The organism is Mycobacterium bourgelatii, from assembly GCF_010723575.1.
Taxonomy (GTDB): domain Bacteria; phylum Actinomycetota; class Actinomycetes; order Mycobacteriales; family Mycobacteriaceae; genus Mycobacterium; species Mycobacterium bourgelatii.
Genome location: NZ_BLKZ01000001.1, coordinates 1093081 through 1148260, shown reverse-complemented (window position 1 = coordinate 1148260; position 55180 = coordinate 1093081). Strand labels below are relative to the sequence as shown.

The following is a 55180-nucleotide window of genomic DNA, read 5'->3' as shown; positions in this document are numbered from 1 at the left end:
GTCGCCTCGAACTCGATCGGGTTCGTTGCGCCCATCCCCGAAAAGACCACCTCGGCGATTTCCGACGCCGTGCACCTGGCCGAGACCTGGCTCGACGGGGCCACCGCGATACCGGCCGGCACCACGCGGGCGGTGGGCTGGACCCCTTCCGACTGGGTCGACAACACCCTGCAGGTCTGGAAGAGGCTCTGCGATCCGATGGCCCAGCAGATTTCGTCGGTATGGGTGGCATCACTACCCGAAGAAGCCAAGGACATGGCCGGCCCCCTGCTGACGATGATGTCGCAAATGGGCGGCATCGCGTTCGGTTCGCAGTTGGGCCAGGCCCTGGCGCGGCTGTCCCGCGAGGTGCTGACCTCGACTGATATCGGCCTGCCGCTGGGGCCCAAAGGGGTGGCCGCGATACTGCCCGAAGCCGTCGAGTCGTTCGCCAAAGGGCTCGAACAGCCGCGCAGCGAAATCCTGACGTTCCTGGCTGCGCGCGAGGCTGCGCATCATCGGCTGTTCAGTCACGTGCCGTGGCTGGCCAGCCAATTGTTGGGCGCCGTCGAGGCCTACGCGATGGGCATGAAGATCGACATGAGCGGCATCGAGGAGCTGGCCCGCGACTTCAACCCGGCGACGCTGGCCGACCCCACCGCCATGGAGCAGTTGTTGAGCCAGGGTGTGTTCGAACCCAAGGCGACGCCGGCGCAGACGCAGGCCCTGGAGCGTCTCGAGACGCTGCTTGCGCTGATCGAGGGTTGGGTGCAGACGGTCGTGACCGAGGCGCTCGGCGACCGCATCCCCGGCACGGCCGCGTTGACCGAGACGCTTCGTCGCCGACGGGCCAGCGGCGGTCCCGCCGAACAGACCTTCGCCACCCTGGTCGGCCTCGAGTTGCGGCCGCGCAAGCTCCGCGAGGCCGGCGTGTTGTGGGAGCGGCTGACCCTGGCTGCCGGGATGGACGCCCGCGACGGTGTCTGGCAACACCCCGACCTGCTGCCCGGCGCCGACGATCTGGACGACCCAGCGGGCTTCATCGACCGGGTCATCGGTGGCGACACCAGCGGCATCGACGACGTGATCGCGCAGCTGGAGCAGGAAGTCGAGGAGGACGGTGACCGTCCGGACGACCCCGGTTCCTCGGACAACTAACGCTGCTGACGCAGCTAGGCCGCACACACCGACGGGCGACGGCTCCGCGGCTTCAGGCACCGAGTAGTTGCCGCCCGATCTGCGTCCAGTAGCGAAGTCCGTCCGGGCTGAGGAGGATCCAGTCATGGAATCCGCCGGTCGCCATCACGAAGCTGATCGGCGCTGACTCAATTGCGGCTTTTTGCGAAAGGACAACCGCTTCGGCCGAAGCCATATCGAGCGAACCTGCGTAGATATGGGTTGGCGGGAGTCCGTCGAGTGACCCGTACAGCGGACTCACCAAAGGATCGGTCAACGCAAGACCGCCTGCCCACTGCTGAGCAAATTGGTAAAGCATGTTCCCGCGTGGCGGGAGAAGCGGATCGTTGATGAACTGCATATTGGGATTGCTTCCAGTTATAGATAACAGCGGGGACACCAAAACCATCGACGCCGGTACGGGTTGGTTGTTAGCCACCAGGTATTGGACGGCGGCCAGGCCTATGTTGGCCCCCGACGAGTCACCGAGCACGCTGACGCGGGAGGCACCGTGTGTAGCGATTTGCGAAGAGATGAAGTCGGCCACCTTGGGTACCACCGTGGCGGCCGTACCACCTTGTTGAATCAGCGGATAGATGGGCACCGAAATCGTCGCACCCGTCTGGTAGGCCGTCACCGAGTACCAAACCCAGTGGAAAAGCAAAGGCGGCCAGATGAATGCGCCGCCGTGCAGGGCGACGACATAGTTGCCGGTGGGATTCGCAGGGATGATCTCCACCACGGGCATACCGTCGTAGGTGGTGTATTGAACCGTTTGCCCCAACAGCGAAGTCAAGAGCAATGGCGGGGTGTCGCTGAAGAGCGGTGATAGCAGGCCACTGACGAATAGATTTTGGACCGGAGAGCCCAGCACCCCCATCTGGTCATAAATTCCGGAAAAAGTCAGAAAATCTCTCAATGGCCGTAACAAAAAGTCGATTTCGAGTCGAGTTAGTAGCGACTGTTGACCGGTGAACAGCGGAATTTCCGAGGGTGGGGATGGCATGGCTGGCGACCCGAAAATATTTGTGAGAATCATGTCCCCCAGCGCCGTCAGATTGGCAGCTTCCGCGCTGGCGAACGATTCCGCACTTGACATCAATGCCTGAATGCACTGTTCATGAAACGTCGCCGCCCGCGCGCTAAGCGCCTGAAACCCCTGACCGTGGGCCGAGAACAGCGCCGCGATCGCCGCCGAGACCTCATCCTCGGCCGCCGCAAGAACCGCCGTAGTTTGGGAAGCCGCTGCCGCGCCAGCAGCGTCGATATCCGAGCCGATGGTTGCCAACTCCGCCGCCGCGGCCACCATCGCCTCCGGTACTGCGATTACAAACGACATGTCGTGCACCTCCGACGAGCCCTGCTTGTCACTCGGCTGGCGGTCATCGATCCGCCAGGTACAGGCAACGTAAGGCGGGTGCGTTCGGTCGAATTGAGTGGTCGAGTACTGAATTATCCGTAGCCGGTACTGAATTCCTGGCCTTGTGGATAACCGAGCAGTCCGCACGCCCGGCGCGTGGCACAGTCACACGTCATGCCGCAGGACCCGTCTTACACACTCGATCCGGCTATGCCGATCTTGTTGCGACCCGACGGCGCCGTGCAGGTTGGCTGGGACCCTCGGCGTGCGGTTCTGGTCCGTCCACCAAGTGGCCTGTCCCCGGCCAAGTTGGCCACGTTGCTGCAGTCCATGCGATTGCCGATCCCGATCGACGAACTGCAGCGTCAGGCGGCCGGCCGCGGTCTGGGGGACGCCGACGGGCTGGCGGAGCTGGTCGCCCAGCTGGTGAGCGCGGGTATCGTTACCCCGGGTAACCGGCCCGCCCGCGGGCGGACGGCGTCAATTCGCGTACACGGGCGCGGGCCGCTGTCGGACCTGCTCGTCGAATCGCTGCGCTGCTCGGGCGCTCGAATCGGGCACAGCAGCCAATCGCACGCGGCCGTCACACCAGCCGGGGTGGACCTGGTGGTCCTGTCCGACTACCTAGTGGCGGACCCGCGCATGGTGCGCGAGTTGCACAACGCAGGCATCGCGCACCTTCCCGTGCGGGTGCGGGACGGCACCGGGTTAGTGGGGCCGCTGGTCATCCCCGGTGCAACAAGCTGCTTGGCGTGCGCTGACCTGCATCGCGCCGACCGGGACGCCGCCTGGCCCGCCATCGCGGCGCAGCTACGTGACACCGTCGGCGTCGCCGACCGCGCCACGCTGCTCGCCACCGCCGCACTGGCACTCAGTCAGATAAACCTGGTGATCGCCGCCGTCCGCGGGCAGGCGGCGACCCCCGATCCGCCGTCGGCGCTCAACGCCACCTTGGAGTTCGACCTCAACGCCGGCTCGATCGTGGCGCGCCACTGGACCCGGCATCCGCTGTGTTCGTGCTGACCCGCGTTAGCCCGGCCGACCCCGATTCGGGACATGTCAAAGGAAGAGTTGCAGGTTCGCCACGCAGGCGGGTTAGCCGTCATGGATGATGGTCCTGTGTCAGAGATCAAACGCGGACGCGCCGCGCGTAACGCCAAGCTCGCAAGTCTGCCGGTAGGGATGGCCGGCCGGGCGGCACTCGGGTTCGGTAAACGCCTCACGGGCAAGTCAAAAGACGAGGTCAACGCCGAACTGATGGAGAAGGCCGCCCACCAGTTGTTCACCGTTTTGGGTGAGCTCAAGGGCGGAGCCATGAAGGTGGGCCAGGCCCTGTCGGTGATGGAAGCGGCCATTCCCGAGCAGTTCGGCCAGCCCTACCGCGAAGCGTTGACCAAGCTCCAGAAAGACGCCCCACCCTTGCCCGCGGCCAAGGTGCACCGGGTGCTGGACGCACAGCTGGGCACCAAGTGGCGCCAGCGATTCAGTGAATTCGACGACAAGCCGGTGGCCTCCGCCAGCATTGGTCAGGTGCACAAGGCGGTCTGGTCCGATGGCCGCGAAGTGGCCGTCAAGATCCAGTACCCCGGCGCCGACGAGGCGCTGCGCGCCGACCTGAAGACCATGCAGCGGTTGGTCAGTGTGTTCAAGCAGCTCGCACCGGGCGCCGATATTCAGGGCATTGTGGACGAACTGATCGAGCGCACGGAGATGGAGCTCGACTATCGGTTGGAGGCCGACAACCAGCGCGCCTTTGCCAAGGCATACCAGGATCACCCGCGTTTCCTGATACCGCACGTCGTGGCGAGCGCACCCAAGGTGGTGATCCAGGAATGGATCGACGGCATTCCGATGTCGCACATCATCCGGGACGGAACTCCCGAGCAGCGTGACCGCGTCGGAACCCTGCTGCTGGAGCTGGTGTTCGACGCACCGGGCCGATTGGGACTGCTGCACGGCGACGCCCACCCCGGGAACTTCATGTTGCTGCCCGACGGCAAGCTGGGCGTGATCGACTTCGGTGCGGTGGCGCCGCTGCCCGGCGGCTATCCCCCCGAACTCGGCATGACCATCCGGTTGGCTCGGGATAAGAACTATGACCTGCTGTTGCCGACGATGGAGAAGATCGGGTTCATTCAACGCGGTCAGCAGGTGTCGGTACGCGACATCGACGAGATGTTGCGCCAGTACGTCGAACCCGTCGAGGTGGATGTCTTCCACTACAACCGCAAGTGGCTGCAGCGGATGACGGCGACCCAGTTCCAGTTCGACCGGTCGGTCTCCCAGATCAAGACCGCGCGGCAGATGGACTTGCCGCCCAAGCTGGCCATTCCGATGCGCGTCATCGCCTCGGTCTCCGCGATCCTGTGCCAGCTGGATGCGCATGTGCCGATCAAGGCGTTGATGGAGGAGCTTATCCCCGGTTTCACGGAGCCGACCAGCGCGATCGTCTGATCGCGCTGGCCGGCACCGCTAGGTTCACCCGATCTATGCGGCCTTACGGGGTCGCCCGCGAGGACGCTTGCGGCTGATCACCGAGCCGCGCTCGAAGATCTCGCCGCCCCACACACCCCACGGCTCGGCCCGCTCCAGGGCCGCAGCCAGGCACTGACGGCGAACTGGGCAGCTCACGCAGAGCGACTTGGCCCGTTCCAGGTCAGCCGGGGTGTCGGCAAACCACAGATCGGGGTCACCGACATGACACGGCAGGTCCAGCTTGGGGACCGACTGCGTCTGTCTAGGGACCGTCGTGGCCGACATGTCCTGTTCACCTCTTCCTAAATCTGGTGGCTGTCCAATTCGGTGATCCGGACCAGATTTGGGAGGAGCACGGCTCAGGTCCCAAAAAATTGGCCACGGATCCTGGTGACTTCCGGTCCGTGGCCATTTGGCGAAACTGGGCTTACAAAGTTAAGTCGGGCCCCTGTTCACGGACGCGTCAGTCGCGGCGGCACGGTGCTTGGCGCTGGCCAACCGAGCCGCCGGCGCGGCGGCATGGGCGGCCTTGGCGGTCGTCGCACCTACCCAGCGAGAGGGCGCACCGGCCGCGCCTACACCGAAGATGTCGCTGTTGATCACCGTGGCCGCCTCCTCTCGTTTGTCTGATGCCAGCCTTCAGCTACGCGCTAGCAGAGTGTGCTTTCGAGGGTAAACGGTCGCGGGTGTTCACCACAACCGATTTTCTGACCTGCGCAAATGCGCCTCAGCGGGATTGCCGCACGAGGTCGAGCACGTCGGTGCCATACTGCTCGAGCTTGCGCGCGCCGATGCCGGGGATCGCGATCAGGGCCGCCTCGTCGGTGGGTCGCATCTCCGCGATCGCGATCAGGGTGTTGTCGCTGAACACGATGTAAGCCGGCACGTTCTGCTCTTTGGCCGTGTTGAGCCGCCATTCCTTGAGCTGCAGCAGCAAGTTTTCGTCGACGTCGCCGGCACATGTCTCGCAGCGCCGCAGCATGATGGCCGCCGGCGTGGTCAGGTCCTTGTTGCAAATCCGGCAGCGGGTCGGGGTGCCCTTACTGCGGCGGGACTTGGCCGGTGCAGCCTCGATGCGTGTCTGGGGGGCGATGCCGTTGAGGAAACGCGACGGTTTGCGGCTCTGCCGCCCGCCCGACGCCCGCGCCAGCGCCCAACTGAGCGCCAAATGCACTCGCGCTCTTGTGATTCCGACGTACAGCAGGCGACGTTCTTCCTCGACGCGCTCGCTGTCGGGCCCGTATGCCAACGCGTGTGAGATCGGTAGCGTGCCGTCGACCAACCCGACGAGAAACACCGCGTCCCACTCCAAACCCTTCGCCGCGTGCAGCGAAGCCAGCGTGACGCCTTGCACCACCGGTGGGTGGCGTGAGTCGGCGCGCGTGCGTAACTCGGCCAGCAATCCGGGTAGTTCGAGCTGCGGACGCTGGGCCACCTCGTCGTCGACGAGTTGAGCGAGGGCGGTGAGCGCCTCCCAGCGGTCTCTGGCTCGGGTACCGACGGGCTCCTCGGCGGTCAGTCCCAGCGGTTCCAGGATCCCGCGTACGATCTGCGGCAAATCCGTTTCTGGGGCCGCGTCGACGCCTCGCTCCGCCGCGCGCTGCAGCGCCAGCAGGGCCTGCTTGATCTCCTGGCGGTTGAAAAAGCCTTCGCCGCCGCGGACCTGATAAGCGATCCCGGCCTCGGTCAACGCCTCCTCATAGACCTCGGACTGCGCGTTGACGCGGTAGAGGACGGCAATCTCGGCCGGCGCTGTCCCAGCCTCGATGAGCCGGGCGATCGAAGCTGCCACAGCGGCGGCTTCGGTGGGCTCGTCGGGATGTTCGTGGAACGACGGGGCGGGGCCGGGTGGACGCTGACCGGAAAGCTGCAGCTTGCTGCCTGCCACGCGGCCGCGTGCCGCCGCGATCACCTGGTTGGCCAGGGACACGACCTGAGGGGTGGATCGGTAGTCACGCTCCAGTCGAACCACCGTCGCGTCGGGGAACCGGCGGGAGAAGTCGAGTAGGAAACGCGGCGAAGCCCCGGTGAAGGAGTAGATGGTCTGGTTGGCGTCGCCGACGACGGTGAGATCATCCCGCTCCCCCAGCCACGCCGACAGGACGCGTTGCTGCAACGGTGTGACGTCCTGGTACTCGTCGACGACAAAGCAGCGGTAGCGGTCCCGGAACTCCTGGGCCACCGCGGGGTCGTTTTCAATCGCGGCCGCCGTGTGCAACAGCAGGTCGTCGAAGTCGAGCAAAGTGACGGCCTCATCGCGGACTTTGAGCGCCTCGTACGCGGCGTAGACGTCGGCGATCTTGGCCGCCTCCAGCGGAGTGTCCCTGCTGATCGCGGCGACTGCACTCGCGTAGTCCTCGGGGCCGATCAACGAAGCCTTGGCCCACTCGATTTCGCCGGCCAGGTCCCGCACGCCGTCGGTGCTGGTGTTCAGTCGGCAGCGGCTGGCAGCGCGGGCCACCACGGCGAACTTGCTGTCCAGCAGCTCCCAACGCGAGTCACCGACCACCCGGGGCCAGAAATACCGCAGCTGGCGGTGTGCTGCAGCGTGGAAGGTGAGCGCCTGCACAGAGCCGACACCCGATTGCGCGATCATGTCGAGTGAGCGCAACCGGGAACGCATCTCCCCCGCCGCGCGCTGCGTGAACGTCACCGCGAGCACCTGCCCGGCCGAGACATGACCAGAGGTGACGAGTTGTGCGATGCGGTGCGTGATGGTGCGGGTCTTGCCCGTCCCAGCGCCCGCAAGCACACAGACTGGTCCGCGCGGGGCGAGCACGGCTTCGCGTTGCTCGTCGTCCAGCTCGGCGGTCAAGGGGTCGGCGACCAACGGCATGGCGTCCATCTTGTCTCTCATACTGGCAGCGGTGACCGACAAGCTCGGTGTGTCGCCACGCCGTTTCACGGCCGCCCCGGCCGCCCGATTCACGGCCGTCGAGCGGAATGCGTTGTCGGAATGAATAGTTAAGAGGCTACGTTAACGAGTCATGACCAACGCTGCGCTCACGATCTACACAACCACCTGGTGTGGCTACTGCTTTCGGCTGAAGACAGCGCTCAAGGCCAACGGGATCTCCTACGACGAGGTCGACATCGAGCAAGACCCTGAGGCAGCGGAGTTCGTCGGCTCGGTTAACGGCGGCAATCGGACGGTTCCGACGGTGAAGTTCGCCGACGGGTCCACCATGACCAACCCGAGCGCAGCCCAAGTCAAGGCAAAGCTGGCGGACGTCGCCGGCTGACCGACCAGCGCTTTTTCGGGTGGCCCGGCCGTAGGATGGCGCTATGCCTCAGCCCGCCCGTTTGGCAGCTGCGTGCTAGGCGCGGCCAGACCGGCATTGGTGGCGTGCTGCGCGGTGTTCGCGATCTCGGCGTGCTCCCACGACAGCACCGCAAAGCCGAATGCAACGCCGCAGGCTACGGGCATTGACGCGCTTATCGTCAGCGTGGAAGACGTGCGGCGTATCGCCGACTACGACGAATTGACCACGCACGGCCATGAAGCCATGCGTAACCCGCCGCCTGGAGATTTGAATGCGCCAGGCCCGTGCCGGGCGGCCGGCACCAGCGATCTGACTTTTGCGCCCGGCTGGAACGAGTTCCGTAGCGCTGGCTATAGCGGCGTCACCGACGACATCGATCCGGGCGGGCGGGCACTGGTCGACTCCGTCAGCCAAGCCGTCGCGATCTACCCAAATGAGCGGGCCGCGCGCAGTGCGCTGGATCAGCTGCTGTCGTCGTTGCAGGCGTGCGTCGCCCTGCACGACCCCAACTACGACTTCACAGTGGACAAGTCCGACGCCACCACCGTGCGGATCACCGACCAGGGCTGGAGTCACTTCTACCGCGCGAAGAACGCGGTGCTGATATCGGTCGGCGTGGTGGGTATCGAGCCCACCGAGCGGGTCGCGAGCGTCGTGCTTCAGGTCGTCACCGATCGAGTCAAATAACCTGCGCGCCTCGCGCTCGCGCTCAGTCGCGCCTCGCCCAGGACTCGATGATCACCCGGGCGATCGAAATCGATCCGGGCAGCAGCAGATTCGACTCCGTCTTGCTGGTCCAGTCACCGGCATCCAGCGCGGCGAGCACCTCGTCTCGGGTGAACCAGGCCGCTTCGGCGATCTCGCCGTCGTTGAATGAGAACGGCTCGTCCGGGTCGGCGATCGCGTGGAAACCGACCATGAGCGAGCGCGGGAACGGCCAGGGCTGGCTGCCCAGGTAGCGCACGTCGCGGACGGTAAGGCCGATCTCCTCGCGGATCTCGCGGGCAACGCACACCTCGAACGACTCGCCGGCCTCGACGAATCCGGCCAGCAGCGAGAACATCCGCGGCGGCCACCCACCTTGCCGCGCCAGCACCGCCCGGTCGCCCCCGTCGTGTACCAGGCAGATCACCGCTGGGTCGATGCGTGGGAACTCCTCATGCCCGGTGAGGGGGTTGACCCGTGACCAACCTGCTCGGGCGGGCTTCGTCGGCATCCCGTCGATGGCGCTGAATCGGCAGTTGTCATGCCAATTCAGCAATGCCGTTGCGCTGGCCACCAATTGGCTGGTGGTGTCGTCGATGAATTTGCCGAGCCGACGAAGGTCCACCACCTCCGGTCGCGCATCGGGATCATCGGGCGGCTCAAGGGGGCTGCGGATGGCCCACACATGGCGGCCACCCTCGACGCGGCCCAGGAACACCGCCTCGGGCGGGGGCTTGTCGCCCAACGCGGCGGCCGGCTGCAGCGCCACTTGTCCGTTGACGATCATGACCTGATTGCGCGAGTCCACTCGCAGCAGCGCCGCATCCGCCCATCCCGCGGTCGCCGCCTCGATGTCGGTGCGCAGTTGATCTGCCCGGTCCGCACCTACCCGCGATAGCAGCGGGGTTTCTCTGAGTTGAAAGTCAGCCCCTGGCATCAATGCCCCGCGGTCCGGATGTACAGCAAGCGATCGCCTGCCTCGACAGCGTCTACCTCGGGTGAATCGATTCGCAACAGGTCGCCGTTGCGCACCACACCAAGCACGATGTCGCGCAGGTGCCGCGGAGATCCACCGACCTCTGTCGGCTCGACCTCGCGTTCTGCAATGACAAGCCCAGCATCCGGCGTCAGCAGGTCCTCAATCATTTCCACCACGCTGGGCGTGGTGGTGGCCAGGCCGAGCAACCGGCCGGCCGTTTCCGAGGAGACCACCACGGAGTCCGCCCCCGATTGCCGTAGCAGGTGTTGATTCTCGGCCTCTCGGATTGCGGCCACGATCTTTGACTGCGGCGAGATCTCGCGGGCCGTCAGGGTAACGAGTACCGCGGTGTCGTCCCGGCTGGTGGCCACGATGATCGCGGATGCGTGCTGAACGCTGGCAAGTCGGAGCACGTCGGATTTGGTGGCATCACCGTGCACGGTGACCAATCCGGCGGCCGCGGCACGGTCCAGCGCCGCCCGATCGGTGTCGACGACGACGATGTCTCCGGGGACCGCCTCGTCGCCGAGCATGGCCGCGATGGCCGTCTTGCCCTTGGTCCCGTAGCCGATGACGACGGTGTGGTTGCGCACCTTGCTCCTCCATCGCTGAATCTTCAGTGCCTGTCGGGACGTTTCGGTGACAACTTCCAAGGTCGTGCCGACCAACAAGATCAGGAATGCAATACGCAGCGGCGTGATGACGAAGATGTTGACCGTACGGGCAAACTCGGAAATGGGGGTGATGTCGCCGTAACCGGTCGTGGACAGCGTCACCGCCGAGTAGTAAAGGCAGTCAAGGAAGCTCAGTCGGTCACCCTGCACGTCGCGGTAGCCGTCGCGGTCGAGGTACACAACCACGGAGGCAACGAGCAGGGCGGTCACCGCGATGGCGATCCGACGCGAGATGATGCGCATGGGCCCGGCTTGGCCCTGGGGAATGCGCAGCACGCCGACCAGCGCATAGCTGGGCTGGACGGTCAATCGCTCGTCCAGACGCCTCAGCCGCCGCCAGCTACCTTTCGCCACGGAAATCCGTCACCGGTCCGACCTCGGCGCACCAGACATGCACGACAACATGTAACCACGATCAGCCCTCAAAGGGGCGACCGGAGTCAGCCAGTAGCGCGGCGAGCTCGTCGGCCGCGGGCAATTCATCGGGGATGACGGTGGTTCCGCTGCGCACGTAGTAGAAGGCAGTTCGCACCGATGACGCGGGGCAGCCGCACAACGCGGCCCACGCCAGCCGGTACACAGCGAGTTGGACAGCTGCCTGGCGCATGGCTTCCGCCCCGCGCGGCGGCTCGCCGGTTTTCCAGTCCACCACCGTGGCGCCCCCGTCGGAGTCGGCGAACACCGCGTCAATGCGGCCGCGTACCACGGTGTCACCAATCGGCATTTCGAACGGCACCTCGATGGCGATGGGTGTGCGGGCCGCCCAGGGGGATTCGGCGAACGCGGCCTGCAACGCGGCCAGTTCTTCGTTGTCTCCCACTTCGGCGTCGGCGGCACCCGGCAGATCGCCCAGGTCGAACAGCAACTCGGCGCCGTAGAATTGCTGAACCCAGGAGTGGAATGCGTTGCCCAACAACGCGTGTGGGTCCGGGCGGGTGGGTAGCCGATGGACGAGGCGCCGCGCCGCGGCGGGGTCCCGGGCCAGCTCCACCAGACCGCTGACCGACAACTGGCTCGGCAGCGTGACGGTTGGCGGTTGGGACGCGCGCGCACGCTCAGCCAGGAGCGCATCGACGTCGGCGATCCATCCCTCGCCGTCGGCGTGTTCACTGCCCGCGTCGGGCGCGTCTGTCGCCATCGCTTCCAACACCAAGCCGGCTCCACGCTCGACGTCTTCGCGGCGGGTCGCCAATGGGTCAACCGGCCACACTGCTTCGACGACATTGTCACGCAACGGGTTCCGCTCACCCTCGGCCGGCTCGGGCGCCCACAGTTCCACCACCCCGCATGGGTCACCGTCAGCGGTTGACCGGTCGATGATGTCCTTGAGCTCGCACAGGAATGCCGATGGCCCGCGCGGCTTCATGCCGGTGGAGCCCCAATGGTGACCTGACACCAGCAGAGTGTCCTCGGCCCGGGTAACAGCCACGTACAGCAGGCGACGCTCCTCGTCGATGCGCCGTTGATCGAGTTGACTACGGTGCTCAGAGATCTTGTCCGACAGTTGTTTTCGGTTGGTGACGTTGGAAGTGTCCAGCACCGGGATGCCCAGAGTACCCACCGAGGCACGGTCGCCGCGCAGTAGCGGCGGCAGTTCGCCGGGGTCGGTCAGCCAGCTGCTTCGCGACGCGGTCGACGGGAAGGTCCCGCCGGACAGGTGAGCTACCGCCACCACCTGCCACTCCAGACCCTTTGCGGCGTGAACGGTGAGCACCTGCACCCGGTCGCGGGCGACCGCCAATTCAGCAGGGGGCAAGCCGTTCTCGACTACCGCGGCAACGTCCAGATAGGCAAGCAGGCCCGCGACAGTGGGCTCGTGGTTTGAGCCGCTGGCCATCGTCCGCTCGGCGTAGCTCGCGACGACATCGGCGAACGCATCGAGGTGTTCTGCGCCAGCCCACTCCCCCGACACCGCCGTCCGGGCACGGACTTCGCAGTCGACACCGATTGTCCGGCGCACCTCGGCGACCAGGTCTGGCAGCGAATGATCCAGGTGGCCGCGCAAGGCGGTCAGCTCAGCGGCCAACGCGCCGATGCGCTCATATCCGGCGTCCGAATAGTCGTCTGGGGATCCTGGGTCGATGATGGCGTCAGCCAGGCACGCGGTGTCGGCGTCGGCGGCGGCCGCCATCGCGATGGACTCGGGAGTGGCGGATTCGGTGACCGCCGGAGTCCCGATCAACGCGCGTGCGCGTCGCCATAACGCTGCGAGGTCGCTGGCGCCGAGGCGCCAACGCGGACCCGTCAGCACCCGCATGGCCGCAGCACCGGCCGTCGGGTCCGCGACCAGCCGCAGCATGGCAACCACGTCGGCCACCTCGGGAATAGACAACAATCCGGCCAGCCCGACGACTTCAACCGGGATGCCGCGGGCTTGCAGCGCATCGGCGATGGGTGCCGCGTCGGCATTGCGCCGCACCAGTACCGCGGCAGTGGGCGGGCTGGCGCCGTCAGCCATGGCGCGCTGGTACTCCGCGTGTAGATGGTCGGCGATCCACTCCCGTTCAGCCTGCACATCGGGTAGCAATGCACAGCGGACGGTCCCCGGCGAGGCGTCCGGACGGGCGCGCAGTTCACGCACTGCGACGGAACGACGTCGCGCCTCGGCGGAGATGGCGTTGGCCACGGTCAGAGTTCGCGGCGGGTTACGCCAGCTGGTGCGAAGCTCCAAGATGGGCGCCGGGCTGCCGTCGGACAGCGGGAAATCGGTGGTGAAGCGCGGCAGGTTCGTCGCCGAGGCACCACGCCACCCGTAGATCGATTGAATGGGGTCGCCGACGGCGGTCAACGCCAGCCCGTCGTCGACGCCGCCGCCGAACAGTGCCGACAACGCAACGCGCTGGGAATGCCCGGTGTCCTGATATTCGTCGAGCAACACCACCCGGTAGCGGTTGCGCAAGTCCTGACCCACCTGTGGGAAAGTCGCCGCCAACCGTGCGGCCGACGCCATTTGCGCACTGAAGTCCATGACCTTCTCTTCGCGCATGCGCCGGTGCAACGCGTCCAGCAACGGCACGAGCTCGGCGCGCTCGGTCTGGGTGGCCAGCAGCTTCAGCAGCCACTGGCTGGGCCCGCGGTCACGTTGGTATGGCCCCGCGGGAAGAGTGTGGATGAGTCGTTCCAGTTCGATGTGCGTATCGCGCAGCTGGGTGGTGTCCACCAGGTGTTCGGCAAGTTGCCCCCACAACCGCAGCACCAATGAGGTCACCGCGGTCGGGGACTTGTCGATGCGAAGCTCGCCGCCGTATCCGTTGACCACGTCGAACGCCAGCTGCCACAGCTCGGTTTCCCCTAGCAGGCGCGTGTCCGGCTCCACGGGCAGCAGCAGGCCGTAATCACGGATCAGTGACCCGGCGAAGGCGTGATAGGTGCTGACCACCGGAGGACCCGACGACTCGAAGTCCGCGGGACGTACCGGACCCAGGCCGATACCCGCCAGCCTGGCCAGCCGGGATCGGACGCGGCGCAGCAGCTGACCAGCGGCCTTGCGGGTGAAGGTCAGCCCCAGCACCTGGCCGGGTTCGGCGTAGCCGTTGGCGATCAGCCACACCACGCGCGCGGCCATGGTCTCGGTCTTGCCGGCACCGGCGCCCGCGATGACGACCAACGGGCCCGGCGGCGCGGCAATGACCGCCGCCTGCTCGTCGGTCGGCGGGAAAAGCCCCAGCGCCGAAGCCAATTCGCTCGGGCTGTATCGGGTGGCCGTCGTGTCCGCTAGGGGGCTCACTGCTGTGACCCGTCGGGGTAAGCCGGGCAGTTCGGACGTACGGGGCAGTGCGAGCACCCCTCGTTGCGCCGGGCGATGAATTGCGGGCCGGCCGTCGCTTCGGCTGCCTGCCGCACACGGTTTCGCCATTCCTCGCGGGCGGCTGGGGTCAGGGGATCCTGCTCACGCTGGGCGACGCCGCCCGCCCCGGTCCGGGCGGGATAGACCAGGCGCGCGCCGCCCGGTTCGTCACCAGCGGGGACCAGACCTTCGGCAACCGCAAGCTGATACACCGCCAGCTGAGCGTGCTGCTGCGCGTCGTCCTTGGTCACCGGCGACTTGCCGGTCTTGACGTCGACGATCACCAGGCGGCCGGCGGCGTCGCGCTCGAGGCGGTCGACGCGTCCACGCAGCCGCACCTGGCGACCATCGCCTTCGGGTGCCGGGAGTATTCCGTCGACGTCGACCTCGACGCCCACTTCGGTCAACTCGGCGCGGGTTTGCGCCCGCCAGTCGACGAAGGCCTGGATCATGGCTCGGTGGCGCGCAAGCTCGTTGTTCGAATGCCACTTCGCATCGAAAGGCAAATGTTCCCAGGCCCTTTCCAGCTCGGTCAGCAGCTGCGATTCACCCTTGTTCGGTTCGGCGATCAGCGCGTGCACCAGCGACCCTATGGCGGAACGCATTTCGCGCGCGTCCGCGCCACCGTGCCGTTCGGCGAGCCAGCGCAACGGGCAGTCGCCGATTGTCTGCAACGTCGAGGGTGTCAAGGTGACGGTGTCGCCGGCACCGCAGAGCGGGGCGCTGGTGCTGACCGGGATCAGGCCGTGCCATCCGGCCGGATCCGCGCCCGGCACACCGGCTTTGGCCAACCGCGCCAATTGCGCTGCGGCACAGGCACGGGTGGCGTCATCCACCGCACCGGCCGGTGCGCACACCACGCTGCGCAACCGACCCACCATCGCGGCGGCCGACAATACACGCGGAGCCGATACGGCTTGCACCTCAGCGGGTTCGGTGTCGCACCCGGATAGCGCGGCGATTTCGAAGAAGAACGCCGACGGCAACTCGCCCTCTTGGGCGCCGCCGCCGGTTTCGCTGTCGACGGCAGTCACCAGTACCCGGCGCCTGGCCCGACCCAACGCCGCGACCAGCAGGCGCCGTTCCTCGGCCAGCACCGGCGCCCGCACCGAGGCGTCCTCGGTGAGCCCGTCAAGCTCGTCGAGCAGCCGTTGGGTGGCCAGCACGCCACCACGCGGAATCGTGTTGGGCCACAGCCCCTCTTGCAGGCCGGCCAGAATGACCAGATCCCACTCATGTCCCAGGGCGGCGTGCGCGCTGAGTACTTTGACCTGCTCTTTCGGCGATTCCGGCTCGCGGTTGGGGTTGGGCAGCTGCAATGAGCCGACATGCTCGACGAGCCCGCGCAGCGACGCACCCGACGTGCGTGACACGTACTGGTCGGTGATGTCGAACAGCGCGGTCACGGTTTCCAGATCCCGAGTGGCCTGGGCCCCGGCCGGTCCGCCGCGCTCGCTTGCCGTCAGCCAACGACGTTGCAGACCCGACCGGTGCCAGGCTGCCCACAAGGTGTAGCGCGGGTCGTTCCCCTCGCGGTGACAACGGTCGGCCGCCGCCAGGACGGCGCGCACCCGGCGCAGTGCGGCGGCCTGCGGACCGGACAGCGGCGAGTCGCCGCTCAGCGTCTCGGCCAGCAGATCGCCGAACTTGCCTGTAGGAGAATCCGGCTGGGCACGTCGCAGTGTTCGGCGCAGCTGGCGCAGCGAGACCGGGTCGACCCGGCCGATCGGACCCGTAACCAGTGCCAACGCCTGATCTCCGGTCAACCCGTCCGCCGTGGCCGCCAGGACGGTGAGCAGTGCCCGCGCCGCTGGTTCCTCCGACAACGATCCGCCGATCGCCGGACTCGCGACCGGAACACCTGCGGCGGCCAACGCCCGCGGCAACCGCGAAGCGGCTCGCGGCACGGACCGGACGATCACGGCCATCTGCGACCACGGAATGCCGTCAACGAGATGCGCCCGCCGCAGTGTGTCCGCGATCAGGGCCGCCTCCGCGTGCGCGGACGCCGCCAGACGCGCCTCCACCGATCCGGAATCGCCTGTCGTGCCCTCAATCTGCCTTCCCGCGCTGCTGCCCGGCAGGCGTCGGGCGATGCCACTGACTACCTGCGCGACGGCCGGAGCGCACCGATACGACGAAGTCAAGGTCACCGCAGGGGTCTCGTCGCTGAGCAATCCTCCGTGCTCGCCACCCCGGAACCCGAACACCGCCTGGTTCGGGTCGCCGACGATGAGTGCTAGCTCCGTCCCCGCCGCCAGCACCCGGACCAGGCGCGCCGCCTGAGGGTCGAGCTGCTGGGCGTCGTCGACCAACAGGACACGGATACGGGCACGTTCGGCCGCCAGCAGCTCCGGGTCGACGGCGAAAGCCTCCAGGGTGGCCCCGACCAGCTCGGCGGCGCCCAGCGCCGGCGCACTCGCGTTGGGGGTCGCCGTGCCCACCGCCGCACGAAGCAGCATCACCTGCTCGTACTGCTGGGCGAATTGGCCGGCGGCGGTCCATTCCGGACGGCCGGACCGTCGCCCCAGCCGTTCCAGCTCCTGAGGGTCGACACCCCGTTCGGCGCAGCGCGCCAGGAGGTTTCGCAACTCAGCGGCAAAACCCGCGGTACTCAAGGCGGGCAGCAGATGTGCCGGCCACGCCGTCCCGGCCGTGGGGCCGTCTTCGAGATCACCGGCCAGCAGTTCGCGGATGATCGCGTCCTGCTCGGCGCTGGTGATCAGCCGCGGGGGCGCATCACCCGTGCGTTCGGCGGCGCGCCGCAGCACGGCGTAGGCATAGCTGTGCACACTGCGCACCAACGGCTCGCGGACCGCCGCGAGAGCGCGACCACTGCCGTGCGCACGCAGCAACTTCGTCGTCAATGTGCTGCGCGCCCGTGTCCCCAGCCGACCCAAGCCGCTAAGCAGCAGAACCGATTCGGGATCGACGCCGTCGCTGATGTGCGCGACCGCGGCGTCGATCAACAGGCTGCTCTTACCGGTCCCCGGGCCGCCAAGGACACGCACCACGCCGCGCGCGCCAGGCGCCAGAACGGCCTGCGCTTCCGCACCCCACGTGAATGACATAGCGGCATGCAACCACGGGGGTACGACAAGTCGGCCCGACTACTGCCGCACGAATGCTTGCTGCAGCAGGTTGTGGTCGAATCCGCCCGGCGCGCGACCGTCGACGGCGTACTGATAGACGGCGACGCGGAAGATCTGGCTCAGCGCGCTCGAAAGGAACGAGACGACGATGATGCCCAGCACCGCGGCGGCCAGCACCACGACGCCGAGCGGCCACAGCCGGACCGCTACCAGGGCCGCACCAACTCCACCGCCGACAACCGCGATCGCCAGAACGGACAAGAAAGTCACCACACCGATCGCGGCCGCTCCGGTCGCCCCCTCACCCCATCGCGCCTTCACGACCGTCGCCGAGCGTTTCAGTGACCGGATGGGCCCGGTGCCTTCGAGTGCGACCACTGGGATGACGAAAAATGTTGCGACGGACCAGGCCGCGCCGGCCAGCCAAACCGCGATATCGCCGAGCACCCCAAAACGCTTCTCGAGCGCTTTCAGGATCAACCCGACCGTTGTCGCGACGAAGGTCCAGCCGAGGATGGGACCGATGCGACTGGCGGCGGCCGCGATGCCTTCGCTGAGTTTGGTGTCCTCGCCGCGCATCGAGCGCACCGCGCAGGCGGCGAGTGCCACGTTGAAGAAGATGGCGATAAACGTCGACACGTATGCGATTGCCAGTCCGGCTGCGTAGAGAACGGGGTCACGTTGATCCAGGGGACGGCCATCGAACGCGCCTCGGGCCAGCAGTGCCGATCCCCCGATCGTGAGCACGGCTAGTGTTCCGAAAATGGTTGAAAGTACCGGGAATATCGCGAGCGAGACGTCGCTCTTCAGCACCCTCCAGCTCTGCTTGGTCAAAGCCCAGCCACGCTCGATCCTGCCCATGGATGCTCCTGAAAAGTTGTACGCGGAATAGTATCGCTTCGCCGAGCCTTCGATAGGCCCGATGAATGCCATTGTCGGACAAAGACATCAAGTGTGTTACTGCTGGAGCGCCACGATCTGGCTGTTGCGCCCGCCGACGTAGACGGTGCCGTTGTTGGCGACCGCCAGGCCCCAGGGGGTGTCGAGTCCGTGGAAATGCAGCTCGATCTGCTCCGTGGCACCGAATGGAAGTTTGAGTGTGCGGTTGTTACCTGTGTCGTTGACGTACACCGTGCCGTCCCTGTCCACGGTGACACCACCGGGTTGCTTCAGACCCTTGAACGGCAACGGCTCTTGCACTTTCGAATCGGGCGGTAAAGCCAACACCCGGTCATGACCACCGTCGGCCACGTAAACGGTGCCGCCGTTGTTCACCACCAAACCGGTCGGCTCTTTGAGATCGGTGAACGGCAGCACAATCTGGGTGTTCGATCCGGGGAACAGCGCCACCACACGATTTTTGGCCGTATCGGCCACATACACCGTGCCGCTCTTGTCTACCGAGAGACCGGTCGGATTTTCCAAGTCGGTGAAGGGCAGATCGCGTTGGTCCTTCGATCCGGAAGGCAGCACCACAACCCGCTTGTTACCGGCGTCGTTGACGTAGACCGTGCCGGTGTTGTCGGCGGTAACGCCGGTCGGAAAATGCAGTCCCTTGAACGGCAGTTGGATCGGCGTCGACGAACCCGCGGGCAGCGCCATGATCCGGTTGTGTTCGGTGTCGGCGACGTAGACCGTGCCGCCACCGTCTACCGACAGACCCTGCGGCTCGCGCAAGTCGGTGAACGGCAACGTCACCTGCTTCGGTTCCTTGCTTTCCGTACCCGAACCGCTCATGACCACCGCCGTCACCGTCGCAGCAACCGCTATCAGGACAGCAGCCGGGATAGTCACGGCCTTACGGCGCCACCAGGGCCGTGACGGCGGCCGAGACGGCGGCTGGGAGACCGGCGGCGCCGACGGCTGTAACCCCTCGGACGGGTGGGCAGCCCCCGGGGGTTCTCGCCCCGGCGACGGGTATATAGGCGGCAGCGGACGGCGCAAGGTCGGCGGGGAGTCCATGGGACCCGGCGACGGGGAGGGCGGCGGGGTGGGTGGCGGGGCCATCCGTTGTGGGGGCGGCGGTTGTGGGGCCGGTGGGCGTGGGGCAGGTGGGCGTGGGGCAGGTGGGCGTGGCGCCGGCGGTGGAACCCGGATCTCGGGGCGTGGGGGAACGTAGATGTCCGGACGCGCGGGGGCGCTCCCGCGGCCGTAGGCGCCCGAGGGCGCCCGGAAGGAAGCCTGACGTGGCGGCGTGTGGAGAGCCTCATGCGCTGCCCGGGCAAACTCGGCCGCGGTGTCGTAACGATCATCGGGGTTCTTGGCCATGCCCTTGGCGATTACCGTGTCGAAGCCCGCGGGCAACCCGGGATTCGTCACCGTCGGTCGCGGCGGCGGCAACTTGAGGTGGCCGGTGATCTGTTCCTCAAGGGTGTCACCTGGAAAGGGGTGCTGGGCGGCCAGGGACACGTAGAGCACACAGGCCAGGGAGTAGATGTCCGCCCTGGTGTCGATTCGTGTGCCGCCGAACCGCTCCGGGGCCATGTAGTGCGAGGTACCGACCACGTCGCCGGCCGCCGTCAAGGCCAGTTCGCCTGTCGCGCGCGCAATTCCGAAGTCGATCAGGTAGGCGAAGTCGTCATTGTCGAGCAGGATGTTGGACGGCTTGACATCCCGGTGCAGCAGCCCGGCGTTGTGCGCGGAGTGCAGCGCCTTGGCTATCTGGTCGATGATGCCTACCGCCCGCTCGGGCGGCAGTGGCCCGCGGCCCAACTCCTCCTGTAGGTCGCGCCCCTCGATCAGGCGCATGTCCACGTATAGACGCCCGTTGATTTCCCCATAGGTATGGATCGGGATCAGGTGCGGGTTGCTCAATCGCGCCGCCGCGTGCGCTTCGCGACGGAACCGCTGTTGGAACACGTGGTCGTGGGAGAGTTGAGCGGGCAGGATCTTGAGCGCAACGATTCGATCGGTGACGGTGTCATGAGCGCGCCACACCTCGCCCATTCCGCCCCGGCCCAGCACCTCAATCAGCTGGTACCTGCCGAACGACGTCCTTCCCAACTAGCCCTCCCAGAGCAACCTGCAAGCACCGCCAGACCATATCGCGCGCCGTTAGCAATGTCAGGCAATTGCAGGTGCTGCGGTGCGCTCCACGGAGCCGGCGATATGGACCATGTCACTGTCAAAAGTAGCGATTACCAGGATGCGCCACCAGTGCTGGCATTATCGACGGGTGACCGCCGACCTGCACGTACACCGCTTCGGACCCAGTGGCCCAGTGCAAGTGCTGCCGATCCACGGCGTGACGGAGCACGGCCGAGCATGGGAGTTGCTTGCCGGCTACTTGCCCGAAATCTCCATCGCCGCACCGGATCTACTTGGACACGGGCGCTCGTCGTGGGCCGCACCGTGGAGCATCGACGCCAATGTTGCGGCATTGGCCGCCTTAGTCGATGACCAGGGCGCTGGTCCGGTCGTGGTGGTGGGGCACTCGTTCGGCGGCGCTATCGCCTTGCAGTTCGCCGCCTCCCGTCCGGACCTGGTTGCTGCGCTGGTCCTGTTGGACCCGGCAGTCGGGCTGGACGGTGACCGGGTGCGCGAGGTCGTCGATGCGATGATTTCTTATCCGGATTACACCGACGCGGCCGAGGCCCGGGCCGAAAAAGCTTTCGGCGCTTGGTCGGACGTGGACCCGGCGGTTCTCGACGCCGAACTAGAAGAGCATCTCGTCATGTTGCCGAACGGGCGCTGTACTTGGCGGATGAACCTCGCCGCGATGGTGTGCTATTGGAGTGAATTGGCTCGCGATCCTGCGTTGCCACCGACGGGAACGGCAACCACATTGGTGCGCGCCGCCAAGTCCGATCCGCAGTACGTCAGCGACGAGCTGGTGGCGGCGCTTCGACGACGACTGGGAACCGATTTCGAACTGCTGGATTTCGAATGCGGCCACATGATCCCGCAGGCCAAGCCCGCCGAAGTCGCAACGCTGATCCGGGGCTATCTGAAGGAACGCTGACATGGCCCAGATCACTGACGAACAGGTGGAACTGGTGCGCTCGCTGGTTGCGGCCATTCCGCCGGGCAAGGTTTCGACCTACGGTGACATCGCAGCCGTCGCAGGGCTTTCCAGCCCGCGGATTGTTGGCTGGATCATGCGGACCGACTCTTCGGACCTGCCTTGGCACCGGGTGATCACGGCCTCGGGACGGCCGGCACGGCACCTGACCTCCCGGCAATTGGAACTGCTGCGGGCAGAAGGAGTTTTGGCCGTCGACGGCAAGGTGGCGTTGAGCGAAGTACGCTACGAATTCCCGACGGACAAGCCCTAGAGCACCATTCGCACCAACGCCGCGGTGCGGGCCAGCCCCGGGAACGCCTCGGCGGTGGAGCGCGGGTGCAGCGCATGCACCGCCAACCGAAACATCAAGGCGCGCAACAACATCTGCGGCCACTCCGGCAGCGCGCTCCATCGTTCGATGAGACCGTCGTCGGCCTCTCCCCAGGACAACGCATCGACGACCACGACGCCGGCCGCCCAGGATGCGGGGCGCCAGTAGGGGGTGATGTCGGTGATGCCGGGCGGGGCGCTACCGACGAAAAGGACTGTCCCGTACAGGTCTCCATGCACGAGCTGGTTGGGGCTGCGGGTCGGCTTGCGCAGCGTGGCCAGCTGATTGATGAGTTCGATCGAACGCTCGGTGTCAGCGGTCGCTGGGGCCGTCCTCGCCCCCGGCGGGATCGACTGCAGCGGCCGTTCTTCCCACGCGGCGCGGTCGGCGGCTATGAACACATCGACGTCCGCCCACGGCGTGGTTGGCCCCTGGGTCAAGAAGCGGGGGCGCTCCAGCTTGCCGGTGGCCTCGTGCAGACGCACAGCGGCCGAAACGACTTCATCGTGGCGCGCCTCGGGGGTCCCGGCGACAAAGGTGTCTGCCCGCCAGCCCGAAACAACGTACCGGCCGTCCGTGGAGCGAACCGGCCGCGCCAGGCGCACACCGTCGACGAACAACGTCTCGCGAACCCTCGCGGACCAGGCGGCCCGGGCATGGTCGGCCACGAGCGACAACACGACCTCGCCGCATCGCCAACCGCCTTCCCAGTTGGCACCCAATGAGACGGGCTGCACGCCGGTCAAACCGAACGCCGCCAGTACATGCTCGGGCGGTGGCTCGACGGTCACACCGGTCAGCCTAGTAGAGGCCCGGAGAGCTTCGGCGATGTGACGCTCGGGGTGTTGCGGGCACGATCGTCCGTTCGTCGTACTTGCTGCTCCGGACCTGCTAGCGGCCGCGTGGCGGGTTGGTTGAAACGACACTCCGGGCGGCCAACATCGTCACAGCGGCTTCGGCGACGGAGGTGCTGTCCGCAGCCGGTTATGAGGCGTCAGCGGAATGGTGGCGCCGGCGACGTCGGCAGCAACGTCGGCAACGGCGGCTACGGCGGGTTCTCGGACAGCTGGTCGGCGTCGGTGGCCGGGGCGGCGACGGCGGCGCGACCGTCGGCGTAGTGTTCCAAACCAGCGATGGCGGGCCCGGTGGTGACGGTGGGCTGCCATGGGGCGACGGCGGCGCCGGCATCCTCGGCCAACCCGGCGGCATCGGTGGTGCCGCCGGGAAGATCTTCGGCCTACCCGGGGTGAACGGGCCGGCCTAGGCGCGCGGCATTCAGCGGGCGCCGCTGCAACACGGGGCCGCGGTGTCCACGGCCGAGTGGTCGGCTCCGGCGCCGAAGACCTCGGAATCGGCTAGCACCGTGTAGATCTCCCAGCTCTCGCCACCCGGTCCGGTGGCCCAAACCTTGTCCTGAGTGGCGTAACAACAGGTGGTGTTGGTCTCCTCCGCGGTGATCAGACCCTCCTCGACGAGGCGGGCAGTCTCGGCGCGCACCGCCTCACTGGAGGCCACCTCAACGCCAAGATGATTGATACTGCCGCCAGCCCCGGGGTTTTCGAGCAGGACAAGCTTGAGCGGCGGGTCGGCAATCGCGAAGTTCGCGTAACCAGGCTTGACCTTGGCCGGCTGCGCGCCAAAAAGCTTGCTGTAGAACGTGATCGCCGCGTCGAGGTCGTCGACGTTAAGAGCGAGTTGGATACGAGACATGGGACCGCTCCTTTCGAAGGTATGAGACATATATCGAAGTAGTCCTGGCAACAGCATGCCACTTTTTTGATATATGTCAAACTCTCTGGCAAGATGGCGTCATGCCGAAAGCCCTACCGCTGATCGACACGACCGCGCCCGTGTGCTGCGCGCCCGTGGCGGCGGGTCCGATGAGTGACGCCGACGCGCTGGAAATTGCCCTGCGCCTGCGGGCGCTCGGTGACCCCACCCGGGTCAAGGTCGTGTCGTTGTTGTTCAGTTCGTCGGCCGGCGAGAAGTCGTCCGGAGAGTTGGCCGCCGTGCTCGGGTTGACCGAGTCGACGGTCAGTCACCACCTGACCCAGTTGCGCAAGGCTGGGCTGGTGGCATCAGAACGGCGGGGCATGAACGTCTTTCACCGGGTGCGGCGGGAGTCGCTGCAGGCGTTGTGCACCGCGCTGGATCCGAACTGCTGCGGCTAGCCGGTTGCCTCAGTACATGACCATGTCGGGTTGAACCTCCTTGGCCCATGCCATGATTCCGCCCTGCAGGTGCAGCGCATCGGAGAAGCCGGCCTTCTTCACCGCGGCCAGTGCCTCGGCCGAGCGCACGCCACTTTTGCAGTACAGCACCGCTTTTCGGTCCTGCGGCAGCTGCGACAAGCCCTCCCCGGAGGTGATCAACGACTTCGGAATCAGCTGCGCGCCATCGATATGCACGATGTCAAACTCCGCCTGTTCGCGAACATCGATCAGGGCCAGCCTGCTACCCGAGTCCAGCAACGCACGCAATTCCGAAGGCGTGATCGTCGAGTTGGCGGCTGTGTCGGACACGTCATCGGTCGCGTCATCGGTGCCCAGGCCGCAGAAATATTCGTAGTCGACCAGTTCGGTGATCTTCGGCGTCGCCGGATCCTTGCGGATCTTGATGGTGCGGTAACTCATCTCCAGCGCGTCGTAAATCATCAACCGGCCGAGCAACGACTCCCCCAGCCCGGTGATCAGCTTGATCGCCTCGGTGCCCATCACCGACGCGATCGATGCGCAGATGATGCCCAACACCCCGCCTTCGGCGCACGACGGCACCATGCCGGGGGGCGGCGGCTCCGGGTACAGGTCGCGGTAGTTCAGACCCCGTTTTTCGCCGTCGGGCCCGTCGGGAGCGTCTTCCCAGAACACCGACACCTGGCCTTCGAAGCGGTAGATCGACCCCCACACGTATGGCTTGCCGGCCAGCACCGCGGCGTCGTTGACCAGGTACCTGGTGGCGAAGTTGTCGGCGCCGTCCAGGATCAGGTCGTACTGCTTGAACAAGTCGACGGCATTGTCGGCCCCCAGCCGGAACTCGTGCAGTCGCACGTCGACAAACGGATTGATGGCCGCGATCGAATCGCGCGCCGACTGGGCTTTGGAGCGCCCGACGTCGGCCGTGCCGTGAATGATCTGACGGTGCAGATTCGACTCGTCGACCACGTCGAAGTCGACAATGCCGAGGGTGCCGACCCCGGCGGCGGCCAGATACAGCAACGTCGGCGACCCCAACCCACCCGCGCCGATGACCAACACCCGCGCGTTCTTCAGCCGCTTCTGGCCGTCAATACCCAGGTCGGGAATGATCAGATGGCGGCTGTAGCGTGCCACCTCTTCCCTGGTCAACGACGGCGCGGGCGCGACCAGCGGCGGCAGCGAACTCGGCACCGAAAACATCTCCTCGGCTTCATCTAACTGCTCTCACCATCACAGCAGTTGAGTCAATCAACGGCAAACAGCCCCGACGCTCTTCCCGACGCCGCGCCGAGCGTCACGCTGGCGCAACGCGGGGCATCGAGCGCCACTCCAATGTGACGTTCGACACTCGAGACGCGCCAAGCGCTCCACGCTTAGGCGATCGGATAGGGCCAGGGATTGAACCGGCAGGTCTTGCCATCTGGCTTGACTTCATCGGGGTCGAACTTGGCGCCGTCGTCATTGGCGGTGGAGAACGTCTGCTGCATCATCACCGGGGCCAGGCCACCCTCCTGGTCGCACGGTTCGTGACGCACATAGCCAATGGCGTGGCCCACTTCGTGGTTGATCACGTACTGCCGGTAGGAACCGACGTCGCCTTCGAACGGAACGGCACCGCGCACCCAGCGGGCCTCGTTGACGAACACCCGTGCTTCCCGATCCGCGCCGAACGACGGGTTGTAGCAGGAGGTTTCGAGGCGGAACTCATAGCCGCAGCCCTCGCGCACGCTCACCGGCGACACCAGCGAAACCCGGAAGTCCGGCTTCCCGCTATCGATTCGGATGAAGGCGAACTGGGGATTGTGGGTCCAGCCCTTGGGGTTGGCCAACGTCTGGTCGACCATCTGGGCGAACGCGCTGTCGCCGCCGTACATCGTCGGGTCCAGGCCGTTTTCGATCTCGACGGTGTACCTGAACACCTTGGCGGTGCCCTGACCGACTTGCGGCGTGGCCCCGGGAACCACCCGGTAGCTCTTGTCGCCCGCCTCGGTGAAGAGGCCGCCGTCGGGCAGCGTCCCGGCCGGCAGATTGGCGTCGAACGCAACGAGCCCCCGCGGCGGGGTGTCCAAGATCGATGTGCCCACCACACCGATTTCGGGTGGTTGCTGCGGAGTCTGCGCCGCCGCCTGTTTCGGACCGTTGGCGCCGGTCAGCGTTTGATAGATCACCAACACGGTGACCACGGCCAACACCGGCAGTGCATATGCGCGCCAGCCGTAGGTCGAGACAAACCTGCCCAGCCAGGTCTGCTTGCGCCACTGGCGTGGCCTGTCGCGCTGGGCACGGGGCCGTCCCGCCGACTGCCCGAGCGGATCCCGCTGGGCGCGCAGCGGCTCACGCCACTCGTCACGCAGCACCGGCACTCGGCCGGTGCCGCGCACAGGCCGCGGGGACGTCATTTTCCCAGGATCGCACAACCCGGCTTGACTGCGTTCCTGGCGCGCCCGAATGCGCCGATCAATCGGGGAGACGCCGCAGGTAGTAATGTCGTTGCGACAACGATGCCGCCACGGGGACGGGACGGGTGGCGGACGATGGATCAGATGAGGACTAATGAGCGATCTCGCTAAGACGGCGCGTCGTGCCGTGAGATCGAGCGAACGCGAGCGGCCGTCCGAGGCCGCGCCCGCGAATCGACGCGGCAACCGGTTACCCCGCGACGAGCGCCGGGGCCAATTGCTCATCGTGGCCAGCGACGTCTTTGTCGACCGCGGCTACCACGCAGCCGGCATGGACGAGATCGCCGACCGGGCCGGTGTCAGCAAACCCGTTCTATACCAACACTTTTCGAGCAAGCTGGAGCTGTACCTGGCGGTGCTGTCCCGGCACGTGGACAACTTGGTCACCGGCGTCCAGGACGCGTTGCGTACAACGACCGACAACCGAGGCCGACTGCACGCGGCCGTTCAGGCGTTCTTCGACTTCATCGAGCACGACAGCCAGGGATACCGGCTGATCTTCGAGAACGACTACGTCACCGAGCCCGAGGTGGCCGCCCAAGTGCGCGTCGCCACCGAATCCTGCATCGACGCGGTGTTCGCCTTGATCGCCGAGGACTCCGGTCTGGACCCACACCGTGCCCGCATGATCGCGGTCGGCCTGGTGGGCATGAGCGTCGACGCCGCTAGGTACTGGCTGGATTCCGATCGCCCGATTTCAAAGTCGGACGCCGTCGAGGGCACCGTGCAGTTCGCCTGGGGCGGACTTTCCCACGTGCCGCTTGCGCGCAACTGAGCCCGCTGGCCGCGCCGCGAGCTGGCGTTATGCCTTCGCGATGATGTCGGTGCCGATCCCAAAGCCGACTCGGCGGGCGTCGGCAGGACCGATTTCGACGTAGGCGATCTTGGCGGTGTTTACCAGGTAGCGCCGGCCGCGCTCATCGGTGAGGCTCAACAAGCCCGAATCGCCGGCCAGCGCCGCGCTGACCGTTTCCTCGACCTCTGCGGGCGACTGCGCACTGGAAAACACCAGCTCGCGCGGACTGTCCGTGATACCGATCTTGACCTCCACGGGGGCCCCCTTCCGTTGGTATTCCATCGCAGCGTGTCAGCAGCAGGCTAGTAGACGCCGCTGGCGGCCGCTGAGGCTGCCTGACGCAGACGGCAACGCGCGTGGCCGGAACCATCACAATTCGGTCTAGTGTTGGCCAACTCCGCTCTCGTCGGCCGCTTTGCCGATGCCTCATCAATAACATTGGCACCATCAGTACCACCACGCGCACGCTCCATGACGACGTCCAGGACTACCCGGACGACGAGAGCTATTACGACAACGGAGCCGACCAGGGCTACGGCGATGACGGCTACGGCGATGACGAATACGCCGATTACCGCTACGCCGAGCTGGCCTGGCCGACCGATCGCCGCTGGCGCCCGGTCACGGCCCTCCTCGGCGGGGTGATCGCCGTCGGCGCCATCGCGACCGCCGTGATCATCAACAGCGGGGACAGCGCGACGACGAAGGCCACGGTGATCCCCAGCCGGCCGCCGATCTCCACCGCGACGCGGACCACGCTGCCGTCAACCGCCCCGGCGTTGACGACACCCAGCAACCCACCCAGCGCCAACATCCCGTCCCTGCCGCCGGAGACGGTCACCACGTTGACACCATCGACAACACCCCCGACCGCCGGCCTGCCCGGCAGCCCGCCCACTGCCGCTCCGACATTGCCGCGTACCGCCCCGCCCCCCGGCGCGGCGCTGAGTCCGCGGACCGTCGTCTACAGCGTGACCGGAACCAAGCAGCTCTTCGATCTGGTGACCGTGGTCTACACCGACGAAAAGGGCTTCCCCCAGACCGAGGTCAACGTCGCGTTGCCGTGGACCAAGGTGGTGGTTCTCAACCCCGGCGTGCAGGTCGAGTCGGTGATCGCGACCAGCCTCAGCGGCCACCTCAGCTGCACGATCACCAATGCCCAGGGCCAACTGGTCGTGGCGTCCAGCAGCGACGGGATGCTTGCGACCTGCACAAAGTAGGTCGAGGGGTAGGTCGAGGGGTAGCTCGGGGAGGGCTAGCTCAGCCCGAGCTCACGCATCCGTTGGTCGTGCGTCTGCTGCAGCCGGTCGAAGAACGACCCCAGCTGACCAAGGCCACCCGTCCCGGCCATCACCAGGTCGACCAACTCGTCGTGGTCGGCCAGCACAAACTGGGCCTGAGTGATCGCCTCGCCAAGTAGGCGACGAGCCCACAGCGCCAGTCGGCTGCGCTGTTTGCCGCTGGACGTCACCGCGGCGCGTACCTCGGCGACGACGAACTGCGAGTGGTCCGTCTCCGCCAACGCCGCGCGCACAACATCGGCGACCTCGTCCGGCAAACCGTCGGCGATCTCCAAATACAGGTCGGCGGCCAGCGCATCCGCGACGTAGGTCTTGACCAGCGCTTCCAGCCACGTACTCGGCATGGTCAGACGGTGGTAATTCTCCAAAGCCGACACGTATTTCGACATCGCCGGCACCACGTCGACCCCGCGCTTTTCCAGCGCATCGCGCAGTAACTCGTAATGCCCCATCTCGGCGGCGGCGATACTGGCCATCGAGATCCGCCCGCGCAGGTCCGGCGCCATCCGCGCCTCTTCGGTCAGCCGGTAAAAGGCCGACACCTCGCCATACGCCAGCAACGCGAAAAATTCGTTGATGCCGGGATGATCCGCCGGCAGCCGGGGCCTGGACGAGTCGGCCACCTGGTCGGCGGATGAGGGCGAAGGCATGGGCAACACTCTAATAGGCACGCGTAAATGGCCGCGGGAGCCCGCTTGGCACACCCGTTATGATGGATAACGGCAGTGGCTGCAATTTTCGTGTAGTTGTCTTCGTTGAATCCTGAAGTCGCTGCCAGCGAAATGTGCGTGCACATGACTGGCCCCGCTCAGATCGGGCGGCGGGCCGGTGACTCGGCGAAGCAGTCGGAGTCGGAACTCGTGCGCGCGTGGACCGCGATAGAGAAAAAACCGACATGAACGACAGCATCACCGAGAGGCTTTTCAACCGCATATGACCGCACTTAAAAGCACAACAGAAACCACCCCAAAAACATTTGCCGAGCTTGGTGTCCGCGACGAAATAGTCCGCGCACTGGCCGAAAAGGGCATCGAAGCGCCCTTTGCTATCCAAGAACTCACCCTGCCGCTGGCACTGGCCGGCGAGGACGTCATCGGCCAGGCCCGCACCGGTATGGGCAAGACTTTCGCGTTCGGCGTGCCACTGCTGGAACGCATCACCTCCGACACCGCGACCAGGCCGCTCACGGGCACCCCCCGGGCGCTGGTCGTCGTACCGACCCGCGAGCTGTGCATCCAGGTGACCGGCGACCTGTCCCTGGCGGCCAAAGACCTGAAGGCGGGCGAAAACGGCGAACGCCCCCTGTCGGTTGTCGCCATTTACGGCGGACGTGCCTATGAGCCGCAGGTCGACGCTTTGCAGAAGGGCGTCGACGTCGTGGTGGGCACTCCTGGGCGGCTGCTCGACCTGAGCCAGCAGGGTCACCTGCAGCTCGGCGGACTGTCCGTGCTGGTCCTCGACGAGGCCGACGAAATGCTCGACCTGGGCTTCCTGCCCGACATCGAGCGCATCCTGCGGCAGATACCGGCGGACCGCCAGTCGATGCTGTTCTCCGCGACAATGCCCGACCCGATCATCACGCTGGCCCGCACCTTCATGGTTCAGCCCACCCATATTCGGGCCGAGGCGCCGCACTCGCTGGCCGTCCACGACACCACCCAGCAGTTCGTCTACCGGGCGCACGCGCTGGACAAGATCGAGTTGGTCAGCCGCGTGCTGCAGGTTCGCGACCGGGGCGCGACGATGATCTTCACCCGCACCAAGCGCACCGCTCAGAAGGTTGCCGACGAATTGAACGAGCGCGGCTTCAAGGTGGGCGCCGTGCACGGCGACCTGGGACAGATTGCGCGCGAGAAGGCGCTCAAAGCATTCCGTTCCAGGGAAATCGACGTGCTGGTTGCCACCGACGTGGCCGCTCGTGGGATCGACATCGACGACGTCACCCACGTCATCAACTACCAGTGCCCCGAGGACGAGAAGATGTACGTCCACCGGATCGGCCGCACCGGCCGGGCCGGCCGCACGGGAGTCGCGGTCACGCTGGTGGACTGGGACGAACTGCCCCGCTGGTTGATGATCGACAAAGCGCTGGGCCTGGGCTCGCCCGACCCCGCCGAAACCTATTCCAGCTCGCCGCACCTGTACGCCGAGCTCGGCATCCCGACCGACGCGGGGGGTTCGATTGGCAAGCCCCACAAGACGTCGTCAACCCGCCGTGAAGCGCGCGAAACGCGGGAGACAGAGGGCGGCGCCGAGCAGAAGGCGCCCCGCGCGCGGAGCAATAGAAGCCGTCGGCGCACCCGCGGCGGCAAGCCGGTCACCGGGCACCCGACGGCCACCACGGCTAGCGAAAGTCCCGCTGAGGCCGCGACGGGCGCAGGGTCCGAGTCACCGTCCGCCGGTTCGGGGCCGAGCCGTCGTCGCCGTCGTCGCCGCAAGCCCGCCGACGCCGCCGTGTCGGCGAGCTAATCCGGCGCACTAACCCCGCCCCAAGCCGCGCTCCCGCATGGTCAAACCCGAACGCCGCACCAAGGGCGACATCGTGGCCGCCGCGGCGATCGTGGTTGTCGTGGCCGCGGTAGCGGCGCTGATCTGGTGGACCAGTGACGCCCGCGCCACGATCAGCAGGCCCGCCGCCGTTCCGGCAACCAACCCGTCGCCGGCGCGCGAGGTCCCCGAGTCACTGAGGCAACTGTGGACCGCCCCAAGCCCCGGCACCCGCGTACCGGTGGCGGTGGGCGGCACGGTGGTCACTGCGAACGGCCGTCAGGTGGAAGGTCGCGACCCGACCACCGGCGAATCGCTGTGGAGCTATGCCCGTGACACCGATTTGTGCGGTGTGAGCTGGGTTTACCACTACGCCGTCGCGGTTTATCGCGACGGCCGTGGCTGCGGCCAGGTCAGCACGATTGACGGATCGACCGGTCGGCGCGGACCCGCCCGCAGCAGCTACGCCGACGATCATGTGCGACTCTCCTCGGACGGCTCGACCGTGTTGTCGGCGGGGAACACGCGGCTGGAGCAGTGGCGCTCGGACATGGTGCGGATGCTGTCGTACGGCGAGACCGACGCTCGGGTGAAACCGGTGAACCGTGGCCTGAACTCGGGTTGCTTCCTGGAGTCGGCAGCGGCCGGCCCGTCAGGGGTATCGGTGCTCGAGTCATGCGGCGACCAGGACTTGAAGCTGCTGCTGCTGCGCGCCGGCAAGGAAGAAGACGAGCCCGAACAACACTCCGTGGCCGAGCCTGGGGTTCGGCTCGGGTCGGGTGCCCGGGTGCTCGTCGTGTCGCAGACCTACACCGCGGTGTATTTGCCGTCACCGCAGCCCAGGGTCGACGTCGTCGACCAAACCGGTGCCGTCGTGTCGACGAAGTCGTTGACCAAACCGCCGTCGTCCGCGGCCGTGGTGTCGCAGTCCGGCAGCGTGGTGACGTGGTGGACCGGCGACCAGGTGATCGTTTTCGATGCGGCCAACCTGGCCGAGCGGTACACCATCGCCTCGGGTGAGACGGTGAATGTGCTGGGACCCGGCGTGATGATGGCCAGTCAGCTGCTGGTTCCGATCACTGGCGGCATCGGCGTGTACGACCCGGTCAACGGCGAATACCTGCGCACCATCGCGGTGGACCGGCCGCCCAGCGATGCGCCGGTCATCCCGATCGTCTCGGGTTCCAAGGTGATCGAACAGCGCGGCGATACCGTCGCCGTGCTCGGCTAACTTTCCCCGCGAGCAGACGCAAACTCGTATAAATTCCGTGGTTTTCGTACGAGTTTGCGTCTGCTCGCCGGTGAACTAGACCTCTACCTCAAACGTCGGCAGCGGCTTGCCGGACTTCCAGTGCTTGAGCAGCGCCTGCGCCAGCTCTCGGTAGGCGATCGCGCCCTTGTTCTTGCGGCCTGCCAGCACCGAGGCCCCGGACGCGCTGGCTTCGGCGAAGCGCACCGTGCGCGGGATCGGCGGCGCCAGCACCGGCAGCTGGTATCGGTCTGCGACGTCGAGCAGCACGTCGCGGGTGTGGGTGGTTCGCGAGTCGTAAAGCGTCGGCAGCGCACCCAGCAGCCGCAGTTTCGGGTTGGTGATCTGCTGGACATCGGCGACGGTGCGCAGGAACTGTCCAACCCCGCGGTGTGCCAGCGTCTCGCACTGCAGCGGCACGATCACCTCGTCGGCGGCGGTCAACCCGTTGAGTGTGAGCACCCCCAGCGACGGGGGGCAGTCGATGATCACGACGTCGAAGTCGTCGGCGAGCTTGGCCAGCGCGCGCTTGAGCGCATATTCGCGGCCGGCCCGCATCAAGAGCATCGCTTCCGCGCCGGCCAGGTCAATGTTGGCCGGTAGCAGCGTCATCCCCTCGACCGTCGACACCAGCGCTGCGTTCGGTTCGACCTCACCGAGCAACACCTCGTGCACCGACACCGCCAGTTTGTCTGGATCCTGGCCAAGTGAGAAGGTCAAGCAGCCCTGCGGATCCAGGTCGACCAGTAGCACTCGCCGTCCCTTGTCCACCATTGCCGCACCCAGCGAGGCGACCGTGGTCGTCTTGGCCACACCACCCTTCTGGTTGGCCACAGCCAGTACCCGCATTTCTGTCACAAGGCCCATCCTGACATGTATCGCTCATTCCGGTCGGGGCAGCAGGCCCGGCATGGCTTCTGGCGTGTCTCGGGCACAATCTCGGCATGGGCCTGCACAACCACAGACTGCTGCTGATGCGCCATGGTGAAACCAAATGGTCGAAATCGGGCCAGCACACGGGTCGGACCGACATCGACCTGACCGAAGCCGGTCGTGTGCAGGCCGACCTGGCCGGACAAGCCTTACGAGAGCTCGGGCTGTCGAACCCGCTGGTGATCAGCAGTCCGCGTAAACGGGCTCTGGTCACCGCCGGGTTGGCCGACCTAACGGTCGACGAGGTATCTCCGCTGCTTGCCGAATGGGACTACGGCTCCTACGAGGGGCTGACGACGGCGCAAATCCGCGAAACCGAACCGGGTTGGCTGGTCTGGACGCGAGGTTGCCCGGATGGCGAGACACCCGAGCAGGTCAGCGACCGCGCCGACCTTGCCATCGCGCTGGCGCTCGAGCACATGGAATCCCGCGACGTGCTGTTCGTCACCCATGGCCACTTCTCCCGGGCGGTGATCGCCCGCTGGCTCGAGCTGCCCATCCGCGAGGGCAGCCGCTTCGCCATGGTCACCGCCTCGATCGCGGTCTGCGGGTTCGAGCACGGGGTACGCCAACTCATCGCACTGGGGCTGCAGGGGCATCTGGACTTGTGAATCCGAGCGATTGGCCCAGCGAACCGCCTTTCGTACTTAGCGGGCCCGGGGGGACGGTAGTTGCCGACGGAGTTACGGCACAATTCAGCGACGTGCGCGCGGCGCAGGCAGTACTTCGTTCCGGCGGCGCACCAATATTGTTGGGCGCGTTGCCTTTCGACGCGACGCGGCCGGCGGCGCTGATAACGCCGCGGGCGGTCCGCCGTTCCGAGACACTGCCCGACTGGCCGACCGGTCGGATGCCGGCGGTGCGGGTAGGCGCTTCCGTCCCGCCGCGGGCCGAGTATCGCGAGCGGATCGGCCGCGCGGTTGATCACCTTGCCGCAGCGGATAATTCGCTGCGAAAGGTGGTGCTGGCACGTGCCTTGCAGCTGTCCGCCGAAGCCCCGTTGGACACCCGCGCCATCGTGCGGCGGCTGACCCAGGCCGACCCGACGGCTTACGGCTACCTCGTCGACCTGACCCCGGCCGGTGACGACTATCGGGGGGCGGCACTGGTCGGCGCCAGCCCGGAACTTCTGGTTGCCCGCTTCGGCGATCGAGTCGTGTGCCAACCCTTTGCCGGCTCCGCCCCGCGCGCCGACGATCCCGACCTCGACGCCGCCAACGGGGCCGCGTTGGCCGGTTCGGCCAAGAACCGGCACGAGCATCAGTTGGTCATCGAGACCATGCGCGCGGCGCTGGAGCCGCTGTGCCGCGAGTTGACCATCGCGCCCGAACCACAGCTGAGCCGCACCGCGGCGGTATGGCACCTGTGCACCCCGATCAGCGGCCAGCTACGTGAAACATCAACGACGGCAATAGATCTGGCTTTGGCTTTGCACCCCACGCCCGCAGTCGGCGGAGTCCCCACCAAGGACGCCGTTGGCCTCATCGCGGAACTGGAGGGCGACCGCGGCTTCTATGCCGGCGCCGTGGGTTGGTGCGACGCACAGGGCGACGGGCGCTGGGTGGTGTCGATCCGCTGTGCACAGTTGTCGGCCGACCGCCGCACCGCGCTGGCCCGCGCCGGTGGCGGCATCGTCGCCGAATCCGATCCCGATGACGAAGTGGACGAAACCACAACGAAATTCGCCACCATACTGAACGCGCTGGGAGTGAAGAGTGATTGAGGGCATCCGCCGCGCCGCACCGCAAGACGCCGCCGATATTGCGGCCATGATTCACGAACTCGCCGAGTTCGAACGGGCGCCCGAACAATGCACCGTCACCGAATCACAAATTGCCGCGGCACTTTTCGGCGAGCACCCCACCGTATTCGGGCATGTGGCCGAGGTCGACGGCGCAGTCGCCGCGATGGCGGTGTGGTTTCTGAGCTTTTCCACCTGGGACGGCGTCCCGGGCATTTACCTGGAGGACCTTTACGTGCGGCCGGAGTTCCGACGGCGCGGCCTGGCCCGTCGACTCCTGGCGACGCTGGCCGGCGAATGTGTCGACAAGGGCTACACGCGGCTGTCATGGGCGGTGCTGAACTGGAACGTCGATGCCATCGCGCTCTACGACGGGGTTGGCGCGCGGCCCCAGTCCGAGTGGACCACCTATCGCTTATCCGGCCTCGAACTGGCCGCGCTCGCCGGGCCGCGCTGATCGTCGCCGGCCGCCCAACGCACAGACGGCGGGCTGAACAGCAACACCAGTGCGGCCAGCGATACCAGCGCCACGGGGATTCCAAGAAGCGGCCGATGCGATCCGACGGCCAGGTACCACGCCACCGGCAGCAGCAACAGCTGAGTGAACACACCCAAACCGCGTCCCCAGCGCTTGCCGGCCAGCAGTGCGCACCCGCCGGCCAGCACCCCTCCCCCAATCAGCACAAACCACAGGGCGGTGCCGAGTCCGTTGACGACGTGCTGGTCGGCTCCCGCGATGCTGCGCACCACCAACACGGCGGCCATCACCAGCGCCGCGCCGCCTTGCACCGCGACAATCCAGCCTGCGCCGCGCACGGTGGTCGGGGCTGCAGCGTTCACAGCGTCAGCGTAGTCGGCGCCGACAATGTGCAGTCGATGTCCGGCCCAGGTCGTTATGCCCCCTAAGCTCTTGCCTCATGCGTGCCATGTTGATCGTCAACCCCATTGCCACCAGCATCACGCCGGCAGCTCGTGAACTGGTGGCGCACGCCCTGGAGAGCCGCGTCGAACTCACCGTCGAGCAGACCGCGTACTCCGGCCACGCCTTCGAACTCGGCAAGGCCGCGGCCGCGGACGGATACGACCTCGTCGTCGTGCACGGTGGCGACGGGACGGTCAGCGCGGTGGTCAACGGCATGCTCGGCCGCCCGGACCAGACGGCACCCGACCAGCTGCGTACAAAGGTGCCCGCGGTCGGAATCATCCCCGGCGGCTCGGCGAATGTACTGGCCAGGGCGCTGGGAATACCGATCGATCCCGCCGCCGCCAGCAACCAACTCATCCAACTGCTCGACGTGCACGAGCGGACCGGGAACTGGCGCCGCATCGGCCTGATCGACTGCGGCGAGGTCTGGGCAATCGTCAACGCCGGCGTCGGCGTCGACGCCGAGGTGGTAGCCGCGGTCGAAGAGAAACGGCGCCAGGGTGTCAAGGTCACGCCGTTGAACTACTGGCGGATCGCCACGCCCGTCTCAGTGCGGTTCAGCCGCCGCGACCCGAACCTCATTTTGGAGCTCCCCGAGGGCGAGCCCATTCCGGGCGTGCACTTCGTCTGGGTGTGCAACACGAACGTGTGGACCTACAGCAGCAACCGGCCGATGGTCACCAACCCGGGTTGCAGCTTCGAGACCGGCCTCGGCCTGTTCGCGCTGACCAGCATGAAGTTCTTTCCCACGATCAGATTGCTCCGCCAGCTCATGGCCAAGCGGCCCAAGCTCGAAGCCAAGCAACTGATCCGCGATGACGACGTCAGTTACGTGCGCGTCACACGCATGCGGGAGCCGGCCGCCGTCCAGTTCGACGGAGAATACCTCGGCCTGCGCGAAACCATGACCTTCCGCGAGGTTCGCGACATACTGCCGGTAGTTGCGCCGCCCTCACAAAAATCCGTCTGACCTGCGAAAATCAAAGATGTGACCGGCTCGCGATGCAAATGTTGGGCGCAATTCGTACCGCAGTGTAGTACAACGGAGTAAGGGCTTTCGTAAGAGATCGCCGAAGTGAGATAGCCCACGAGCTCGCGTAACGCTATTGACATCTAGTGAGCCTGTGAAACGATCAAAAGGTTGCATGCAGAAATATCCGAGGGGTACGGAACCTTTCTTGCGCACGCGTTAACTAGCCAAGAAAACGCCGTGCGCCTTGCTGCGCACTTAGTGAGGAGTAGTGACTAATGGATTGGCGCCATAGGGCGGTCTGTCGCGACGAGGATCCGGAGCTGTTCTTCCCGGTAGGGAACAGCGGCCCGGCGCTCGCACAGATCGCTGACGCGAAACTGGTCTGTAATCGGTGCCCGGTGACCACGGAATGCCTTGGTTGGGCCCTGAACACTGGCCAGGACTCGGGCGTCTGGGGAGGCATGAGCGAAGACGAGCGGCGTGCGCTCAAGCGCCGCAACGCCCGGACGAAGGCCCGCAGCGGAGTCTGACGACTCGATACGCAGCATTACGGCCCCGACGAAAGAAGTCGGGGCCGTACTGTTGCGTCCTACACCACTAATCGGGCCCGCCGTCCAATCGGTACGCGCAGCACCACATCGGTGCCGCGGTCGGTGCTTTCCCGCATTCCCAACGTCCCGTCCAACTCGGCGGATACCAGCGTCCGCACGATCTGTAAGCCCAGGCTGTCGGACTTTTCCAGGCTGAACCCTTCGGGCAGGCCGCGTCCGTCGTCGTGCACCACCACGTCGAGCCAGCGCGCCGAACGCTCCGCTCGAATGGTCACCGACCCCTGATCGGCGGGGTCGAACGCGTGCTCGATGGCGTTCTGCACCAGTTCGGTGATGACCATGATCAGCGCCGTCGCACGGTCGGAGTCCAGTACACCCAGATCGCCGACCCTGTTGATGCGGATCGGCCGATCCACCGAGGCCACGTCATTCATCATCGGCAGAATCCGGTCGATGACCTCGTCGAGGTTCACCTGCTCGTCCACCGACATCGACAGCGCATCGTGGACCAACGCGATCGACGACACCCGGCGCACCGACTCGATCAGCGCCTCCCGGCCTTCGGCGTTGACGGTCCGCCTGGCCTGCAGGCGTAGCAGCGCCGCCACCGTTTGCAGATTGTTCTTCACCCGGTGGTGGATTTCCCGGATCGTGGCGTCCTTGGAGATCAGCGCGCGGTCGCGGCGCTTCACCTCGGTGACGTCGCGGATCAGGATCGCGGCACCGGCGCTTTCCCCCTTGCGGACCAGCGGCAGCGTCCGCAACAGCACGGTGGCGCCGCCGGCGTCGACCTCCATGCGCACACTGGCCCCGCCGGCCAGCAGGTCGAGTACATGCTCGGCCAGTTCCTGCGCCTCGAACGGGTCGGAGATCAGCGGCCGAGTGACCCTGATCAGGTTGTGTCCCTCCAAATCGCTGGTCAAGCCCATCCGGTGATAGGCCGACAGCGCGTTGGGACTGGCGTACTCCACGACGCCGTTGACATCCAGCCGGATGAACCCGTCACCCGCTCGCGGGGTGGAACGTGACATTGCGACGTCCTTGACGTCGGGGAAGGTGCCCTCGGCCACCATGTGCAGCAGGTCGATGGCACATTCGCGGTACGCGGTTTCCAGGTGGCCCGACAGGCGTTCAGCGGCCAGTTCGGTTTGGTGCTGGGTGAGCACCGCCACCACCTGGTCGCGGTAGCGGACCGGGGACGCCGCAATGTTCGGGCCGGGCAGTTGCTCAGACGACTGTTCGGCGCCGCCGTTTTCCAGGACGCTGCCGGTGACGAAGGTCTCGGCAACCAGGGGCAGGTGATCGGCGGTGACGACGGTGCCCACCGCGTCCCTCTGCAGGACGGTGGGAGCGGTGTTCGGCCGGCATTGGGCCACGCAGACGAGCACATCGTCGTCGCGGCGCACCCACATCAGATAATCGGCGAAGGACAGGTCGGCCAGTAGCTGCCACTCCCCCACCACCGCGTGCAGGTGGTCGACCGCGCTGCCCGGCAACACGGTGTGTTCGGCGAGCAGATCACCGAGAGTGGACATTGTTCAGCAAGTTGCTAGCTGATCACCGCGATGAGGTCGCCGGCCTGGATGACGTCGCCTACCGACACGCTCACTTTGCTGACGGTGCCCCCGACCTCGGCGAGGACGGGTATCTCCATCTTCATCGACTCCAGCAGCACAACGACGTCGCCTTTGCCGATCTGGTCGCCTTCGCTGACAACGACTTCGAGCACGCTCGCCACAATCTCGGCGCGCACATCCTCGGCCATCTTCACCCCACTCGTTTCGGCCGTCCGCATGTTGACTGCTGGTCCATCAGGGTCATGTATATCGAACCATAAGGCCGCGCGGCGCTGCGGCGCGCGGGCTAGCGACAGTGGCTCGCGGGTTTCATGAGACACTGGGTACCAAACTGGGCGCGATTCACCGCCCTGCTCGTACCAAACTCTGACGAACTACGGAGGTTCAGCCATGGCCAAGCGCGGCCGTAAGAAGCGTGATCGCAAGTACAGCAAGGCCAACCACGGCAAGCGTCCCAACGCCTAAAGCCGCTGCTAAAGGCGTTCTTGCCCGCGGATGATCGTGGTCCGGCGGATTTCCAGCCGGAGCCGCTCGCGTAGGCCCTCAGGGGCCTTCTCCCCTTGGCACTTGGTCGCGATCAGTGTCTTGATCCGTTCCTCGAGCCCGTAATGCTTCAGGCATCCCGGGCAGGCCTCGAGGTGCTTGCGTAGTTTGGCGCGCGTCTCCGGTGTGCACTCACCGTCCAGCAAGGTCCAGACTTCGGCGATCACTTCGGCACAGCCGAGGTAGTCGTGGGAGTCGTCGCCCATCGAGCACGGGTCGGTCGGGCCAGACAGCTCGCTCATGACGTCACCTCCTCGTGCGCATGCTTACCACGGGCGAAACCCCGCTCCTTGGCCACGTCAGCGAGCAGACTACGCAGCTGACGACGGCCGCGGTGCAGCCGCGACATCACGGTCCCGATCGGGGTATCCATGATTTCCGCGATTTCTTTATAGGGGAAACCTTCGACGTCCGCGTAATAAACCGCCATACGAAAGTCTTCTGGAAGCGCTTGCAGCGCTTCTTTGATCTCGGTATCCGGCAATGCTTCGAGGGCTTCGACTTCGGCCGAGCGCAACCCCGTCGACGAATGCTCGGCATTGGACGCCAGCTGCCAATCGGTGATTTCCTCGGTTGGATACTCCGACGGCTGCCGCTGCTTCTTGCGGTAGCTGTTGATGTAGGTGTTGGTCAGGATGCGGTACAGCCACGCCTTGAGGTTGGTGCCCTCCCGGAACGAACGGAACCCCGCATAGGCCTTGACCATCGTTTCCTGCAATAGGTCCTCGGCGTCGGCCGGGTTCCGTGTCATGCGCAGCGCGCCACCGTAGAGCTGGTCCAGCAGCGGAATGGCGTCGCGTTCGAAGCGCTCGGTCAGTTCCGCGTCGGTTTCGACATGCGGCGGCGCGGACTCGTCAACCTCCGGCCCGGTCACGCCATCTATATCGGCCATAGTGATTAATTGGGTCCCTTCAGTTGCGGTGCCGTAAGACGCCAACCGCTGCTCACCCAACAGGCTCGTTGCCGCTGACATCGGACTCCGTTCCCCAATCTAGAGGCTGCAACCGACAGTAGAAACCGCTCCAATCAACAGCGCCGGTCGGCTCGCTATTTCCGCGGCGGTGCCAGGGGCCTGGCAGGCGGCGTAAAGCAGGGCGTTAGGGTGTCGCCATGTCTCTCAACGGCAAGACCATGTTCATCTCCGGAGCCAGTCGCGGTATCGGTCTGGCAATCGCCAAACGCGCCGCTCAAGACGGTGCCAACATCGCCCTGATCGCCAAGACGGCCGAGCCGCACCCCAAGTTGCCGGGCACGGTGTACACCGCCGCCAAGGAGCTCGAAGAGGCAGGCGGCCAGGCCTTGCCGATCGTCGGCGACGTCCGTGACCCGGAGTCGGTGGAGTCCGCGATAGCCAAGACCGTCGAGCAGTTCGGCGGCATCGACATCGTCGTCAACAACGCCTCGGCCATCAACCTCGGGTCGATCAAGGACGTGCCGATGAAGCGCTTCGACCTGATGAACGGCATCCAGGTGCGTGGCACCTACGCGGTGTCGCATACGGCCATCCCGCACATGATCGGCCGGGAGAACCCGCACATCCTGACGCTGTCGCCGCCGGTGTTGCTGGACAAGGAGTGGCTGAAGCCGACCGCGTACATGATGGCCAAGTTCGGGATGACGCTGTGCGCTCTGGGTATCGCCGAGGAGTTGCGCGAGGACGGGATCGCCTCGAACACGCTGTGGCCGCGCACCCTGGTGGCCACCGCGGCGGTGCAGAACCTGCTCGGCGGCGACGAGGCGATGGCCAAGGCTCGCAAGCCCGAGGTGTACGCCGACTCGGCCTACATCATCCTCAACAAGCCGTCGCGGGAGTACACCGGCAACACCCTGTTGTGCGAGGACGTGCTCTTCGAGAACGGCGTGACCGACCTGTCTGTATATGACTGCGTGCCCGGCGGTGAGCTCGGCGTGGACTTCTGGGTGGACGGCGTGAACCCCCCGGGGTACAAGCAGCCATAGCTCGCGTGCCGGTGACCGAGACGCCGGCGAATTAACTTCTGTCGCTGACGCTTCGGCCGGCGGGCAGAGATCTAGCGAACGCCCTGAGATGGCCAAAGCCACCACGTCGGATTACTCCAGCGTGGTGGCTCTTGGGCCGTAGTGCGATCTAGATTCCTGGCACGTTGACCTGCGGCACGTTGACGTTCGGCACGTTCACCGGCGGTACGTTAACCGGCGGGACGTTGACGTCGGGCACGTTGACCGGCGGGACGTTCACGTCGGGCACGTTGACCGGCGGAACGTTGACCGGCGGAGTGTTCACCGGCGGCACGTTCACCGGCGGCACGTTCACATCAGGCACGTTGACCGGCGGGACGTTCACGTCGGGCACGTTGACCGGCGGAACGTTAACCGGCGGCACGTTCACATCGGGCACGTTGACCGGCGGGACATTCACGTCAGGCACGTTGACCGGCGGCACGTTGACCGGCGGCACGTTCACCGGCGGCACGTTCACCGGCGGCACGTTCACCGGCGGCACGTTGACGTCCGGTACGTTCACGTCCGGTATCGGTGGCGCCGGAACAAATGGATCCGCGGACGCCACGCCCATTCCGAGGCCGGCTGCGGTCAAGCCGATGCCACCGGCAACCACTCCACGGCCGACCAGTCGCTTCAGATTCATCGCAATTTCCTCCCGTTTATTGTTCGGTAATCAACGGATTACCCATCGGCACGACCACGGAAACACCAGGCATCCATGTTGGTCGACGTTCTTAAGGGCTTGCTGCTCTTTGAGTTTCAACGAATCGGTTCAAAGTGCTGGTGCAGGCCATAGTTGACATAAGCGTAAAATGGTTGCAGCGAAAGCATTTTCGATCCCGTAAAGGTCAATGGACCCGGAATCGCTTGCCGTGAAACGTGTTCGATATCACAGCGAGCTGCGCACGCCTATGCGTTTGTTACCCGCCGATCGGAGTCGTCCGCCGAGACCGCCGGTTCGGCGGCGGTAATGGTCGACGCCACCGCCTTCGCCCCAGCCACCTGCCCGAATGTGGATGGCGGTGGCGCCAAAGTTCCTGGCCGCTCGACAACCTCCATCGCCCGTGCTGCGGCACCCACCACCATGGCCCGGTCCGATTCGTCGGTGAGCTCACACTCTGCAGTCCGTACCACCAGCGCGATCTGGGCCTGTACCGCCGCACGGCGCGATGGGCTGACGCAGTGCTGGGCCACCGCGCTCAGCAGTTGCAACAGCGCACCCAGCACGAGGGGCTCACGTGCCCCATAGCGGCGGACCTGTCCACATACGACCTGCAGATAGGCGGCAAAGCCCGGGTGTGGAAGCCAGACCAGAAGCTCTCCGGCATCGTTACGGCGCACATCATCGGACTGCAGACGCGACGCCAACACCGACTGCACCGACGAAAGATGGTGCACAACCTGGATAGCCGTGTACGGGTCGTTGATTGCGTCCGACAGTGCGCGGAGCCCGATATCGACCAGCTGACGCAATCCGAATCGAATGTCCTGCTGCAGGGTGCGCTCGAACCCGATGTGCACGTAACGCAAGCAGCGTTGCGCAAAGTCGGACGTCGGCGTGGACTTCGATGTGGACGCTGTGGCGCCCCGGCGCCAGCACCAGCCCAATACGGCACCGGCGGTGACGTAGTCGCCGACCAACGTGACCAGCTGTAACGTGTGCCCGCTGCGCGCCGCCAGCCCGGCAATGTCGTCCACGTCGACGGTCTGCAAATAGCCTGATTGCTGGGCCAACAGCGGTACCGCATCGACCGGCGGGTCGGGCGCCGTTTCCACTTGCCGATCAGGCTTATCCGGCTCCGGATACAACTGATCGATCAACGTGAGGGTGCGCAGCCGCACTTTCTCCATGATCGCGTCTATCTGGATCGAGTGCACGAGGTGGTGCAGAAAGTAGATCAGCGCACTGATGCTGACGAACGCCAACGCGAGTGCGCCGGTAACTGCGACCTTGGGAACGTACGCGCCCCCGCCGGCACGCTCACCAACGGTGAGTAGCCCACCGGTGCTATAGGCGAAGGTGCACGCGAAGATCGCCATCACCACTTGGTTCGGCACATCGCGCAGGAAGGTTCGCAGCAACCGCACCGAGAACTGACTCGAGGCGATCTGCAGGGACAGGACCGTCAGCGAGAAGACAATGCCGATGGTGGTGATCATGGTGGCGGACACCACGATTAGCACCCCGCGGGCATCGCCGGCGGTGCCCTGGAACATCAACTTGTCGATCAGCGAGTCATCTTTCACGGGGATCATCGACAGGATGGCCCCGCTCCCGAGGCCGGCTATCACACCCAATGCTGGCAGCACCCAGACCGCGCCCTGCAGGTAATCCAGGACGGCTTTGCGACGGCCCAGCAAGTTGCTTGCGTTCACCGATCAAGCATGCACGCCCGCGAGCGCCAGGCGGAAGGCTTGTCCCAGTGGGAACTTGGTTGCGTTATGCAGCCGAGATCGTCGACGAGATAGAATTGGCCGCCCGCAGCATTTCCACCGAAAAGTCCGCCTGTGTCCGCGAACGCCATTCCCGCAAGTCGGATTCGCTCACCAGCGGATCCTCGCTGCCGCCCAAAGACGCGGATCGGGCAACAGAGTTCCGCTGTGTCGGCGTCCTGGCGCAACCGAGCCATCGGCATCGGCTCGGCGGTGCGCGCAGCCCACCGCGTGGCAGCGACCTAGTGGCAGCGACGCCGGGACTCGCCGCGCTCGTCAAAGCCGGTGTGCCGCACGAGGTCTTGCACTTCGAGGTCATCGGCGACCTGTCGAATGGCACCGGCATTGCGCCCGAGCAGGTGTTCAAGACCCTGATCATCGCGTTGCCCCGCGAACTGGCGGTAGCGGTGGTTCCGGTGCCGTCGAAGTTGTCGCTCAAGGCGGCCGCGGCGGCGCTGGGCGTGGCGAAGGCCAGCATGGCCGAACCGGCCGCGGCCGAACGGAGTACGGGCTACGTGGTCGGCGGCATCTCGCCGTTCGGCCAGCGCAAGCGGCTGCGGACGGTGGTGGACAGTTCGGCCCTGCGGTGGGACCGGGTGCTGTGTAGCGCCGGCCGGCGACATTGGGATGTCGCGGTGGCTCCGCAGGATCTGATCCAATTGACCGATGCCGTCACGTGGGACATCGCTGTATAGACCTCAGCGCGGCATGTTGTAGTAGTCGCGCCACGCCGTGATCTTGCCGTCCGCCACCTCAAAGGCGCCCATCAGGGGCTGGGCAATGTTCCTGCCGTCGTAGACGAACCGATCTACACGTTCGGTCAACACGACGTTGCCGGCGGCGGCGATGTTGACGACCTCCATCTCGGCGTGCTCCATCCGGGCCACATACCCTTCGACCGCCTTCCGAATTTCGTCAGAGCCGCGGAAGGTTCCATTCGGATCGGACCACGTCGCATCGGCACTGAAATATCCCACGATCTCGTCGACGTCGCGCCTCTCCCACGCCTTCAGTTCGGCCAGCACGACCTGTTCAGGGTCCATGGCTGAACATTCTGCGCCGCATGAAGGCCGCACGCATCCATCTTGTCGGTGCGGCGGGCAACGCCAACGCTGGCGTTTGTTCCCGGAACACCAGAGCGCCGCCGGATTTGGTCGTCTCGTCACATCCGCAAACCATGGGCTCATTAGTACGTTTCATCGCAAGCGCAAGGTCGCGCCACCAATATCCCACCGCCGCTATAGAAGTGAGTGAATTATGACGCCCTACTTGACCATTGTCGGAATGATCGTGCTGATCATGTTCCCCATCATCCTCCCGGCGCTAATCACCTTGGTACACAAGATCACTGAGCCCAAGACCGGATCACTTCAGTAGAACCGACTGCCGCAGTGCTGACGCAGGATCCCCTGTACGCAACCTATTGCGGGGATTTGCGACCGCTCGCGATCAGACCGTCAGATACCCGCCGTCGACGGCGACGGTGGTGCCGGTGATGTAGGACGCGGCGTCAGTACACAAGAACAGAACCGTTCCGACGCAGTCCTGGGGGGTTCCCGGCCTTTTCAGCGGTGTGTGGAAGCCGATTTCGACGTCCATGATCTGCTTGATGTTCAATGCCGGAGCCGTCATTCGGGTGTCGATCATTCCGGGCGCTATCGCGTTGACCCGGATGCCGTCATCGGCCCATCGACGGGCCAGATTCATCGTCAGTGCGAGCAGGCCCGATTTCGACGAGGCGTAGCCAGGGACGAAGACCGCGGAACGAAAGGCGGACATCGAGACGATATTGACCACCGACGCGCCGCCGGGGACCTCGCTGGACTTGAGCCGCTCATGGCACCGCATGGTCAGTCTCATGGGACCGAGCAAGTTCTGTTGCACCGACGCGGCGTAACCGTCGGGTTTGTACTCGTCGCCGGCGGGATAAAGTCCGCCGGCGTTGTTGATCAGGATGTCCAGCTCGCCGAGGGAAGCGGCCAACGCATCGACCGATTCGGGCTCCTGAATCCGGCACTGTCGGTAGCCGAATGCGTGCAGGTCGTCGTCGTAATCCTCGGCGCTGGAACGGGTTCCGGTGACGATCACGTCAGCGCCGGCCTTGGCGAAGCCGGTGGCGATGGCATGGCCGATACCCCTGGTTCCGCCCGTCACCAGAACGTTGCTACCGGTGAAATCGAAGCTGACGGTGTTCATTCGGTCGTCCTCAATTCGTCGATCCGCGCGGTGAGCCAGTGCCTGGTTCCCGAAGTTATCGGACCAGCCGGTAGTCGGGCGCAAGGCTGCCGCAATGCATGGGCGTACGTCTAGCCACCTCCGCTGTAACAAAGCGTAGCTATCGCGCGAAAACGCCAATGTAGTCGCCCGTCGGGAGTTAGCTTAAGGCTGTCCGCCGAGGCGGATCACCGCATGGAGATTGGATAGATATGAAGCGATTGACCTTCACAGTTGCCGCCGCGGGCGTGCTCGCATCTGCGGGGTTGATGACCGGTGTGGCCGTCAGTCACGCCGACACGTTTCAGACTGAGGGCAGCTACCCGAGCCGACAGGCTTGTCTGGATGCCGGTCCGGCCGTTCAGGCCGCGACACCGCCGTTCAACTGGAACAACTTCTGGTGCATCCCGGATCACCAGACGTTCGGCAACTGGCGCCTGGTCCTCAGCAACAACTGATACCGCGGCTCAGGACCGCGCATAGGTGTAGAAGCCCTCGCCGGTCTTGATGCCGAGTTTGCCTGCGTCCACGTAGGACTGCAGCAAGTCCCGCACGCTCTTGGGAAGGTGCGGAAACTCCTGGGCGTAGTGGTTTTCGATGTCGAGCACCACGTCCAACCCGACCATATCCATCATTTGGAACGGGCCAGCCGGCACTCCCCAGTTGACTTTGAACATGCCGTCGACGTCTTCGGGGCGAGCCACCCCCTCGGCAACCACGGCCAGTGATTCACGTTTTATCGCAGCCCAGATCCGGTTGAAGATGAAGCCGGTGCATTCTTTGCGGGCTTCGAAGGGGTGGACGCCGAATTCGGGCAACACAGTCAACAGGGTGTCGAGCAAGCCGCGGTCAGTCTGGCCGTCCGACATCAGGTCCAGGGCGTTGATTTGCGGCGGCATGTAGAAGTGCGTGTTGCACAAACGTGTTTTGTCACGGATGTTTTCGGTCATCAACCGGGAGGGGAATGACGACGAGTTCGTCGCGAAAATGGTGTCCGGCGGTGCGGCCCGGTCGATTTCGCCCCACAACGGAATCTTGACCTCAAGTTTCTCGGAGACGGACTCGACGGCCAGCCACGCGCCGTCTAGTGCCGCTTCGAGCGAGCCAGTCCCCGTCACGGTACCAACCTCGCCAAATCCTCGGTCCTGCAGCACCGTTGGCAGAGTATCCGTCACGTACTGGATCGCTTCGGCTCGCTGTTCCGGACGGCGCGCATAGATTCGCACGGCGCCGCCGCGACTGGCGAACATCAAGGCGATGCGACGGCCCAGCGTTCCGGCGCCGATCACCGCGACCGGACGGTCCCGGATGTCCTCGAAGGTATAGGTGTACGACGTCACCTACGCATGCTAAGTCGCACTGTTCGATCCGGACCAAAGGGACGACGATGATACGACCAAGCCGAAAAGGAGAGCCGCATGCAAGGCGCCACAGCCAAGATGACACGCAAGTGCGCGCATGTGGCTTCGGCGTTTGCCTGCGTGTTCGTGCTGGGGTTCGGACCCGCACCGGGCACCGCTCACGCGACGGGCGGCTTGGCCTGCAGCATCGACGACGACAACCTGAAGCTGGACTTCAACGGGGTGTATTCGCATTCAATTCCCAAGATTCATGCGGTCGGCGGCGAGTTCCAGTCCAAACTTCCGCGCACGCCGAAGTCGTTGCAGCAGTTCGCGCTAGACAGCTCGGATCTGCTGCAGCAGTGGTGGCAGGACAACGATCTCAAGCTGCTGATCTACCGCGAAACGCAAGGCGACGACCCGTTCGCCTCGGTCCAGCTCGTCATCCAGACCAACGGCACCTCAAACGAGGAATTGAGCTACGCGGGCAACTACCGACTGAAGCTGTGGGGTGCCTCCGACAGCGGACAAACCCCGGTCACCGCGGAAGGGAAAGTCGCCTGTTGGGATAACCAGTAGCGCAGACTCGCCATGATCCTTGTGGCAGCTCCAGACGCGTCGCTCAGAGCAAGGTGATCTGCTCGGGCTCCGGCTCGGCGGGCTCAAGCAGCTCGGGTCCGTTGTTGCGGACGTTGTTGACCAGCGTCGAGACCTGGCGCATTTCGATGCCGTCGACGTCGGGCGGTCGCGCCAGCAACTCGGGATCCAGGGGCGCATCGGGGTTCAGCCACGCGTCCCAATCCTCTTCGGGCAGCAGCAGCGGCATCCGGTCGTGCACCTGGGCCAGCTCGCCCACCGCGTCGGTGGTGATAATCGTGCAGCTCAGCAGCGGCGGGGCATCCTTGGCCGGCTTCCACACCGACCACAGCCCGGCCATGCACACCAATCCACCGTCCTCGCGGTGCATGAAAAACGGCGTCTTGGGCCCCTTCTTCCCCTTCGGGGCCTCCAAGCTGCCCCGCCACTCGTACCAGCCGTCCATCGGCACCAGGCAGCGCTTGCTCTTCGCCGAGCTGCGAAACGCCGGCGAAGTGGCGACCTTGTCCGCCCGGGCGTTGATCAGCAACGGGCCTTTGGTGTCGGGCGCCCCGTCGGGACCGGCCTTGACCCAGGGGGGCAGTAGTCCCCAGCGCATGACCCGCAGTCGTCTCGTGGCATCGTCGTCGGGCTCGTTGTGACGTGTCACGACGACGGCGATGTCGTTGGTGGGCGCGACGTTGAACTTCGGTGCCGCCGCATCGGCCGAGGCGCCGGTCGCCTCGTCGATTGCCTTGATCTTCTCGGCCAGTTGCGCTGGGTCGGTGGTGACCGCGAATCTTCCGCACATGGTTCCCATGGTGCCCAATACCCATGACGCCTGCCGACACGGCAGGATGAAGCGGTGAGCATCGCGTCCTGGCCGGCCCCAGCCGTACGGTCCCCGGTGCATGCAACCGTCACCGTGCCTGGCTCGAAATCGCAGACCAACCGGACACTGATCCTGGCGGCGCTGGCCGCCGCGCAGGGTTCGGGCGGCTCGACCATCTCCGGCGCGCTGCGCAGCCGTGATACCGACCTGATGATCGGCGCGCTGAAGACACTGGGCCTGCGTGTCGACGGCGACGGCACCGAACTCGAGGTCAGCGGCGGGATCGAACCCCAACCCGACGCCCGAGTGGACTGCGGGCTGGCGGGCACGGTGTTGCGGTTTGTTCCACCGCTGGCGGCGCTGAGCGCCGTTCCGGTCACGTTCGACGGTGACGAGCAAGCCCGGGCCCGACCCATCGCGCCTCTGTTGGATGCGCTACGCGGTCTCGGCGTCCCGGTCGACGGGACCCGTCTTCCGTTCCGGGTGGAAGGGAGCGGATCGGTCGCGGGCGGCACCGTGGCGATCGATGCGTCGGCGTCGTCGCAATTCGTGTCGGGGCTGCTGCTGTCGGCAGCGTCGTTTACCGACGGCCTGACCGTCGAGCACACCGGTTCGTCGCTGCCGTCGGCACCTCACATTGCGATGACGGTGACCATGCTGCGCCAGGCCGGTGTCGATGTCGACGACTCGGTGCCCAACCGCTGGCGGGTGCGGCCGGGCGTGGTACAGGCGCGCCACTGGCAGGTCGAACCGGACCTGACCAATGCGGTGGCATTCCTGGCCGCGGCCGTCGTCACCGGCGGCACCGTCCGCATCACCGGATGGCCTAAGGTCAGCGTGCAGCCGGCCGATCACATCCTGAACGTCTTGCAAACTCTTAAAGCGGTGGTAACGCAGTCTGATTCGTTGTTAGAGGTGCAGAGCCGCGGGGGCTATGGCGGCTTCGATGTCGACTTGCGCGACGTCGGTGAGTTGACGCCGTCGGTGGCGGCATTAGCGGCATTGGCCACTGTCGGATCGGTGTCGCGCCTCACCGGCATCGCGCACCTACGCGGCCACGAAACGGACCGACTGGCCGCACTGAGCACCGAAATCAACCGCCTGGGCGGCAATTGCGAGGAAACGCCCGACGGACTGGTGATCACCGCGACGCCGCTGCGGCCCGGAACCTGGCGAGCTTACGCAGATCATCGGATGGCGATGGCCGGCGCGATCGTCGGGCTGCGGGTGCCCGGTGTCGAAGTCGACGACATCGGTGCCACCACCAAGACCCTGCCCGAGTTCCCGCAGCTGTGGGCCGACATGGTGCGAGGCTGCGACACTTGAGGCCCGGCGACTACGACGAGTCCGACGTCAAGGTCCGCTCCGGGCGAGGTTCACGACCCCGGACCAAGACTCGTCCGCGACATGCCGATGCCGTAAAGGCCATGGTGGTGAGCGTTGACCGTGGCCGGTGGGGTTGCGTGCTCGGTGGCCAGCCCGACCGCCGGGTCACTGCGATGCGGGCGCGCGAACTCGGCCGAACCCCGATTGTCGTCGGCGACGAGGTCGACATCGTCGGCGACCTGTCCGGGCGTCCGGACACCCTGGCCCGCATCGTGCGGCGCGGCGAACGGCGAACGGTGTTGCGGCGCACCGCCGATGACACCGATCCCACCGAACGCGTGGTCGTCGCCAACGCCGATCAACTACTGATCGTGGTGGCGCTGGCGGATCCGCCACCACGAACCGGATTGGTGGACCGCGCGCTGATAGCCGCCTACGCGGGCGGGCTGGTCCCGATCTTGTGTCTGACCAAGACCGACCTCGCCCCGCCCGAGCCGTTCGCCAAGCAATTTGTCGATCTGGACCTGACCGTGGTCACGGCCGGCGTCGAAGATCCGCTGCTCTCGGTGGCAGATCTGCTGCACAACAAGATCACCGTGCTGCTCGGCCATTCCGGAGTCGGCAAGTCGACTCTGGTGAATCGCCTTGTCCCCGAAGCCGATCGCGCGGTGGGCGAGGTCACCGAGATCGGCCGGGGGCGGCATACGTCCACCCAGTCGGTCGCTCTGCCCCTTGAAGGTGGCGGCTGGGTGATCGACACGCCGGGCATCCGTTCGTTCGGTTTGGCGCACATCGCGCCCGACGACGTGCTGATGGCGTTCTCCGACCTGGCCGAGGCGGTCGAGGATTGCCCACGGGGCTGCGGGCACATGGGTCCGCCGGCCGACCCCGAGTGTGCGCTGGACACGCTTACCGGCACCGCGCAGCGCCGTGTCGCGGCAGCACGCCGGTTGTTGTCGACGCTCAGAGAAGCTTGACCGCCGGCCCCGGCGAGGGCGCTCAGTTGTACGGCAAAAGGCCGCCAAAGCCGGCATTTTGGGCGCGCTCGCGGCAGATCGTCAGGACTTGACGAGCCTCATACCGAGTTCTTCTGGCGGAACCAGATGCCCTTCGCTGCAGCACATTCGGACTTCGGCATCGGCGCCGCAACCCAGATGGGTGAGCCGCAGCCGATGGCGGCCCGGCAGGTGACGCTGCCCCCACTGAAACATCGCCCAGACCACCGGCATGAAATCGATGCCGGCCTCGGTGAGCACATACTCGTCGCGACTCCGCTGCCCCGGTTCCTGATAGGGCCGGCGGGTCAGCAGGCCCAGGTCGACCAGTTCCGCCAGCCGTGCCGAGGTCGCCGCCTTGGTGATGCCCACGCGGCGGGCGAAGTCGTCGAACCGGGTGGTGCCGTAGTAGGCCTCGCGCATGATGAGCATCGCGGACTTGGTGCCGACGACGCTCATCGTCTTCTCGATCGCGCACTCCCCCACCGCCGACCAGGCCTCCCGGTCCGCGAGCCGCCCCTGCAGCATTGTCACGTAGATCACCTCCGGTCTGGGTTGTTTTAAGTGTACCCAGGTGTTTATCTGGGTATAGCGCTAAATACTCAGCTCGCGACTCAAGGAGGAGTTATGTCCCGTGACGCCGTGATTGTCGGCGCTGTCCGCACCCCCATCGGCAAAGGCAAGGCCAACGGCGCGCTGCACGACGTGCTACCCGCCGACTTGCTGGCCCACAGCCTGCGCGAAGTGGTAGCCCGCACCGGCGTGGACCCGGTACAGATCGACGACGTCATCGCCGGCGCCGTCACCCAGGTCGGCGACCAGGCCGTGAACATCGCCCGAAACGCGCTGCTGGGGGCCGGATTCCCGGAGTCGGTCCCGGGAACCACGGTGGACCGGCAGTGCGGCAGCAGCCAGCAGGCCATCAGCTTCGCCGCACAAGGCGTGATCGCCGGCGCATACGACGTCGTGATCGCCGCCGGCGTGGAGTCGATGAGCCGGGTCCCGATGGGCACCTCGGTGCTGCCGGGCAGCAATCCGTTCGGTGAGGACATGACCCGGCGCTACCCCGAAGGCCTGGTGCCACAGGGCATCAGCGCCGAACTGATCGCCGCCAAGTGGGGTCTCTCGCGCGCCCAACTCGACGAGTTCTCTGCGGCCAGCCACGAGAAGGCGGCCCGGGCCACCAAGGAAGGGTTGTTCGACAACGAGCTGATCCCGATCGCCGGCTTGACCACCGACGAGATCATCCGGCCGGGCACGACGGTCGAAACGCTGGCCAATCTCAAGCCGGCGTTCTACAGCGAGGCGACCGCGGCGCGCTTCCCCCAGATCAATTGGCACATCACGCCGGGCAACTCGTCGCCGCTGTCCGACGGCAGCGCCGCGGTGATGATCACCAGCAGCGAGTACGCCAAGAAGCACGGCCTGCGCCCGCTGGCCCGCATCCACACCGCTACCGCGGTCGGGTCCGACCCGCTGTACATGCTGACCGGCGTCATCCCGGCCACCGAGAGGGTGCTGCACCGCGCCGGACTCACCCTGGCCGACATCGACCTGTTCGAGGTCAACGAGGCCTTCGCCCCGGTTGTCCTGGCGTGGGCACACGATGTGGGCGCAGACCTCGCCAAGACCAACGTCAACGGCGGGGCCATCGCGATCGGGCACCCGTTGGGAGCGAGCGGCGCGCGCATCATGACCACACTGGTCAACGCGCTCGAGCAGCGCGGCGGGCGGTACGGCCTGCAGACCATGTGCGAGGGCGGCGGCATGGCCAACGCCACCATCATCGAGCGCCTCGGCTGACGACGATCGAGACTGGGCGCCCCCGCGGCGCCCAGTCCTCGGCCCAGCCCGACGCAGGACGGAGAGGCCCGCCATGACACGGATTCTGGTGACGACCGCCAACGGCGATACCGGACGCCCCATGGTCGAGTACCTACTCGAGCGCGGGCTCCAGGTGAGGGCGATGGTCCGCCGCGATGACGCTCGCGCCCAGCGCCTTCGCGATAGCGGCGCCGAAGTCGTGTTCGGCGATCTGCTCAATCTTCGCGATGTCCGCGCGGCCCTGGACGGCGTGCAGCGCGCCTACTTCAATTTCCCGGTCGGCGAGGGACTCGTCGAAGCCGCGGTCATGTTCGCCCAGGCAGCCAGGGAGTACAACCTGGAGCTGATCGTCAACATGTCGCACATTCAGTCGCGACCACAGGCCCACAGCAAGGCGACCCAAAACCATTGGCTCGCCGAGCAGATCTTCGACTGGTCGGAAGTGCCGACAACCACGTTGCGGGTCACGTTCTTCATGGAATGGCTGACCTACATCGCCGGGTTGATCCGATACGGCCGCTACGTCATGCCCTATGACGCCGACAGTCGCTTCGCCCCGATCGCCGCACGAGACATCGCACTCGCCGCCGCGGCCATCCTGGCCGATCCCGAGCTACACGGCGGCCGCACTTACACGTTGACCGGACCGGTCGAGTACAGCCACCAGGAACTCGCCGCTGAGGTCTCCCGCGTGCTCGCCAAGGATCTTCCGTACGAACGTGTCACCGCCACAACGTTTTTAGATCTACTCGGGATTCCCGACGACACGGCCAAGCTACGGCACTTCGAGGCGGTGACGATCGACCAGCAAGAAGGGCTCCTGGCCGGGGTAACCGATGCGGCCCCGACGATCATTGGACGCCCGCTGGCCACGGTAGAAGACTTCATCAACGAACACCGGTCTCTGTTCGATGGCGCACGAAAGGCATTGCTGTGACTACCCCTCCCTCTGAGCCGAAGGAAACCCAATTCCAGGGCGTGCGAGTGCGTTACGAGAGCACCAAGAGCTACGACGAATTGGTGGCGGCGCTGTTAGCCGACATCGGCGACAAGCCGGTTCCGTTTCGCAAGGTCCAGGAACCGACGGTCGGCTGGGATTCCTTTGAGCAGCTGCTCCAAGCCCACGTCGGCGCAAGCGGTTTCATGTTGTTCGCCCTGATCGACCACGGCGCCTGGATCGCGAACGCCGGTATCGACCGCAAGGTGCTGCGTGTCATGCTCGGCAACCCGCTGATCGCGGTAACGATGCTCCGCCACGACGTCACCGCAGGCCTGTTCGCCCCTGTCGAACTCTTGATCCTCGACGAGCCCACTGGCAGCAGCCTCACTTACGTCAAGCCCTCGTCGTTGATGGTGGTCGAAGCCAATCCCGAATTACTCGCCGCCGCAGAAGAACTCGACGCAAAGTTGGCGGCGTTGGCCGCCAAGGTGACCAACTCTTAGGGCAGCCCGAGGATCTGCGCCGCCCGCTCGGGCGTCGCAACGTCGCGGCCCATGCCTTGACAGAGACTGACGGCCTCCGTCACCAACTCGACATTGGTGGGCGTGCGGTCGCCGCGATAGAACTCGAGTCCCAGGTGCAGATGTCCGCCGCGTTCGAGGGCCAGCCGGGCGATCGGACTGGCGCACAGATCCCCGCCGACGACCGACACCGCCCATGGGATGTCGCATCCGTCAAGCAATTCCAGGTAGGCATCGAGCGCGCGCTCCGTTGGGGGCAGACCGAACGGCGCCCCCAAATAGCCGTTCTCGGTGGAGAAGTAAAGCTTGATCATCGTCCCTTGCGGCAACTTGTCGGCTCGCCACCAGGCCAGCGCGGCACGCAGAAAACCGGGCTCATAGATCGCCAGACTGGGGCCGAGCTTCGCCTGACGGCAGATGTCGAAGGCCCGGCCGATCGTTTGGAATGAGTTGCGGTAGACGAAATCTCCCACCGGCACGCCGTCGGCGTCGGAGCCGCCGAGGTTTACCGAGCCGGGATCGGTGAGGCCGACGCGCATCCCGGCCGCGGCAAGCGGGATGAGGTGTTCGTACGAAATCGAATAGCTCTCGTCGAAGTGGATCGTCGGGTACAGCAAGGCGTCCGGCCGAACGGCGAGGACC

59 protein-coding genes (2 of these 59 running past the window's edge) are annotated in these 55180 nt (G+C 65.9%); 29 read left to right on the top strand and 30 right to left on the bottom strand.

Going from position 1 to position 55180, the window contains the following annotated elements; genetic code table 11:
- On the top strand, positions 1-1137 hold the 3' portion of the coding sequence (locus G6N68_RS05220) for a zinc-dependent metalloprotease (protein WP_163708760.1). Its footprint begins 243 nt before the window's first position; the window shows 1137 of its 1380 coding nt (coding positions 244-1380); its start codon lies off the left edge, out of view; its stop codon occupies positions 1135-1137.
- Positions 1138-1189: 52 nt separating this feature from the next.
- Here the strand turns inward: G6N68_RS05220 and lipY are convergent, their stop codons facing one another.
- The gene (gene lipY / locus G6N68_RS05215; protein ID WP_163708757.1) at positions 1190-2494 is read right to left on the bottom strand and encodes a triacylglycerol lipase LipY; all 1305 of its coding nucleotides are present in this window, start codon (positions 2492-2494) and stop codon (positions 1190-1192) included.
- A gap of 195 nt (positions 2495-2689) precedes the next feature.
- Here lipY and G6N68_RS05210 point away from each other — a divergent pair, with 195 nt between their 5' ends.
- Both G6N68_RS05210 and G6N68_RS05205 read left to right on the top strand, forming a co-directional pair.
- Complete coding sequence (locus G6N68_RS05210; RefSeq protein ID WP_163708754.1) at positions 2690-3538, top strand: TOMM precursor leader peptide-binding protein; 849 nt, start codon at positions 2690-2692, stop codon at positions 3536-3538.
- Positions 3539-3619: 81 nt separating this feature from the next.
- Positions 3620-4969, top strand: coding sequence for a macrolide-binding ATPase MABP-1 (locus tag G6N68_RS05205; RefSeq protein WP_163708751.1), 1350 nt, complete (start codon positions 3620-3622; stop codon positions 4967-4969).
- 33 nt (positions 4970-5002) lie between these two features.
- Here the strand turns inward: G6N68_RS05205 and G6N68_RS05200 are convergent, their stop codons facing one another.
- Together G6N68_RS05200 and G6N68_RS05195 are read right to left on the bottom strand one after the other, a co-directional pair.
- Positions 5003-5275, bottom strand: coding sequence for a WhiB family transcriptional regulator (locus tag G6N68_RS05200; protein WP_163708747.1), 273 nt, complete (start codon positions 5273-5275; stop codon positions 5003-5005).
- A gap of 442 nt (positions 5276-5717) precedes the next feature.
- The gene (locus G6N68_RS05195) at positions 5718-7826 is read right to left on the bottom strand and encodes an ATP-dependent DNA helicase UvrD2 (protein ID WP_163718196.1); all 2109 of its coding nucleotides are present in this window, start codon (positions 7824-7826) and stop codon (positions 5718-5720) included.
- 151 nt (positions 7827-7977) lie between these two features.
- On the opposite strand from G6N68_RS05195, the gene mrx1 reads away from it, so the two are divergent.
- On the top strand, positions 7978-8232 hold the full coding sequence (gene mrx1, locus G6N68_RS05190; RefSeq protein WP_163708746.1) for a mycoredoxin Mrx1: 255 nt from the start codon (positions 7978-7980) through the stop codon (positions 8230-8232).
- 41 nt (positions 8233-8273) lie between these two features.
- Here the strand turns inward: mrx1 and G6N68_RS30535 are convergent, their stop codons facing one another.
- Positions 8274-8417, bottom strand: coding sequence for a hypothetical protein (locus G6N68_RS30535; RefSeq protein ID WP_240355378.1), 144 nt, complete (start codon positions 8415-8417; stop codon positions 8274-8276).
- Between the two features lie 28 nt (positions 8418-8445).
- Between G6N68_RS30535 and G6N68_RS05185 the strand changes: the two genes are divergently transcribed.
- On the top strand, positions 8446-8940 hold the full coding sequence (locus tag G6N68_RS05185) for a sensor domain-containing protein (RefSeq protein WP_240355377.1): 495 nt from the start codon (positions 8446-8448) through the stop codon (positions 8938-8940).
- 22 nt (positions 8941-8962) lie between these two features.
- Here G6N68_RS05185 and nudC read toward each other — a convergent pair whose 3' ends face one another.
- The 6 genes from nudC to G6N68_RS05155 all read right to left on the bottom strand — a co-directional run bounded on the left by nudC (position 8963) and on the right by G6N68_RS05155 (position 20493).
- The gene (gene nudC, locus G6N68_RS05180; protein ID WP_163708739.1) at positions 8963-9895 is read right to left on the bottom strand and encodes an NAD(+) diphosphatase; all 933 of its coding nucleotides are present in this window, start codon (positions 9893-9895) and stop codon (positions 8963-8965) included.
- The gene (locus G6N68_RS05175) at positions 9895-10965 is read right to left on the bottom strand and encodes a potassium channel family protein (protein WP_163708737.1); all 1071 of its coding nucleotides are present in this window, start codon (positions 10963-10965) and stop codon (positions 9895-9897) included. Before G6N68_RS05175 ends, nudC begins: the two co-directional genes overlap by 1 nt.
- Positions 10966-11026: 61 nt before the next feature.
- Positions 11027-14338 carry an ATP-dependent helicase gene (locus G6N68_RS05170; RefSeq protein WP_240355376.1) on the bottom strand — a complete coding sequence of 1104 codons (3312 nt, stop codon included), beginning with the start codon at positions 14336-14338 and terminating at the stop codon, positions 11027-11029.
- Positions 14335-17469, bottom strand: coding sequence for an ATP-dependent helicase (locus G6N68_RS05165; protein ID WP_240355375.1), 3135 nt, complete (start codon positions 17467-17469; stop codon positions 14335-14337). Before G6N68_RS05165 ends, G6N68_RS05170 begins: the two co-directional genes overlap by 4 nt.
- A gap of 39 nt (positions 17470-17508) precedes the next feature.
- The gene (locus tag G6N68_RS05160) at positions 17509-18351 is read right to left on the bottom strand and encodes a DUF6159 family protein (protein ID WP_163708733.1); all 843 of its coding nucleotides are present in this window, start codon (positions 18349-18351) and stop codon (positions 17509-17511) included.
- Between the two features lie 96 nt (positions 18352-18447).
- Positions 18448-20493 (bottom strand): serine/threonine-protein kinase PknD, encoded by a 2046-nt coding sequence (locus G6N68_RS05155; RefSeq protein ID WP_163708729.1) that lies wholly within the window; start codon positions 20491-20493, stop codon positions 18448-18450.
- A 172-nt stretch (positions 20494-20665) separates the two neighbouring features.
- Here G6N68_RS05155 and G6N68_RS05150 point away from each other — a divergent pair, with 172 nt between their 5' ends.
- Entirely contained in the window at positions 20666-21451 is a 786-nt protein-coding gene (locus G6N68_RS05150) for an alpha/beta fold hydrolase (protein ID WP_205351247.1), read from the top strand.
- A 1-nt stretch (position 21452) separates the two neighbouring features.
- The gene (locus G6N68_RS05145; protein WP_069419043.1) at positions 21453-21764 is read left to right on the top strand and encodes an MGMT family protein; all 312 of its coding nucleotides are present in this window, start codon (positions 21453-21455) and stop codon (positions 21762-21764) included.
- On the opposite strand, the gene G6N68_RS05140 is transcribed toward G6N68_RS05145, so the two are convergent.
- Positions 21761-22615 (bottom strand): TIGR02569 family protein, encoded by an 855-nt coding sequence (locus G6N68_RS05140; RefSeq protein ID WP_163708727.1) that lies wholly within the window; start codon positions 22613-22615, stop codon positions 21761-21763. The genes G6N68_RS05145 and G6N68_RS05140 overlap by 4 nt on opposite strands.
- A 195-nt stretch (positions 22616-22810) precedes the next feature.
- On the opposite strand from G6N68_RS05140, the gene G6N68_RS31360 reads away from it, so the two are divergent.
- On the top strand, positions 22811-22942 hold the full coding sequence (locus tag G6N68_RS31360; protein WP_263991866.1) for a hypothetical protein: 132 nt from the start codon (positions 22811-22813) through the stop codon (positions 22940-22942).
- Entirely contained in the window at positions 22942-23088 is a 147-nt protein-coding gene (locus G6N68_RS05135; RefSeq protein ID WP_240355374.1) for a hypothetical protein, read from the top strand. The genes G6N68_RS31360 and G6N68_RS05135 overlap by 1 nt, the downstream gene beginning before the upstream one ends.
- Before the next feature lie 11 nt (positions 23089-23099).
- Here G6N68_RS05135 and G6N68_RS05130 read toward each other — a convergent pair whose 3' ends face one another.
- Positions 23100-23534: an ArsI/CadI family heavy metal resistance metalloenzyme gene (locus G6N68_RS05130; RefSeq protein ID WP_163708725.1), complete on the bottom strand. Its 435-nt coding sequence runs from the start codon at positions 23532-23534 to the stop codon at positions 23100-23102.
- A gap of 101 nt (positions 23535-23635) precedes the next feature.
- Between G6N68_RS05130 and G6N68_RS05125 the strand changes: the two genes are divergently transcribed.
- Complete coding sequence (locus G6N68_RS05125) at positions 23636-23995, top strand: Rv2640c family ArsR-like transcriptional regulator (protein WP_163708721.1); 360 nt, start codon at positions 23636-23638, stop codon at positions 23993-23995.
- A 9-nt stretch (positions 23996-24004) separates the two neighbouring features.
- Here the strand turns inward: G6N68_RS05125 and moeZ are convergent, their stop codons facing one another.
- Together moeZ and G6N68_RS05115 are read right to left on the bottom strand one after the other, a co-directional pair.
- Positions 24005-25210 carry an adenylyltransferase/sulfurtransferase MoeZ gene (gene moeZ, locus G6N68_RS05120; protein WP_163708718.1) on the bottom strand — a complete coding sequence of 402 codons (1206 nt, stop codon included), beginning with the start codon at positions 25208-25210 and terminating at the stop codon, positions 24005-24007.
- Between the two features lie 182 nt (positions 25211-25392).
- The gene (locus G6N68_RS05115; protein WP_163708715.1) at positions 25393-26418 is read right to left on the bottom strand and encodes a DUF3152 domain-containing protein; all 1026 of its coding nucleotides are present in this window, start codon (positions 26416-26418) and stop codon (positions 25393-25395) included.
- A 154-nt stretch (positions 26419-26572) separates the two neighbouring features.
- On the opposite strand from G6N68_RS05115, the gene fasR reads away from it, so the two are divergent.
- The gene (gene fasR / locus G6N68_RS05110) at positions 26573-27253 is read left to right on the top strand and encodes an HTH-type transcriptional activator FasR (RefSeq protein ID WP_163708711.1); all 681 of its coding nucleotides are present in this window, start codon (positions 26573-26575) and stop codon (positions 27251-27253) included.
- 27 nt (positions 27254-27280) lie between these two features.
- Here the strand turns inward: fasR and G6N68_RS05105 are convergent, their stop codons facing one another.
- Positions 27281-27529 (bottom strand): DUF3107 domain-containing protein, encoded by a 249-nt coding sequence (locus G6N68_RS05105; RefSeq protein ID WP_163708708.1) that lies wholly within the window; start codon positions 27527-27529, stop codon positions 27281-27283.
- A gap of 191 nt (positions 27530-27720) precedes the next feature.
- Between G6N68_RS05105 and G6N68_RS05100 the strand changes: the two genes are divergently transcribed.
- A complete protein-coding gene (locus tag G6N68_RS05100) occupies positions 27721-28494 on the top strand; it encodes an MmpS family transport accessory protein (RefSeq protein ID WP_371871674.1) in 774 nt (257 codons plus the stop codon).
- A gap of 35 nt (positions 28495-28529) precedes the next feature.
- On the opposite strand, the gene G6N68_RS05095 is transcribed toward G6N68_RS05100, so the two are convergent.
- Complete coding sequence (locus G6N68_RS05095) at positions 28530-29225, bottom strand: ferritin-like fold-containing protein (protein WP_163708705.1); 696 nt, start codon at positions 29223-29225, stop codon at positions 28530-28532.
- 283 nt (positions 29226-29508) lie between these two features.
- Between G6N68_RS05095 and G6N68_RS05090 the strand changes: the two genes are divergently transcribed.
- Positions 29509-31044 carry a DEAD/DEAH box helicase gene (locus G6N68_RS05090; protein WP_163708702.1) on the top strand — a complete coding sequence of 512 codons (1536 nt, stop codon included), beginning with the start codon at positions 29509-29511 and terminating at the stop codon, positions 31042-31044.
- Positions 31045-31081: 37 nt separating this feature from the next.
- A complete protein-coding gene (locus tag G6N68_RS05085; protein ID WP_163708698.1) occupies positions 31082-32293 on the top strand; it encodes an Rv3212 family protein in 1212 nt (403 codons plus the stop codon).
- A gap of 75 nt (positions 32294-32368) precedes the next feature.
- Here G6N68_RS05085 and G6N68_RS05080 read toward each other — a convergent pair whose 3' ends face one another.
- Positions 32369-33169 carry a ParA family protein gene (locus G6N68_RS05080; protein WP_163708695.1) on the bottom strand — a complete coding sequence of 267 codons (801 nt, stop codon included), beginning with the start codon at positions 33167-33169 and terminating at the stop codon, positions 32369-32371.
- An 86-nt stretch (positions 33170-33255) separates the two neighbouring features.
- Between G6N68_RS05080 and G6N68_RS05075 the strand changes: the two genes are divergently transcribed.
- From G6N68_RS05075 to G6N68_RS05065, 3 genes are read left to right on the top strand one after another with little or no spacing between them, the layout of a single operon-like run.
- Positions 33256-33855 carry an acid phosphatase gene (locus G6N68_RS05075; RefSeq protein WP_163708692.1) on the top strand — a complete coding sequence of 200 codons (600 nt, stop codon included), beginning with the start codon at positions 33256-33258 and terminating at the stop codon, positions 33853-33855.
- Complete coding sequence (locus tag G6N68_RS05070; protein ID WP_163708689.1) at positions 33852-34967, top strand: isochorismate synthase; 1116 nt, start codon at positions 33852-33854, stop codon at positions 34965-34967. The genes G6N68_RS05075 and G6N68_RS05070 overlap by 4 nt, the downstream gene beginning before the upstream one ends.
- Positions 34960-35442, top strand: coding sequence for a GNAT family N-acetyltransferase (locus G6N68_RS05065; protein ID WP_163708686.1), 483 nt, complete (start codon positions 34960-34962; stop codon positions 35440-35442). The genes G6N68_RS05070 and G6N68_RS05065 overlap by 8 nt, the downstream gene beginning before the upstream one ends.
- Here the strand turns inward: G6N68_RS05065 and G6N68_RS05060 are convergent.
- Positions 35394-35825, bottom strand: a complete 432-nt coding sequence (locus G6N68_RS05060) for a hypothetical protein (protein WP_163708683.1) — start codon at positions 35823-35825, stop codon at positions 35394-35396. The two genes, G6N68_RS05065 and G6N68_RS05060, sit on opposite strands and share 49 nt — an antisense overlap.
- Before the next feature lie 77 nt (positions 35826-35902).
- Here G6N68_RS05060 and G6N68_RS05055 point away from each other — a divergent pair, with 77 nt between their 5' ends.
- Both G6N68_RS05055 and whiB1 read left to right on the top strand, forming a co-directional pair.
- Positions 35903-36880, top strand: coding sequence for a diacylglycerol/lipid kinase family protein (locus tag G6N68_RS05055; RefSeq protein ID WP_163708681.1), 978 nt, complete (start codon positions 35903-35905; stop codon positions 36878-36880).
- Positions 36881-37158: 278 nt separating this feature from the next.
- Positions 37159-37413 carry a transcriptional regulator WhiB1 gene (gene whiB1 / locus G6N68_RS05050; protein ID WP_036353357.1) on the top strand — a complete coding sequence of 85 codons (255 nt, stop codon included), beginning with the start codon at positions 37159-37161 and terminating at the stop codon, positions 37411-37413.
- Positions 37414-37472: 59 nt separating this feature from the next.
- Here the strand turns inward: whiB1 and G6N68_RS05045 are convergent, their stop codons facing one another.
- Together G6N68_RS05045 and G6N68_RS05040 are read right to left on the bottom strand one after the other, a co-directional pair.
- Positions 37473-38969 (bottom strand): sensor histidine kinase, encoded by a 1497-nt coding sequence (locus G6N68_RS05045; RefSeq protein ID WP_163708677.1) that lies wholly within the window; start codon positions 38967-38969, stop codon positions 37473-37475.
- Positions 38970-38983: 14 nt separating this feature from the next.
- Complete coding sequence (locus G6N68_RS05040) at positions 38984-39199, bottom strand: biotin/lipoyl-binding carrier protein (RefSeq protein ID WP_069419075.1); 216 nt, start codon at positions 39197-39199, stop codon at positions 38984-38986.
- A gap of 202 nt (positions 39200-39401) precedes the next feature.
- Here G6N68_RS05040 and G6N68_RS31960 point away from each other — a divergent pair, with 202 nt between their 5' ends.
- The gene (locus tag G6N68_RS31960; RefSeq protein WP_089025046.1) at positions 39402-39476 is read left to right on the top strand and encodes a 50S ribosomal protein bL37; all 75 of its coding nucleotides are present in this window, start codon (positions 39402-39404) and stop codon (positions 39474-39476) included.
- 8 nt (positions 39477-39484) lie between these two features.
- On the opposite strand, the gene rsrA is transcribed toward G6N68_RS31960, so the two are convergent.
- Both rsrA and G6N68_RS05030 read right to left on the bottom strand, forming a co-directional pair.
- A complete protein-coding gene (gene rsrA, locus G6N68_RS05035) occupies positions 39485-39796 on the bottom strand; it encodes a mycothiol system anti-sigma-R factor (protein ID WP_163708674.1) in 312 nt (103 codons plus the stop codon).
- Positions 39793-40446, bottom strand: a complete 654-nt coding sequence (locus tag G6N68_RS05030) for a sigma-70 family RNA polymerase sigma factor (protein WP_163718188.1) — start codon at positions 40444-40446, stop codon at positions 39793-39795. Before G6N68_RS05030 ends, rsrA begins: the two co-directional genes overlap by 4 nt.
- 218 nt (positions 40447-40664) lie before the next feature.
- On the opposite strand from G6N68_RS05030, the gene G6N68_RS05025 reads away from it, so the two are divergent.
- Positions 40665-41513: an SDR family oxidoreductase gene (locus G6N68_RS05025; protein WP_163708671.1), complete on the top strand. Its 849-nt coding sequence runs from the start codon at positions 40665-40667 to the stop codon at positions 41511-41513.
- 148 nt (positions 41514-41661) lie between these two features.
- On the opposite strand, the gene G6N68_RS05020 is transcribed toward G6N68_RS05025, so the two are convergent.
- Complete coding sequence (locus G6N68_RS05020) at positions 41662-42180, bottom strand: hypothetical protein (RefSeq protein ID WP_163708668.1); 519 nt, start codon at positions 42178-42180, stop codon at positions 41662-41664.
- A gap of 266 nt (positions 42181-42446) precedes the next feature.
- Complete coding sequence (locus G6N68_RS05015; RefSeq protein WP_163708665.1) at positions 42447-43913, bottom strand: DUF2254 domain-containing protein; 1467 nt, start codon at positions 43911-43913, stop codon at positions 42447-42449.
- Positions 43914-44215: 302 nt separating this feature from the next.
- Between G6N68_RS05015 and G6N68_RS05010 the strand changes: the two genes are divergently transcribed.
- Positions 44216-44665, top strand: coding sequence for a YbaK/EbsC family protein (locus G6N68_RS05010; RefSeq protein WP_163718186.1), 450 nt, complete (start codon positions 44216-44218; stop codon positions 44663-44665).
- A 3-nt stretch (positions 44666-44668) separates the two neighbouring features.
- Here G6N68_RS05010 and G6N68_RS05005 read toward each other — a convergent pair whose 3' ends face one another.
- Positions 44669-45013: a nuclear transport factor 2 family protein gene (locus tag G6N68_RS05005; protein WP_163708663.1), complete on the bottom strand. Its 345-nt coding sequence runs from the start codon at positions 45011-45013 to the stop codon at positions 44669-44671.
- A gap of 406 nt (positions 45014-45419) precedes the next feature.
- On the bottom strand, positions 45420-46166 hold the full coding sequence (locus G6N68_RS05000; protein WP_163708659.1) for an SDR family NAD(P)-dependent oxidoreductase: 747 nt from the start codon (positions 46164-46166) through the stop codon (positions 45420-45422).
- A 224-nt stretch (positions 46167-46390) separates the two neighbouring features.
- Between G6N68_RS05000 and G6N68_RS04995 the strand changes: the two genes are divergently transcribed.
- Positions 46391-46642, top strand: a complete 252-nt coding sequence (locus G6N68_RS04995; protein WP_163718185.1) for a hypothetical protein — start codon at positions 46391-46393, stop codon at positions 46640-46642.
- A gap of 9 nt (positions 46643-46651) precedes the next feature.
- Here G6N68_RS04995 and G6N68_RS04990 read toward each other — a convergent pair whose 3' ends face one another.
- Complete coding sequence (locus tag G6N68_RS04990) at positions 46652-47524, bottom strand: 3-hydroxyacyl-CoA dehydrogenase family protein (RefSeq protein WP_163708657.1); 873 nt, start codon at positions 47522-47524, stop codon at positions 46652-46654.
- Between the two features lie 78 nt (positions 47525-47602).
- Here G6N68_RS04990 and G6N68_RS04985 point away from each other — a divergent pair, with 78 nt between their 5' ends.
- Complete coding sequence (locus tag G6N68_RS04985; RefSeq protein ID WP_163708653.1) at positions 47603-48103, top strand: hypothetical protein; 501 nt, start codon at positions 47603-47605, stop codon at positions 48101-48103.
- A gap of 43 nt (positions 48104-48146) precedes the next feature.
- On the opposite strand, the gene G6N68_RS04980 is transcribed toward G6N68_RS04985, so the two are convergent.
- Positions 48147-48911, bottom strand: coding sequence for an SOS response-associated peptidase (locus G6N68_RS04980; protein WP_163708650.1), 765 nt, complete (start codon positions 48909-48911; stop codon positions 48147-48149).
- A gap of 60 nt (positions 48912-48971) precedes the next feature.
- Here G6N68_RS04980 and aroA point away from each other — a divergent pair, with 60 nt between their 5' ends.
- Together aroA and rsgA are read left to right on the top strand one after the other, a co-directional pair.
- Positions 48972-50258, top strand: a complete 1287-nt coding sequence (aroA, locus tag G6N68_RS04975) for a 3-phosphoshikimate 1-carboxyvinyltransferase (RefSeq protein WP_163718183.1) — start codon at positions 48972-48974, stop codon at positions 50256-50258.
- The gene (rsgA, locus tag G6N68_RS04970) at positions 50255-51235 is read left to right on the top strand and encodes a ribosome small subunit-dependent GTPase A (RefSeq protein ID WP_163708647.1); all 981 of its coding nucleotides are present in this window, start codon (positions 50255-50257) and stop codon (positions 51233-51235) included. The genes aroA and rsgA overlap by 4 nt, the downstream gene beginning before the upstream one ends.
- Before the next feature lie 81 nt (positions 51236-51316).
- Here the strand turns inward: rsgA and G6N68_RS04965 are convergent, their stop codons facing one another.
- Positions 51317-51787, bottom strand: coding sequence for a winged helix-turn-helix transcriptional regulator (locus tag G6N68_RS04965; protein WP_163708644.1), 471 nt, complete (start codon positions 51785-51787; stop codon positions 51317-51319).
- Between the two features lie 93 nt (positions 51788-51880).
- On the opposite strand from G6N68_RS04965, the gene G6N68_RS04960 reads away from it, so the two are divergent.
- From G6N68_RS04960 to G6N68_RS04950, 3 genes are all read left to right on the top strand, one after another.
- Complete coding sequence (locus tag G6N68_RS04960; protein WP_163708642.1) at positions 51881-53056, top strand: thiolase family protein; 1176 nt, start codon at positions 51881-51883, stop codon at positions 53054-53056.
- A 73-nt stretch (positions 53057-53129) separates the two neighbouring features.
- Entirely contained in the window at positions 53130-54014 is an 885-nt protein-coding gene (locus G6N68_RS04955; protein WP_163708638.1) for an NmrA family NAD(P)-binding protein, read from the top strand.
- Positions 54011-54520 carry a DUF302 domain-containing protein gene (locus tag G6N68_RS04950; protein ID WP_163708635.1) on the top strand — a complete coding sequence of 170 codons (510 nt, stop codon included), beginning with the start codon at positions 54011-54013 and terminating at the stop codon, positions 54518-54520. Before G6N68_RS04955 ends, G6N68_RS04950 begins: the two co-directional genes overlap by 4 nt.
- On the opposite strand, the gene G6N68_RS04945 is transcribed toward G6N68_RS04950, so the two are convergent.
- Positions 54517-55180, bottom strand: the 3' portion of a protein-coding gene (locus G6N68_RS04945) for a 3-keto-5-aminohexanoate cleavage protein (protein ID WP_163708632.1). 203 nt of this gene lie beyond the right edge of the window; 664 of the gene's 867 nt are visible here — the last part of the coding sequence; its start codon lies beyond the right edge, outside the window; it ends in the stop codon at positions 54517-54519. The genes G6N68_RS04950 and G6N68_RS04945 overlap by 4 nt on opposite strands.

What these genes read in the sequence shown, in the direction of transcription:
- G6N68_RS05205 (WP_163708751.1), top strand. Translation starts at nt 3,620, where the DNA reads ATGGATGATGGTCCTGTGTCAGAGATCAAACGCGGACGCGCCGCGCGT.
- G6N68_RS04955 (WP_163708638.1), top strand. Translation starts at nt 53,130, where the DNA reads ATGACACGGATTCTGGTGACGACCGCCAACGGCGATACCGGACGCCCC.
- G6N68_RS05130 (WP_163708725.1), bottom strand. Translation starts at nt 23,534, where the DNA reads ATGTCTCGTATCCAACTCGCTCTTAACGTCGACGACCTCGACGCGGCG.
- G6N68_RS05005 (WP_163708663.1), bottom strand. Translation starts at nt 45,013, where the DNA reads ATGGACCCTGAACAGGTCGTGCTGGCCGAACTGAAGGCGTGGGAGAGG.
- G6N68_RS05000 (WP_163708659.1), bottom strand. Translation starts at nt 46,166, where the DNA reads ATGAACACCGTCAGCTTCGATTTCACCGGTAGCAACGTTCTGGTGACG.
- G6N68_RS05195 (WP_163718196.1), bottom strand. Translation starts at nt 7,826, where the DNA reads ATGCCGTTGGTCGCCGACCCCTTGACCGCCGAGCTGGACGACGAGCAA.
- G6N68_RS30535 (WP_240355378.1), bottom strand. Translation starts at nt 8,417, where the DNA reads ATGCCCGTAGCCTGCGGCGTTGCATTCGGCTTTGCGGTGCTGTCGTGG.
- G6N68_RS05200 (WP_163708747.1), bottom strand. Translation starts at nt 5,275, where the DNA reads ATGTCGGCCACGACGGTCCCTAGACAGACGCAGTCGGTCCCCAAGCTG.
- G6N68_RS05095 (WP_163708705.1), bottom strand. Translation starts at nt 29,225, where the DNA reads ATGCCTTCGCCCTCATCCGCCGACCAGGTGGCCGACTCGTCCAGGCCC.
- G6N68_RS05055 (WP_163708681.1), top strand. Translation starts at nt 35,903, where the DNA reads ATGCGTGCCATGTTGATCGTCAACCCCATTGCCACCAGCATCACGCCG.
- G6N68_RS31360 (WP_263991866.1), top strand. Translation starts at nt 22,811, where the DNA reads ATGAGGCGTCAGCGGAATGGTGGCGCCGGCGACGTCGGCAGCAACGTC.
- G6N68_RS05075 (WP_163708692.1), top strand. Translation starts at nt 33,256, where the DNA reads ATGGGCCTGCACAACCACAGACTGCTGCTGATGCGCCATGGTGAAACC.
- G6N68_RS04985 (WP_163708653.1), top strand. Translation starts at nt 47,603, where the DNA reads ATGCAAGGCGCCACAGCCAAGATGACACGCAAGTGCGCGCATGTGGCT.
- G6N68_RS04960 (WP_163708642.1), top strand. Translation starts at nt 51,881, where the DNA reads ATGTCCCGTGACGCCGTGATTGTCGGCGCTGTCCGCACCCCCATCGGC.
- rsrA (WP_163708674.1), bottom strand. Translation starts at nt 39,796, where the DNA reads ATGAGCGAGCTGTCTGGCCCGACCGACCCGTGCTCGATGGGCGACGAC.
- mrx1 (WP_163708746.1), top strand. Translation starts at nt 7,978, where the DNA reads ATGACCAACGCTGCGCTCACGATCTACACAACCACCTGGTGTGGCTAC.
- G6N68_RS05165 (WP_240355375.1), bottom strand. Translation starts at nt 17,469, where the DNA reads ATGTCATTCACGTGGGGTGCGGAAGCGCAGGCCGTTCTGGCGCCTGGC.
- G6N68_RS05090 (WP_163708702.1), top strand. Translation starts at nt 29,509, where the DNA reads ATGACCGCACTTAAAAGCACAACAGAAACCACCCCAAAAACATTTGCC.
- nudC (WP_163708739.1), bottom strand. Translation starts at nt 9,895, where the DNA reads ATGCCAGGGGCTGACTTTCAACTCAGAGAAACCCCGCTGCTATCGCGG.
- G6N68_RS05040 (WP_069419075.1), bottom strand. Translation starts at nt 39,199, where the DNA reads ATGGCCGAGGATGTGCGCGCCGAGATTGTGGCGAGCGTGCTCGAAGTC.
- lipY (WP_163708757.1), bottom strand. Translation starts at nt 2,494, where the DNA reads ATGTCGTTTGTAATCGCAGTACCGGAGGCGATGGTGGCCGCGGCGGCG.
- G6N68_RS05020 (WP_163708668.1), bottom strand. Translation starts at nt 42,180, where the DNA reads ATGAATCTGAAGCGACTGGTCGGCCGTGGAGTGGTTGCCGGTGGCATC.
- G6N68_RS05210 (WP_163708754.1), top strand. Translation starts at nt 2,690, where the DNA reads ATGCCGCAGGACCCGTCTTACACACTCGATCCGGCTATGCCGATCTTG.
- G6N68_RS04980 (WP_163708650.1), bottom strand. Translation starts at nt 48,911, where the DNA reads ATGTGCGGAAGATTCGCGGTCACCACCGACCCAGCGCAACTGGCCGAG.
- G6N68_RS05045 (WP_163708677.1), bottom strand. Translation starts at nt 38,969, where the DNA reads ATGTCCACTCTCGGTGATCTGCTCGCCGAACACACCGTGTTGCCGGGC.
- G6N68_RS05125 (WP_163708721.1), top strand. Translation starts at nt 23,636, where the DNA reads ATGCCGAAAGCCCTACCGCTGATCGACACGACCGCGCCCGTGTGCTGC.
- whiB1 (WP_036353357.1), top strand. Translation starts at nt 37,159, where the DNA reads ATGGATTGGCGCCATAGGGCGGTCTGTCGCGACGAGGATCCGGAGCTG.
- fasR (WP_163708711.1), top strand. Translation starts at nt 26,573, where the DNA reads ATGAGCGATCTCGCTAAGACGGCGCGTCGTGCCGTGAGATCGAGCGAA.
- G6N68_RS05145 (WP_069419043.1), top strand. Translation starts at nt 21,453, where the DNA reads ATGGCCCAGATCACTGACGAACAGGTGGAACTGGTGCGCTCGCTGGTT.
- G6N68_RS05030 (WP_163718188.1), bottom strand. Translation starts at nt 40,446, where the DNA reads ATGGCCGATATAGATGGCGTGACCGGGCCGGAGGTTGACGAGTCCGCG.
- G6N68_RS05115 (WP_163708715.1), bottom strand. Translation starts at nt 26,418, where the DNA reads ATGACGTCCCCGCGGCCTGTGCGCGGCACCGGCCGAGTGCCGGTGCTG.
- G6N68_RS05085 (WP_163708698.1), top strand. Translation starts at nt 31,082, where the DNA reads ATGGTCAAACCCGAACGCCGCACCAAGGGCGACATCGTGGCCGCCGCG.
- G6N68_RS05025 (WP_163708671.1), top strand. Translation starts at nt 40,665, where the DNA reads ATGTCTCTCAACGGCAAGACCATGTTCATCTCCGGAGCCAGTCGCGGT.
- G6N68_RS05160 (WP_163708733.1), bottom strand. Translation starts at nt 18,351, where the DNA reads ATGGGCAGGATCGAGCGTGGCTGGGCTTTGACCAAGCAGAGCTGGAGG.